The organism is Thermoanaerobacter sp. CM-CNRG TB177 (assembly GCF_018588165.1).
GTDB classification, from domain to species: Bacteria; Bacillota; Thermoanaerobacteria; order Thermoanaerobacterales; family Thermoanaerobacteraceae; genus Thermoanaerobacter; species Thermoanaerobacter thermocopriae.
Window position 1 is genome coordinate 1 of record NZ_JAFCAC010000103.1, and the last position, 57,671, is coordinate 57,671.

65 protein-coding genes, 2 tRNA genes and 1 riboswitch (1 of these 68 running past the window's edge) are annotated in these 57,671 nt (G+C 33.8%); of the genes, 60 read left to right on the forward strand and 7 right to left on the reverse strand.

Going from position 1 to position 57,671, the window contains the following annotated elements; genetic code table 11:
* Positions 1-78 precede the first annotated feature (78 nt).
* The 22 genes from I4N53_RS11565 to I4N53_RS11670 all read left to right on the forward strand — a co-directional run bounded on the left by I4N53_RS11565 (position 79) and on the right by I4N53_RS11670 (position 20,540).
* Complete coding sequence (locus I4N53_RS11565; RefSeq protein ID WP_013150115.1) at positions 79-561, forward strand: NAD(P)H-dependent oxidoreductase subunit E; 483 nt, start codon at positions 79-81, stop codon at positions 559-561.
* A gap of 13 nt (positions 562-574) precedes the next feature.
* Positions 575-1,123, forward strand: a complete 549-nt coding sequence (locus I4N53_RS11570) for an ATP-binding protein (protein ID WP_013150116.1) — start codon at positions 575-577, stop codon at positions 1,121-1,123.
* Complete coding sequence (locus I4N53_RS11575; RefSeq protein ID WP_012994911.1) at positions 1,123-1,488, forward strand: ferredoxin; 366 nt, start codon at positions 1,123-1,125, stop codon at positions 1,486-1,488. The genes I4N53_RS11570 and I4N53_RS11575 overlap by 1 nt, the downstream gene beginning before the upstream one ends.
* Positions 1,489-1,503: 15 nt before the next feature.
* A complete protein-coding gene (nuoF, locus tag I4N53_RS11580; protein WP_012994912.1) occupies positions 1,504-3,294 on the forward strand; it encodes an NADH-quinone oxidoreductase subunit NuoF in 1,791 nt (596 codons plus the stop codon).
* Positions 3,295-3,315: 21 nt separating this feature from the next.
* The gene (locus I4N53_RS11585) at positions 3,316-5,061 is read left to right on the forward strand and encodes an NADH-dependent [FeFe] hydrogenase, group A6 (RefSeq protein ID WP_013150117.1); all 1,746 of its coding nucleotides are present in this window, start codon (positions 3,316-3,318) and stop codon (positions 5,059-5,061) included.
* Between the two features lie 149 nt (positions 5,062-5,210).
* Positions 5,211-5,459 carry a DUF4321 domain-containing protein gene (locus I4N53_RS11590; RefSeq protein WP_013150118.1) on the forward strand — a complete coding sequence of 83 codons (249 nt, stop codon included), beginning with the start codon at positions 5,211-5,213 and terminating at the stop codon, positions 5,457-5,459.
* An 8-nt stretch (positions 5,460-5,467) separates the two neighbouring features.
* Positions 5,468-6,043: a nucleoside triphosphate pyrophosphatase gene (locus I4N53_RS11595; protein ID WP_012994915.1), complete on the forward strand. Its 576-nt coding sequence runs from the start codon at positions 5,468-5,470 to the stop codon at positions 6,041-6,043.
* Between the two features lie 34 nt (positions 6,044-6,077).
* Positions 6,078-6,758 carry a DNA repair protein RadC gene (radC, locus tag I4N53_RS11600; RefSeq protein WP_012994916.1) on the forward strand — a complete coding sequence of 227 codons (681 nt, stop codon included), beginning with the start codon at positions 6,078-6,080 and terminating at the stop codon, positions 6,756-6,758.
* A gap of 21 nt (positions 6,759-6,779) precedes the next feature.
* Positions 6,780-7,799, forward strand: coding sequence for a rod shape-determining protein (locus tag I4N53_RS11605; protein ID WP_012994917.1), 1,020 nt, complete (start codon positions 6,780-6,782; stop codon positions 7,797-7,799).
* Between the two features lie 14 nt (positions 7,800-7,813).
* Complete coding sequence (mreC, locus tag I4N53_RS11610; RefSeq protein ID WP_214496319.1) at positions 7,814-8,638, forward strand: rod shape-determining protein MreC; 825 nt, start codon at positions 7,814-7,816, stop codon at positions 8,636-8,638.
* 6 nt (positions 8,639-8,644) lie between these two features.
* A complete protein-coding gene (gene mreD / locus I4N53_RS11615) occupies positions 8,645-9,163 on the forward strand; it encodes a rod shape-determining protein MreD (RefSeq protein WP_214496320.1) in 519 nt (172 codons plus the stop codon).
* On the forward strand, positions 9,160-11,460 hold the full coding sequence (locus I4N53_RS11620) for a penicillin-binding protein 2 (protein WP_013150122.1): 2,301 nt from the start codon (positions 9,160-9,162) through the stop codon (positions 11,458-11,460). Before mreD ends, I4N53_RS11620 begins: the two co-directional genes overlap by 4 nt.
* Before the next feature lie 104 nt (positions 11,461-11,564).
* A complete protein-coding gene (gene minC / locus I4N53_RS11625) occupies positions 11,565-12,209 on the forward strand; it encodes a septum site-determining protein MinC (RefSeq protein WP_214496321.1) in 645 nt (214 codons plus the stop codon).
* Positions 12,210-12,249: 40 nt separating this feature from the next.
* Positions 12,250-13,044, forward strand: a complete 795-nt coding sequence (gene minD / locus I4N53_RS11630; RefSeq protein WP_013150123.1) for a septum site-determining protein MinD — start codon at positions 12,250-12,252, stop codon at positions 13,042-13,044.
* 21 nt (positions 13,045-13,065) lie between these two features.
* Positions 13,066-13,341, forward strand: coding sequence for a cell division topological specificity factor MinE (minE, locus tag I4N53_RS11635; RefSeq protein WP_012994923.1), 276 nt, complete (start codon positions 13,066-13,068; stop codon positions 13,339-13,341).
* Between the two features lie 88 nt (positions 13,342-13,429).
* Complete coding sequence (rodA, locus tag I4N53_RS11640) at positions 13,430-14,527, forward strand: rod shape-determining protein RodA (protein ID WP_214496322.1); 1,098 nt, start codon at positions 13,430-13,432, stop codon at positions 14,525-14,527.
* 11 nt (positions 14,528-14,538) lie between these two features.
* Positions 14,539-14,934 carry a methylglyoxal synthase gene (gene mgsA, locus I4N53_RS11645; protein WP_028991486.1) on the forward strand — a complete coding sequence of 132 codons (396 nt, stop codon included), beginning with the start codon at positions 14,539-14,541 and terminating at the stop codon, positions 14,932-14,934.
* A 63-nt stretch (positions 14,935-14,997) separates the two neighbouring features.
* Positions 14,998-15,747 carry a M23 family metallopeptidase gene (locus tag I4N53_RS11650; RefSeq protein WP_012994926.1) on the forward strand — a complete coding sequence of 250 codons (750 nt, stop codon included), beginning with the start codon at positions 14,998-15,000 and terminating at the stop codon, positions 15,745-15,747.
* Complete coding sequence (locus I4N53_RS11655; protein ID WP_214496323.1) at positions 15,744-16,598, forward strand: M50 family metallopeptidase; 855 nt, start codon at positions 15,744-15,746, stop codon at positions 16,596-16,598. The genes I4N53_RS11650 and I4N53_RS11655 overlap by 4 nt, the downstream gene beginning before the upstream one ends.
* Positions 16,599-16,614: 16 nt before the next feature.
* Positions 16,615-18,483 carry a TIGR03960 family B12-binding radical SAM protein gene (locus I4N53_RS11660; RefSeq protein ID WP_028991485.1) on the forward strand — a complete coding sequence of 623 codons (1,869 nt, stop codon included), beginning with the start codon at positions 16,615-16,617 and terminating at the stop codon, positions 18,481-18,483.
* Complete coding sequence (locus I4N53_RS11665) at positions 18,449-19,102, forward strand: TIGR03936 family radical SAM-associated protein (protein WP_028991484.1); 654 nt, start codon at positions 18,449-18,451, stop codon at positions 19,100-19,102. Before I4N53_RS11660 ends, I4N53_RS11665 begins: the two co-directional genes overlap by 35 nt.
* Positions 19,103-19,109: 7 nt before the next feature.
* Positions 19,110-20,540: an Rne/Rng family ribonuclease gene (locus I4N53_RS11670; RefSeq protein WP_028991483.1), complete on the forward strand. Its 1,431-nt coding sequence runs from the start codon at positions 19,110-19,112 to the stop codon at positions 20,538-20,540.
* A 50-nt stretch (positions 20,541-20,590) separates the two neighbouring features.
* Here the strand turns inward: I4N53_RS11670 and queF are convergent, their stop codons facing one another.
* Positions 20,591-20,992 carry a preQ(1) synthase gene (queF, locus tag I4N53_RS11675; RefSeq protein ID WP_012994931.1) on the reverse strand — a complete coding sequence of 134 codons (402 nt, stop codon included), beginning with the start codon at positions 20,990-20,992 and terminating at the stop codon, positions 20,591-20,593.
* Positions 20,982-21,464, reverse strand: a complete 483-nt coding sequence (locus I4N53_RS11680) for a QueT transporter family protein (protein ID WP_028991482.1) — start codon at positions 21,462-21,464, stop codon at positions 20,982-20,984. Before I4N53_RS11680 ends, queF begins: the two co-directional genes overlap by 11 nt.
* 262 nt (positions 21,465-21,726) lie before the next feature.
* Here I4N53_RS11680 and I4N53_RS11685 point away from each other — a divergent pair, with 262 nt between their 5' ends.
* The 14 genes from I4N53_RS11685 to asnB all read left to right on the forward strand — a co-directional run bounded on the left by I4N53_RS11685 (position 21,727) and on the right by asnB (position 33,068).
* Complete coding sequence (locus I4N53_RS11685; RefSeq protein ID WP_012994933.1) at positions 21,727-22,098, forward strand: lipopolysaccharide assembly LapA domain-containing protein; 372 nt, start codon at positions 21,727-21,729, stop codon at positions 22,096-22,098.
* Positions 22,099-22,217: 119 nt separating this feature from the next.
* The gene (gene rplU / locus I4N53_RS11690; protein WP_028991480.1) at positions 22,218-22,532 is read left to right on the forward strand and encodes a 50S ribosomal protein L21; all 315 of its coding nucleotides are present in this window, start codon (positions 22,218-22,220) and stop codon (positions 22,530-22,532) included.
* A 3-nt stretch (positions 22,533-22,535) separates the two neighbouring features.
* Positions 22,536-22,874 (forward strand): ribosomal-processing cysteine protease Prp, encoded by a 339-nt coding sequence (locus I4N53_RS11695; protein WP_012994935.1) that lies wholly within the window; start codon positions 22,536-22,538, stop codon positions 22,872-22,874.
* On the forward strand, positions 22,862-23,158 hold the full coding sequence (rpmA, locus tag I4N53_RS11700) for a 50S ribosomal protein L27 (RefSeq protein WP_169303714.1): 297 nt from the start codon (positions 22,862-22,864) through the stop codon (positions 23,156-23,158). Before I4N53_RS11695 ends, rpmA begins: the two co-directional genes overlap by 13 nt.
* Positions 23,159-23,211: 53 nt before the next feature.
* The gene (locus I4N53_RS11705; RefSeq protein WP_012994937.1) at positions 23,212-23,427 is read left to right on the forward strand and encodes a Spo0B domain-containing protein; all 216 of its coding nucleotides are present in this window, start codon (positions 23,212-23,214) and stop codon (positions 23,425-23,427) included.
* A gap of 56 nt (positions 23,428-23,483) precedes the next feature.
* Positions 23,484-24,755 carry a GTPase ObgE gene (gene obgE / locus I4N53_RS11710; protein ID WP_214496324.1) on the forward strand — a complete coding sequence of 424 codons (1,272 nt, stop codon included), beginning with the start codon at positions 23,484-23,486 and terminating at the stop codon, positions 24,753-24,755.
* A gap of 122 nt (positions 24,756-24,877) precedes the next feature.
* The gene (nadD, locus tag I4N53_RS11715; protein ID WP_012994939.1) at positions 24,878-25,513 is read left to right on the forward strand and encodes a nicotinate-nucleotide adenylyltransferase; all 636 of its coding nucleotides are present in this window, start codon (positions 24,878-24,880) and stop codon (positions 25,511-25,513) included.
* Positions 25,503-26,087, forward strand: coding sequence for a bis(5'-nucleosyl)-tetraphosphatase (symmetrical) YqeK (yqeK, locus tag I4N53_RS11720; RefSeq protein WP_012994940.1), 585 nt, complete (start codon positions 25,503-25,505; stop codon positions 26,085-26,087). The genes nadD and yqeK overlap by 11 nt, the downstream gene beginning before the upstream one ends.
* Positions 26,084-27,274 carry an LCP family protein gene (locus I4N53_RS11725; protein WP_214496325.1) on the forward strand — a complete coding sequence of 397 codons (1,191 nt, stop codon included), beginning with the start codon at positions 26,084-26,086 and terminating at the stop codon, positions 27,272-27,274. The genes yqeK and I4N53_RS11725 overlap by 4 nt, the downstream gene beginning before the upstream one ends.
* A 16-nt stretch (positions 27,275-27,290) precedes the next feature.
* Complete coding sequence (gene rsfS / locus I4N53_RS11730) at positions 27,291-27,644, forward strand: ribosome silencing factor (RefSeq protein ID WP_214496326.1); 354 nt, start codon at positions 27,291-27,293, stop codon at positions 27,642-27,644.
* A 134-nt stretch (positions 27,645-27,778) separates the two neighbouring features.
* Positions 27,779-28,429, forward strand: coding sequence for a transcriptional regulator (locus I4N53_RS11735; RefSeq protein WP_214496327.1), 651 nt, complete (start codon positions 27,779-27,781; stop codon positions 28,427-28,429).
* Between the two features lie 63 nt (positions 28,430-28,492).
* Positions 28,493-28,624, forward strand: a riboswitch (cyclic di-AMP (ydaO/yuaA leader).
* A gap of 101 nt (positions 28,625-28,725) precedes the next feature.
* The gene (locus I4N53_RS11740) at positions 28,726-29,826 is read left to right on the forward strand and encodes an NAD/NADP-dependent octopine/nopaline dehydrogenase family protein (protein ID WP_214496328.1); all 1,101 of its coding nucleotides are present in this window, start codon (positions 28,726-28,728) and stop codon (positions 29,824-29,826) included.
* Positions 29,823-31,475 (forward strand): cobalamin-dependent protein, encoded by a 1,653-nt coding sequence (locus I4N53_RS11745; RefSeq protein WP_214496329.1) that lies wholly within the window; start codon positions 29,823-29,825, stop codon positions 31,473-31,475. The genes I4N53_RS11740 and I4N53_RS11745 overlap by 4 nt, the downstream gene beginning before the upstream one ends.
* Positions 31,476-31,556: 81 nt before the next feature.
* Positions 31,557-33,068: an asparagine synthase B gene (gene asnB, locus I4N53_RS11750; protein WP_214496330.1), complete on the forward strand. Its 1,512-nt coding sequence runs from the start codon at positions 31,557-31,559 to the stop codon at positions 33,066-33,068.
* 28 nt (positions 33,069-33,096) lie between these two features.
* Here the strand turns inward: asnB and I4N53_RS11755 are convergent, their stop codons facing one another.
* The gene (locus tag I4N53_RS11755; protein ID WP_214496331.1) at positions 33,097-34,350 is read right to left on the reverse strand and encodes a D-alanyl-D-alanine carboxypeptidase family protein; all 1,254 of its coding nucleotides are present in this window, start codon (positions 34,348-34,350) and stop codon (positions 33,097-33,099) included.
* Between the two features lie 118 nt (positions 34,351-34,468).
* Here I4N53_RS11755 and I4N53_RS11760 point away from each other — a divergent pair, with 118 nt between their 5' ends.
* Complete coding sequence (locus I4N53_RS11760) at positions 34,469-35,074, forward strand: helix-hairpin-helix domain-containing protein (protein WP_214496332.1); 606 nt, start codon at positions 34,469-34,471, stop codon at positions 35,072-35,074.
* 54 nt (positions 35,075-35,128) lie between these two features.
* The gene (locus I4N53_RS11765; protein ID WP_012994949.1) at positions 35,129-36,187 is read left to right on the forward strand and encodes a hypothetical protein; all 1,059 of its coding nucleotides are present in this window, start codon (positions 35,129-35,131) and stop codon (positions 36,185-36,187) included.
* 3 nt (positions 36,188-36,190) lie between these two features.
* Here I4N53_RS11765 and I4N53_RS11770 read toward each other — a convergent pair whose 3' ends face one another.
* A complete protein-coding gene (locus tag I4N53_RS11770; protein WP_012994950.1) occupies positions 36,191-36,664 on the reverse strand; it encodes a phosphatidylglycerophosphatase A in 474 nt (157 codons plus the stop codon).
* Between the two features lie 130 nt (positions 36,665-36,794).
* Here I4N53_RS11770 and gltX point away from each other — a divergent pair, with 130 nt between their 5' ends.
* The 3 genes from gltX to I4N53_RS11785 all read left to right on the forward strand — a co-directional run bounded on the left by gltX (position 36,795) and on the right by I4N53_RS11785 (position 39,662).
* Complete coding sequence (gene gltX, locus I4N53_RS11775) at positions 36,795-38,237, forward strand: glutamate--tRNA ligase (protein ID WP_013150141.1); 1,443 nt, start codon at positions 36,795-36,797, stop codon at positions 38,235-38,237.
* Between the two features lie 98 nt (positions 38,238-38,335).
* Entirely contained in the window at positions 38,336-38,968 is a 633-nt protein-coding gene (locus I4N53_RS11780) for a SatD family protein (protein ID WP_013150142.1), read from the forward strand.
* Positions 38,961-39,662 (forward strand): DUF3307 domain-containing protein, encoded by a 702-nt coding sequence (locus I4N53_RS11785; protein WP_214496333.1) that lies wholly within the window; start codon positions 38,961-38,963, stop codon positions 39,660-39,662. The genes I4N53_RS11780 and I4N53_RS11785 overlap by 8 nt, the downstream gene beginning before the upstream one ends.
* Before the next feature lie 32 nt (positions 39,663-39,694).
* On the opposite strand, the gene I4N53_RS11790 is transcribed toward I4N53_RS11785, so the two are convergent.
* Both I4N53_RS11790 and I4N53_RS11795 read right to left on the reverse strand, forming a co-directional pair.
* Positions 39,695-39,770: transfer RNA gene (locus tag I4N53_RS11790), tRNA-Glu, on the reverse strand.
* Positions 39,771-39,774: 4 nt separating this feature from the next.
* Positions 39,775-39,848 (reverse strand) — tRNA-Gln (locus tag I4N53_RS11795).
* A gap of 143 nt (positions 39,849-39,991) precedes the next feature.
* On the opposite strand from I4N53_RS11795, the gene I4N53_RS11800 reads away from it, so the two are divergent.
* The 9 genes from I4N53_RS11800 (at position 39,992) to holA (ending at position 47,341) form a co-directional block, all read left to right on the forward strand.
* On the forward strand, positions 39,992-40,162 hold the full coding sequence (locus I4N53_RS11800; protein WP_003869538.1) for a DUF362 domain-containing protein: 171 nt from the start codon (positions 39,992-39,994) through the stop codon (positions 40,160-40,162).
* A gap of 117 nt (positions 40,163-40,279) precedes the next feature.
* Positions 40,280-41,155 carry a branched-chain-amino-acid transaminase gene (ilvE, locus tag I4N53_RS11805; protein WP_012994955.1) on the forward strand — a complete coding sequence of 292 codons (876 nt, stop codon included), beginning with the start codon at positions 40,280-40,282 and terminating at the stop codon, positions 41,153-41,155.
* 271 nt (positions 41,156-41,426) lie between these two features.
* Positions 41,427-41,645: a hypothetical protein gene (locus I4N53_RS11810; protein ID WP_214496334.1), complete on the forward strand. Its 219-nt coding sequence runs from the start codon at positions 41,427-41,429 to the stop codon at positions 41,643-41,645.
* A gap of 72 nt (positions 41,646-41,717) precedes the next feature.
* On the forward strand, positions 41,718-41,903 hold the full coding sequence (locus I4N53_RS11815; RefSeq protein WP_012994957.1) for an aspartyl-phosphate phosphatase Spo0E family protein: 186 nt from the start codon (positions 41,718-41,720) through the stop codon (positions 41,901-41,903).
* Between the two features lie 120 nt (positions 41,904-42,023).
* Positions 42,024-42,524, forward strand: coding sequence for an ECF transporter S component (locus tag I4N53_RS11820; protein ID WP_214496335.1), 501 nt, complete (start codon positions 42,024-42,026; stop codon positions 42,522-42,524).
* Between the two features lie 76 nt (positions 42,525-42,600).
* Positions 42,601-43,326, forward strand: a complete 726-nt coding sequence (locus I4N53_RS11825) for an HAD family hydrolase (protein WP_214496336.1) — start codon at positions 42,601-42,603, stop codon at positions 43,324-43,326.
* A complete protein-coding gene (locus tag I4N53_RS11830) occupies positions 43,323-44,045 on the forward strand; it encodes an MBL fold metallo-hydrolase (protein WP_012994960.1) in 723 nt (240 codons plus the stop codon). Before I4N53_RS11825 ends, I4N53_RS11830 begins: the two co-directional genes overlap by 4 nt.
* A gap of 1 nt (position 44,046) precedes the next feature.
* On the forward strand, positions 44,047-46,320 hold the full coding sequence (locus I4N53_RS11835; protein WP_013150147.1) for a DNA internalization-related competence protein ComEC/Rec2: 2,274 nt from the start codon (positions 44,047-44,049) through the stop codon (positions 46,318-46,320).
* Positions 46,321-46,324: 4 nt separating this feature from the next.
* A complete protein-coding gene (gene holA, locus I4N53_RS11840; protein ID WP_013150148.1) occupies positions 46,325-47,341 on the forward strand; it encodes a DNA polymerase III subunit delta in 1,017 nt (338 codons plus the stop codon).
* Between the two features lie 26 nt (positions 47,342-47,367).
* On the opposite strand, the gene rpsT is transcribed toward holA, so the two are convergent.
* A complete protein-coding gene (gene rpsT / locus I4N53_RS11845) occupies positions 47,368-47,649 on the reverse strand; it encodes a 30S ribosomal protein S20 (RefSeq protein ID WP_012994963.1) in 282 nt (93 codons plus the stop codon).
* A gap of 399 nt (positions 47,650-48,048) precedes the next feature.
* Here rpsT and I4N53_RS11850 point away from each other — a divergent pair, with 399 nt between their 5' ends.
* The 10 genes from I4N53_RS11850 to lepA all read left to right on the forward strand — a co-directional run.
* The gene (locus I4N53_RS11850; RefSeq protein WP_012994964.1) at positions 48,049-49,959 is read left to right on the forward strand and encodes an OPT family oligopeptide transporter; all 1,911 of its coding nucleotides are present in this window, start codon (positions 48,049-48,051) and stop codon (positions 49,957-49,959) included.
* Between the two features lie 52 nt (positions 49,960-50,011).
* A complete protein-coding gene (locus I4N53_RS11855) occupies positions 50,012-50,350 on the forward strand; it encodes a PqqD family protein (RefSeq protein ID WP_012994965.1) in 339 nt (112 codons plus the stop codon).
* A gap of 24 nt (positions 50,351-50,374) precedes the next feature.
* Positions 50,375-50,518 (forward strand): hypothetical protein, encoded by a 144-nt coding sequence (locus I4N53_RS11860; RefSeq protein ID WP_012994966.1) that lies wholly within the window; start codon positions 50,375-50,377, stop codon positions 50,516-50,518.
* 193 nt (positions 50,519-50,711) lie between these two features.
* Positions 50,712-51,038, forward strand: a complete 327-nt coding sequence (locus I4N53_RS11865) for a phage holin family protein (protein WP_012994967.1) — start codon at positions 50,712-50,714, stop codon at positions 51,036-51,038.
* Between the two features lie 5 nt (positions 51,039-51,043).
* Positions 51,044-52,009, forward strand: a complete 966-nt coding sequence (gene gpr / locus I4N53_RS11870; protein WP_214496337.1) for a GPR endopeptidase — start codon at positions 51,044-51,046, stop codon at positions 52,007-52,009.
* A gap of 70 nt (positions 52,010-52,079) precedes the next feature.
* A complete protein-coding gene (gene spoIIP, locus I4N53_RS11875; RefSeq protein ID WP_012994969.1) occupies positions 52,080-53,264 on the forward strand; it encodes a stage II sporulation protein P in 1,185 nt (394 codons plus the stop codon).
* 98 nt (positions 53,265-53,362) lie between these two features.
* Complete coding sequence (locus tag I4N53_RS11880) at positions 53,363-55,537, forward strand: hypothetical protein (RefSeq protein WP_214496338.1); 2,175 nt, start codon at positions 53,363-53,365, stop codon at positions 55,535-55,537.
* 12 nt (positions 55,538-55,549) lie between these two features.
* A complete protein-coding gene (locus tag I4N53_RS11885; RefSeq protein WP_214496339.1) occupies positions 55,550-56,668 on the forward strand; it encodes a glycosyltransferase family 4 protein in 1,119 nt (372 codons plus the stop codon).
* 3 nt (positions 56,669-56,671) lie between these two features.
* A complete protein-coding gene (locus I4N53_RS11890; RefSeq protein ID WP_214496340.1) occupies positions 56,672-56,941 on the forward strand; it encodes a hypothetical protein in 270 nt (89 codons plus the stop codon).
* A gap of 32 nt (positions 56,942-56,973) precedes the next feature.
* A protein-coding gene (gene lepA / locus I4N53_RS11895; RefSeq protein WP_214496341.1) for a translation elongation factor 4 crosses the window boundary here: on the forward strand, positions 56,974-57,671 show its start. 1,114 nt of this gene lie beyond the right edge of the window; 698 of the gene's 1,812 nt are visible here — the first part of the coding sequence; the start codon lies at positions 56,974-56,976; the stop codon falls past the right edge of the window.

The following is a 57,671-nucleotide window of genomic DNA, read 5'->3' on the forward strand; positions in this document are numbered from 1 at the left end:
TATAGCAGAATCCCTTAATCCATAAGGATTTTGGGATTCTGCAAAGACCTAAATTTTAATTCACAAGGAGGGAAATAAATGGATGCTTTGTGCCAAAAATTCGGTGAAGAGAAAGTAGAGAGGTTTAAAAAGGCTTTGGAGGAATTAAAAAATATCCCTGGTTCGTTGATAGCAATTATGAATGAGGCTCAGGAAATTTTTGGATATCTTCCTATTGAAGTTCAACTTTATATTTCAAAAGAAATGAATGTGCCTTTAACAGAAATATTTGGAATAGCTACTTTTTATTCAAGGTTTACTTTAAAGCCTTCGGGTAAATACAAGATCAATTTGTGTATGGGAACAGCTTGTTATGTAAGAGGAGCTGCAATGGTACTGGAAAAAATAAAAGAAAAATTGGGAATAGAAGTAGGTGAAGCAACTGAAGACGGGAAATTTTCTTTAGAACCTACTAGGTGTCTTGGAGCTTGCGGATTGGCTCCTGTTATGATGATAAATGGTGAAGTTTTTGGAAGACTAACTCCTGATGATGTGGATGAAATATTAAGTAAATTTGAGTAAGAGTTTGATTGTTATGAAAGAATTAGCACTTTATATATTAGATTTGTCACAAAATAGCATAAGAGCGGGAGCTAAAAATATTTGTATTGAAATAAATATAGATACTTCAAAAGATATGCTTAAAGTGTCTATAGAAGATGATGGATGTGGAATGAAGGAGGAATTATTAAAAAAAGTCACAGACCCTTTTGTAACTACAAGGAAGGAAAGAAAAGTAGGGCTTGGGATTCCGCTCTTTAAGGAGCTTGTCCAGCAGTGTGAAGGGAATTTTGAGATTTTTTCTGAAGAAGGAAAAGGAACAAAAATAATGGGTACTTTTAAACTTTCCAGTGTAGACCTTGTTCCACTAGGAGATATAGCGTCAACAATTGTTTCGGTGATATTATCTGCTCCAGAAGTGGATATTGTATACAAATACAACAAAGATAACCATGAATTTTTGTTTGACACTAAAGAACTTAAAAAAATACTAAAGGGTGTCAATATAAATGACATCAAGGTGTTGAACTGGATAAAAGAATATATAAATGAGAATATGAAAGGTGATATGGAGGTGGAATAATGAAATCTATAGAGGAATTGGAAAAAATCAGAAAAGAAACATTAGAAAGAATCAATTTGAGAAAGGATAGGTCAGGTGTAAGAATTGCTGTTGGTATGGCTACTTGCGGTATTGCAGCAGGAGCGAGACCTGTCATGATGGCGATATTGGATGAACTTAGCAAGAGAAATGTCACGGATGTAATTGTTACAGAGACAGGGTGTATAGGTATGTGTAAATTAGAACCAATTGTAGATGTTTATGTTCCCGGCCAAGAGAAAGTGACTTACGTAAAGGTTGATGAGAAAAAGGCAAGGCAAATAGTTGCTGAACATGTTATAAATGGCCATCCAATCAGAGAATGGACTATTGAAAATTACGAATAGAGGAGGGGAAATAGTATGCTTTATAGGTCACACGTAATGGTATGTGGTGGTACCGGATGTACATCTTCAGATTCTGATAAAGTAGCAGAGCGTTTTACAGAGGAAATAAAAAAGGCTGGTCTAGATAAAGAAGTATTAGTTGTAAGAACTGGATGCTTTGGCCTTTGCGAATTGGGACCAGTTGTTGTAGTGTATCCTGAAGGAGTTTTTTATAGCAGAGTTAAACCTGACTATGTTCCGGAAATTGTGGAAGAGCACCTGCTAAAAGGAAGACCTGTTAAGAAATATCTCTATGGAGAAAGCGTGACAGAAAGAGAGATTAAGCCATTGGAAGAGACTCCTTTCTTTAGAAAGCAAAAGAGAATTGCTCTTAGAAATTGTGGTATTATCAACCCTGAAGATATAAGAGAAGCAATTGCTTTTGATGGATATAGGGCTTTAGCAAAGGTTCTTACTCAAATGACACCAAAAGAGGTTATCGAAGAAGTCAAAAAATCTGGCTTAAGGGGTAGAGGCGGCGGTGGATTCCCGACAGGTGTGAAATGGGAATTTGCTTATAACCAAAAAGAAACTCCAAAGTATGTAGTTTGCAACGCTGATGAAGGGGACCCTGGTGCTTTTATGGATAGAAGCATATTAGAAGGAGACCCCCACAGTGTTATAGAGGCTATGGCAATAGCAGGATACGCAATTGGAGCAAACTATGGCTACATCTACGTAAGGGCAGAGTATCCTTTGGCAGTAAAAAGGCTTAAGATTGCTATTGAACAGGCTAGAGAATATGGCCTTTTAGGAAAAGACATATTTGGTACAGGTTTTGATTTTGACATTGAAATAAGGTTAGGAGCAGGCGCTTTTGTCTGTGGAGAAGAGACTGCGCTTTTAAATTCAGTAATGGGAAGAAGAGGCGAACCAAGGCCAAGACCACCATTTCCTGCTGTAAAGGGTGTATGGAGCAAACCTACAATTATTAATAACGTAGAGACATTCGCTAATATTCCGCCAATTATACTAAATGGTGCGGAGTGGTTTTCAAGCATAGGTACTGAAAAATCGAAAGGAACAAAGGTTTTTGCCCTGACCGGTAAGGTAAACAATACAGGTCTTATTGAAGTTCCAATGGGGACCACTTTAAGAGAAATTATATACGAAATAGGTGGAGGAATACCTAACGGAAAGAAATTTAAAGCTGCTCAAACTGGAGGACCTTCAGGTGGCTGCATTCCTGCAGAGCATTTAGATACACCAATAGATTACGATTCCTTAATAAATGTAGGTTCTATGATGGGTTCAGGTGGACTTGTTGTAATGGATGAAGACACTTGTATGGTCAATGTTGCAAAATTCTTCCTTGAGTTTACAGTTGATGAGTCCTGCGGTAAATGTGCGCCTTGTAGGATTGGCACAAAAAGAATGCTGGAGCTTTTAGAAAAGATAACTTCTGGTAAAGGTGAAGAAGGAGACATTGAAAAGTTGGAGGAACTTGCGAAAACCATTAAAGCGACAGCTTTGTGCGGCCTTGGACAAACAGCCCCAAATCCGGTTTTATCTACAATTAGATATTTCAGAGATGAATATGAGGCGCATATAAAAGAGAAAAAATGCCCAGCTGGCGTATGCCAAGCCCTCTTAAGATTTTATATTGACCCCGATAAGTGTAAAGGCTGTGGAATTTGTGCTAAAAATTGTCCTGTCAATGCTATTTCTGGAAAACCAAGGCAGCCTTATGTGATTGACCAAGACAAATGTATAAAGTGCGGCACATGCATTGAAAAATGTCCATTTGGCGCAATCTACAAAAAATAATTGAAGGAAGGAGTGTAAAAGATGGACAAAGTTCGTGTTACGATAGATGGCATCACTGTGGAAGTTCCCTCCCATTATACCGTATTGGAAGCAGCAAAAGAAGCAGGAATAGATATCCCCACACTGTGTTACCTCAAGGAAATCAACCAAATTGGCGCTTGCCGTATATGTGTAGTTGAAATAGAGGGAGTTAGAAATTTACAAACCTCCTGCACTTATCCGGTATTTGATGGCATGAAAGTGTATACAAATACAGCTAAAATAAGAGAAGCGCGGAAATTAAATCTTGAGCTTATACTTTCAAATCATGATAGAAGTTGTTTGACTTGTATTAGAAATACTAACTGTGAGCTTCAATCATTGTCTAAAAAATTAGGAGTAAATGAAATAAGGTTTGAAGGGGAAAATATAAAGTATTCTATAGATAATGCTTCTCCTGCTATAGTTCGAGATCCAAATAAGTGTGTACTTTGTAGAAGATGTGTAGCAGTATGTTCAGAAGTGCAAAACGTATTTGCCATTGGAATGGTAAATAGAGGATTTAAAACAATGGTAGCACCTTCTTTTGGGAGAAGTTTAAAAGATTCCCCTTGTATAAGTTGTGGACAGTGTATTGAGGTATGTCCTGTTGGAGCTATATATGAAAAAGACCATACAAAAAGAGTTTATGAAGCTTTAGCTGATGAGAAAAAATATGTAGTAGCTCAAACAGCTCCAGCAGTAAGAGTAGCATTAGGTGAAGAGTTTGGTATGCCTATAGGAAGTATCGTTACTGGAAAAATGGTAGCAGCTTTGAAGAGGATGGGTTTTGACGCGGTATTTGATACGGATTTTGCGGCGGACTTGACTATAATGGAAGAAGGCTCGGAACTTCTTGAAAGGCTTAAAAATGGTGGAAAACTTCCTATGATAACTTCCTGTAGTCCTGGTTGGATAGCTTTCTGTGAAAAATATTATCCAGAATTTATAGATAATCTTTCAACTTGTAAGTCTCCTCACATGATGATGGGGGCATTAGTAAAGAGTTATTATGCAGAAAAGGAAGGGCTTAATCCTGAGGATATATATGTGGTATCAATTATGCCATGTACTGCTAAAAAACTAGAGATTGAAAGACCAGAAATGCAGCATAATGGAATAAAAGATGTAGATGCTGTCCTTACCACAAGAGAATTGGCGAGAATGATAAAAGAAATGGGCATCGACTTTGTAAATCTTCCTGATGAAGAATATGATGAACCTCTTGGAATGTCCACTGGCGCTGGAGTGATATTCGGAGCTACAGGTGGAGTTATGGAGGCAGCTTTAAGGACAGTTGCAGATATTGTAGAAGGAAGGGAATTAGACAAGGTTGACTTTGAAGAAGTGAGAGGCTTAGAAGGAGTAAGAGAAGCTACCATAAAAATAGATGGTATGGACATAAAAGTTGCCATAGCAAATGGTACAGGAAATGCTAAAAAACTTCTTGACAAAATAAAGGCTGGTGAAGTTGAGTACCACTTCATAGAGGTAATGGGTTGCCCAGGAGGATGCATAATGGGAGGCGGTCAGCCGATTCACAATCCAAATGAAATGGGAAAAGTAAAAGAATTAAGAGCAAAAGCCATTTATGAAGCTGATAAAAGCTTACCCATAAGAAAATCTCACAAAAATCCTGCAATACAAAAACTTTATGAAGAATTTTTGGGAAGTCCTTTAAGTGAGAAGTCTCATCATTTACTTCACACTCACTATTCCAAGAAGGAATTGTATCCTTTGGTGAGATAAGCTTAATCAAAAGTAAAGCTTCCAATATATTATTGGGAGCTTTACCATTTTTTATTTTTAAAGTTAGTTATAGAAATGTATATAATTTATGATATAATAAAAAAGAATAGTAATTTATGATGCTATTAGAACTTAAGGAGTGAAAGAAATTGAGAAGAGGTAAGAGTCCATATACATTGGTGTTTTTACTCATTGTCGGCCTAATTTTAGGAGAATTCTTAGGAGATCTGCTTGCACATTTTTTTAAAGAATTAGCTTATTATCAAATAATAGGCATGGACAATCCACTTACTTTGAACTTGAGTTTTATTAGGTTTTCTTTTCAGTTATCTCTTAAAATAAATATAGGAACAGTTGTAGGATTAGTTCTTGCAATTTACGCTTATTACAAAATGTAGGTGATAAGATGAAAATTGTCCTTGCTTCTAAATCGCCAAGGAGAAGAGAGTTACTTTCAAATTTAGGACTTGACTTTGAAGTGGTAGAAAGTAATGCAAAAGAGTTTTCAAGAGAAAAGCAGCCTTCAAGATATGTCATGGATTTATCTTTTAATAAAGCTATGTCGGTTGCTAAAAAATTAAGTGAAGAAGCTATAGTGATAGGTGCTGATACCGTTGTAGTAATTGGAGATAAAATTTTAGGAAAGCCAAAGGATAGAAATGAAGCTTATGTTATGCTTAAAAAGTTACAGGGAAAAGCTCATACAGTATATACAGGAATTACTATCGTCAGAACTTACGATTTTAAATATGTAAGCGATTTTGAAAAGACAAAAGTTTGGATTAGAAAATTACAAGATGAGGAAATTTTTAATTATATCGATACTGGCGAAGTTTATGATAAAGCTGGGGCATATGCTATACAAGGAGTGGGTGCTCTTATTGTTGAGAAAATTGAAGGAGATTATTTTAATGTGGTAGGTCTTCCAATTTCAAAACTTTTTGATATTTTAAAAAGAGAGTTTGATGTGAGGTTACTTTGAAAGGGTGAAGGGGTTGGGCAAGGATGCAAAAATCATGATAAAAGACTTGCCTTATGAAGAAAGACCTAGAGAAAGACTTATAAAACATGGTGCTCAGGTATTGTCAAATGCCGAGTTGATAGCTATAATAATAGGGACAGGAAGTAAAAGAGAAAGTGCTATTACTTTAGCACAAAGGCTTATAATGGAAGATAAAGGGCTTAAATTCATTGTAGATTCAAGTGTAGAAAAGCTTGCTAGCATAAAGGGAATTGGTATAGCTAAGGCAGTAAAGCTAAAAGCTGCAGTAGAATTAGGACGTCGAATGATGTTATCTACAGGAAGCGATAGTTTTACAATAACATCGCCAGAAGATGTCATAAGTTTAATGATGGATGAAATGAGGTATTTGACAAAAGAATATTTTAAAGTGATAATGCTTAATGTAAAGAATAAAGTTATTGCGATAGAGACTATTTCTATAGGAAGTCTAAATACTTCCATTGTACATCCGAGAGAAGTATTTAAGGCAGCAATTGAAAGGTCTTGTTCCTCTATAATTTTAGTTCACAATCATCCAAGTGGAGACCCTACTCCTAGCAGAGAAGACATAGAAGTGACAAAAAGGTTAGTAGAAGGAGGAAATATATTGGGTATAAAGGTGTTAGATCATGTTATAATTGGAGACGGAAGAGGTATAAGCCTTAAAGAAAAAGGGTATTATGAGTTTGAATAAAATAGGAAGGAGTATACGCAGATGAGAGGATTTTCCAGAGATATTGGAATTGATTTGGGTACTGCTACAACCTTGGTGTATGTACAAGGTAAAGGAATTGTTTTAAGAGAACCTTCAGTAGTAGCTATAAGAACTGATTCCAATGCAATTCTTGCAGTTGGAGAAGAAGCAAAAAAGATGGTAGGGAGAACTCCTGGAAATATAATCGCTATAAGGCCTATGAGAGATGGTGTAATAGCCGATTTTGATATAACTAAAGCTATGTTGGATCACTTTATAAGTAAAGTTAATCCAAGAAAGGGGTTATTTAGGCCTAGAGTTATAGTTGGTATACCTTCTGGAGTTACAGAAGTAGAGAAAAGAGCAGTAATTGAAGCAGCTTTACAAGCAGGGGCGAAAGAAGCTCATACAGTAGAAGAGCCTATGGCTGCAGCAATTGGAGCAGGCCTTCCTGTTGAAGAACCGACTGGTAGCATGGTGGTGGACATAGGCGGTGGTACGACAGATGTGGCTGTAATTTCCCTTGGGGGAATTGTTACCAACAAGTCTTTAAGAGTCGGCGGAGACGAGATGGACGAAGCTATAATAAATTATATAAAAAGAGAGTATAACCTCATGATAGGAGAAAGAACTGCAGAAGAGATAAAAATACAAATTGGTTCAGCTTTTCCAAAACCAAAAGAGGAGACTATGGACATAAGAGGAAGAGATTTAGTGTCTGGCCTTCCTAAAACATTAAAGATTTCTTCAACAGAGATTTTAGAAGCATTAAAAGATCCGATATCCAGCATCATTGAAGCTATAAAGATGACACTTGAAAAGACTCCACCAGAGCTTGCAGCAGATATCATGGACAGGGGAATTATGTTAACAGGCGGAGGTGCTCTTTTAAGCGGAATAGATAAGCTCATAAGAGAGGAAACAGGAATGCCTGTGCAAATAGCTGATCAGCCGACAGATTGTGTGGCACTTGGGGCAGGAAAAATTTTAGAAGAAAGTTCCCTCTTTAGAAGGGTTTTAAGCCCGGCAAGTAGAGCTTGAGAGGTGTTATTGGCGTGCCACGTTTTTTTAGGAATAAGCAATTTATTTTGGTTTTTTTTATAGCCGTGGCGCTGATTGCCGCCATGGCTTATACTTATGATGCCCAAAGATATGCTACTAAAGCAGAATCTATAGTTGGAACTGTTTTTACTCCTTTTCAAAAGGTTTTCTATCAAGTGGGAGAAGGAATTTCTAATTTTTTTTCTTCAATTGGTGAAATAGGTACTTTAAGGGCAACAAATGAAAAACTTAAAAAAGAAGTAGAAAAACTAAGAAAAGAAAATATTCAATTACAGGAATTGATGAACGAAAATAAAAGGCTTAAAGAAGCTTTAAATTTTAAAACAGAGAATGTTGAATTAGATTTAAAACTCGCTACTATAACAGGAAAAAATCCAGGAAATTGGTTTAATACTTTTACTATTGATAAAGGGAAAAATGAGGGTATTAAACCCGGTATGGCAGTTTTAGACGAAAAAGGAAATATGATAGGACAGATTACAGAGGTAGGAGACAAATGGGCAAAGGTTTTAGCCATTATAGATAGAAATAGTTCTGTAAGCGCTGTAGCTGTACGAACTCGTGATAATGGTGTTGTAAGAGGAGATTCAAACGGTGGACTTATCATGATTTATCTTCCCTTGGATGCTGAATTAATAGAAGGTGATGTAGTAACTACTTCTAGTATGAGTAGATTTCCCAAAGGGTTGATAATAGGAAAAGTATCAAAAGTTACTCGAGACCCAGGTTCTTTGTTAAAACAAGCTGTCATAGAACCTGCTGCTGATTTTGAAAGACTGGAATATGTTTTTGTAGTTACTAATATGACAGGGATGTAGGTTATTATGAGGAAAATATATAAATATTTATTGCTTGCTTTGTTAATTGTTTTACAATCAACTTTATTTAGATTTATAGATATCTTTGGCGTCAAACCAGATGCAGTTTTTATGGTAGTTTTAAGTTTTTCACTTTTAAATGGTCCTTGGGAAGCCGTTTATTTAAGTCTTTTTGCTGGGATTATTCAGGATATTCTTTTTAATAATGCTTTAGGGGTTACTACTTTTTCTTTATTAATTGTAAGTTACCTCACAGGACTTTTAAGTAAAAGTGTTTTTAAAGAAAGTTCTTTTGTAGCTTGTGTGTTTGTATTTTTAGGAACTCTTCTTTATAATCTTATCACCATGTTTTCAATGGTTTTGATGAAATATCAGTTTAATTTCTTATTAGATTTTGTGAATATTGCGATGATACAGGCGCTTTATAATTCTATAATTACTGTTTTTGTTTATAGATATCTAGTTTCTTTTAACATCTATGTTACTAAAAATAAAGTGAAATTTTTTAAAAAAAGCAAATTTTGAAGGTGATATCTTTGAATGAGAGCCTTAAAAGAAAATTTTATACCTTTGGAGCCATTATCATTGCCCTTTTTGTCGTTTTAGTTTTCCGCTTAGTTTATTTACAGCTGATAAAAGGCGACTATTATAGAGAAATGTCAATTCGGCAAGCAATTAGACTCATACCTATTGATGCTCCACGTGGTGAAATTGTTGATAGGTATGGAGTAAAGTTAGCTACAAACAGGCCAAGTTTTTCTGTAAATATTATAAAAGGAGAAGTGGTAGATAGTCACCTTAACGAGACTATACTAAAATTAATGGATATTTTGACGAAAAACAATGTAAAATATAAAGACGATTTGCCTATCTATTTAGATGAAAATGGGAGGCCTTATTTCAATTTTAAAAATTCAGATGAAGTATCAGTAAAAGAAGAAACTTTGAAAGCTAGAGAAAAAGCCTGGAAAAAAGCTAATAACATACCTGAAAATGCTACTGCTCAAGAGGCATGGGATATTTTAACAAAAAAATTTAAAATATCTAAGGATATGGATCCAATAAAAGCTAGAAAAATAATGGTTGTACGCCAATTAATGGAAGAACAAGGATATAATCAATATCAGCCAGTAGAAATAGCTGTGGATGTTGACCAAAAAACGATTGCTGAGATTGAGGAAAGACATTTAGAATTGCCGGGAATTATGATAAATGTAAAACCTGTTAGGTATTATCCTTATAAAACACTATTATCCCAAACTTTAGGCTATATTGGTCGAATTACTCACGAAGATTTAAAAAATTTGGATATGACCAAGTATAAGCTTACAGATTTGGTTGGACATTCTGGACTTGAGGCATTGTATGAAAAGTATTTAAGAGGAAAAGATGGTGGTCAGCAAGTTGTAGTAGATAATTATGGGAGATTAATAGAAAATTTAGGGACAGAGCAGCCTGTACCAGGTAGTACAATATTTTTAACTATTGACAAAAATATTCAAGAGGCGGCAGAACAATCTCTTATTACAACTATGCAAAATATAAAAGAAGGGAAATATGGTGAATCTTTTCCTGCTAATATTGGAGCAGCAGTTGTTGTAGATGTACACACAGGAAAAGTTTTAGCATTAGCCAATATCCCTGGTTATGATCCAAACATTTTTGCTACGGGCAATCCTCCGAAAGATGTAATAAATGAGCTTTTTAAATCAAGGGATACTACTATTGATCCGAGTCCTATTTTTAATTATGCAGCTCAAGGTGCCGTACCTCCAGGATCTATTTTCAAAATGGTTGTTGCATTTGCAGCTTTAGATACTGGAGTTACAACAGTTGATGAGAAATATTTAGATCCAGGAATATATCCTTATACAGGACAACGTAACTGGGCATGGCCCAGGACACAAGGTTGGGTGAATGTATCTGATGCAATTAAATATTCTACTAATACCTATTTTTTTGAAATGGGAAGACGAATGGGAATAGATAAAATAGTTGAATATGCAAAAAAATTTGGATTAGACCAAAAAACAGGAATAGAACTGTATGAAACAAAAGGTGTTATTGCAAGTCCACAATATAAAAAAGAATATTATCTTGGTTTGATAAAATCAATGGTGAAATCAGATAAAAATCCAGATGGAGTTATAACAGAGGAACAGTATCAAAAAATTATAGAAATCATTGAAAAAGAAAATTTAAGTGACTATAATACTTTTTTACAGTTAGAAAAGATGGGGATAAAAGATACAAAGCTTCAAAGAAAATTATGGGAAATAATGTATTATGCAAAACATTGGAGCTTGGCAGAAACTTGTAGTGCGGCGATAGGACAAGGAGATAATCAATTTACTCCTTTACAAATTGCCAGTTATGTGTCTACATTAATAAATGGGGGAATTAGATATAGACTTCATTTAGTTGATAAAATTGTGTCTCCCGATGGGAAAATTGTGGAAGAAACAAAGCCAGAAGTTTTAGAGAGAATTGATATTCCGAAAGAATATCTCGATGCTATAAAGTTAGGTATGAAAGAAGTAACAGAATTAGGGGGTACTGCAAGCAGTGCTTTTCGTAATTTTCCTATTCCTGTAGGAGGCAAGACAGGTACTGCAGAGGCAATTGGAAAGGCTAATTATGCTTGGTTTGTTGGTTTTGCTCCTTATGATGACCCACAAATAGTTGTGGTTGTGGTTATATACCAAGGAGGACATGGTTCTTACGCTGGTTATGTAGCGAGAGATATTTTTAATGTTTATTTTGGATTGAGCAAAGATAATACAGGTGAAACCTTCAATGTGATAAATTTGCCTATAAGATGATTTTGGGTGGGGATATTTTATCCTCTTTTTTCTTATAATCTAAGAAGGAAAATTGCGATTTGTGGCGAATATAGATAGTAATGAGGGTTTTACGGAGGTAGATTATGATAAAAGAACCAATAAAAATTCAAGGGACAAGAGAAGGGCTGGTAATTGTTTTAGAAGAGGATGTAGATATTGAAGTCCTAAAAGAGAAAATAGTGAATCGAATTGAGAAATCTCTCAGGTTTTTTGAGGGTGCAACTCTTACTGTAAGAGTAAAAAGTTTAAAAGTCAAAGAAGAAAAATTACAACAATTAAAAGACTTTATTTTTGATAAATACGGTATTGAGGTGAGAATAAAAAATTTTCAAGAAAAATATATAAAAAATGTGACAGATGACGAAATATTTAATGGGTTAGAAGAGGGGATAACAAAATTTTATAAAGGTACTGTCAGATCTGGGCAAGTTGTGAAATACCATGGTAATCTTGTTATAATTGGGGATGTAAATCCTGGGGGATTGGTACAAGCAGCTGGCAATATTATTGTTATGGGGACGTTAAGAGGAATAGCTCACGCGGGATTTACTGGCAATAAGGAGGCTGTAATCGTAGCTTCTTCTCTAAGAGCAATGCAGCTTAGAATAGCTAATGTTATTTCTAGGGCTCCAGATAAAGATGATGGCAGTGATTATCCTGAAATTGCAGTTGTTAAAAAAGGCAAAATTATTGTAAAGCCTCTTTACCATCTCTATGATTTATGGTAAAATATTCTAAAAAATAATATTAATGGAATGGAGTGGTACGATGAGCGAAGCAATAGTTATAACTTCAGGAAAAGGTGGAGTTGGAAAGACTACTTCTACTGCGAATATTGGTACATACCTTGCTATGAAAGGTTATAAAGTTGTTTTAGTCGATACTGATATAGGCTTGAGAAATCTTGATGTGGTAATGGGGTTAGAAAATAGAATTGTGTATGATATTGTTGATGTAGTAGAGGGACAATGTAGGTTAAAGCAAGCTTTGATAAAGGATAAAAGGTTTGATGGGTTATATCTTTTACCTGCTGCCCAAACAAGGGATAAATCGGCTGTTACTCCGGAACAAATGCAAAAATTAATCGGAGATTTAAAAGAGGAATTTGACTATATACTAGTAGATTGTCCTGCAGGCATTGAACAGGGATTTAAAAATGCAATTGCCGGTGCTGATAGAGCTATTGTCATAACTACTCCAGAAGTTTCGGCAGTTAGAGATGCTGATAGAATTATAGGACTTTTGGAGGCAGCGGAACTTCATAATCCTATGTTAGTTATAAACAGGATTAAGATGGATATGGTAAAAAGAGGAGATATGATGGATATTGAAGATATTATAGATATTTTAGCTATTGACCTTTTAGGTGTTATTCCTGATGATGAAAATATAATTATTTCTTCCAATAAAGGTGAACCGATTGTTATGGATGAGAGGTCATTAGCAGGACAAGCCTATAGAAATTTGGTGGAAAGACTTTTGGGAAATAATGTGCCTTTAATCAACCTTGATATAGGAAATGGGTTTATGGATAGACTTAAAAAGCTTTTTAAGCTGGCTTAGTGCTTTTGGGAGGTGTGATTGGTGGATTTATTTAAATCTTTTGGAGGAAAAAACAACAGTAAAAATATAGCAAAAGAAAGGTTACAACTTCTATTAGTGCATGATAGGGCGGATGTTTCTCCTAAATTTTTAGAAATGATGAAAGAAGACATATTAAATGTCATTTCTAATTACGTAGATATTGATGAAACAGGATTAAATGTAGAAATTACAAAAGAAAAAAGAAGTGATAATACCTATATACCTGCTCTTCATGCGAATATTCCTATAAAGAAAATGAAACAGGTGATAAGATAACTGGCCTTGAGCCAGTTTTTTTTTGTATAGTGAAAATTTCATTTGTATGGTATAATACAAGTTGAATTGCTGAAAAGAGGGGATTAAAATGTTTGATAAAAAGCTTTTAAAAAACTTTGACTGGGGACTTTTGATTGTTGTACTTTTAATATGTGTATATAGTATTATTGTTGTGACAAGTGCCTCTCACACACTTCAAACAGGCTCTTACAGAAAAGTTATTGTCCAAGCGCTGGCAATTTTAATGGGACTTATTTCTATCCTCCTAATATGTCTTTTTGATTATAATACTTTTGCTAAATTTTCTACTTTTATATATATTCTAAACCTTTTAGGCCTTGTATTAGTTTTAACCATAGGAAAAGTAAGTAAGGGTGCACAAAGTTGGATAAGTTTAGGACCTGTAGATATTCAGCCTTCTGAATTTTCTAAGTTAGCATTAGTGCTAACTTTAGCAAATATGTTTAGCAAGATGGAAGAAATAAAGACTTTTAAAGAACTTTTGTGGCCAATAGCTTATTTAGGGATTCCTTTTGTTGCGGTGATACTGCAGCCAGATTTAGGGACAGCCCTTGTATTTATTGCAATTTTTTTAGCAATAGTATATGTCTCTGGGATAAGGACAAAGGTATTGGCACAGCTTTTTGCTTTAGGAGTTGTTATGCTACCTATTGGCTACAAACTTTTAAAACCATACCAAAGAAATAGACTTTTATCCTTTTTAAATCCAGAACTGGACCCAATGGGAACAGGTTATCATTTGATACAATCTAAAATTGCCATCGGTTCTGGAATGTTTTGGGGAAAGGGGCTTTTTCATGGAAGCCAAACTCAGCTCTATTATCTTCCCGAAGCGTGGACAGACTTTATTTTTTCTGTCGTAGGGGAAGAATTAGGTTTTATCGGAGCATCTACACTGATAGTTCTCTATGCGATTATGTTGTATAAAGCTTGGAAGATTGCTTATAATGCTAAGGACAAATATGGAATGCTAGTGGCAGTAGGAATTATTGCTATGTTTACATTTCACATTTTTGAAAATATAGGGATGACTATTGGGATAATGCCAATCACAGGTATTCCTCTTCCTTTTATGAGCTATGGTGGAAGTGCAATGGTGGCAGATTTAATGGCTATAGGGCTTTTGGAAAATATAAGCATGAGAAGGCAAAAGATAAACTTTTAGGGGGAATTTCCATGAATATAGCTTTGATAGCCCACGACCAAAAAAAAGAACTTATGGTGAATTTTGCAATTGCTTATAAGCATATCTTTGAAAAGTGTAATATATACGCAACAGGCCATACAGGACAACTTATCAAAGAAGCCACAGGCCTAAAGGTAAATTGTCTTTTACCTGGCCCTCTTGGTGGAGATCAACAAATTGGTGCAATGATAGCTGAAAATAAAATTGATATGGTGATTTTTTTAAGAGATCCACTTACGGCTCAGCCCCATGAACCAGATATTTTAGCTTTGCTTAGAGTTTGTGATGTGCATTCTATTCCATTGGCGACTAATATTGCTACTGCAGAAGTTTTATTGAAGGGAATGGAGCAAGGACTTTTAGAGTGGAGAGAAATAGTAGAATAAAAATAATTTATCATAATAATGCCTCCTTCAAAATAAAATGTAACATAGAAGGAGGCATATATCATGAAATACCAACGAATTCCTTATTATTTTCCCAAAAAATTTAGCACTTACAAAAAGTATGCAGAGCTATTTGAAAATCAATTAATTATTTCATTAGTTTTGTTAGGAATGATTTTGCTTTTTAAAGCGGTTGACGTTCCTATAGCCACTTCTTTTATAAATGTTACTAAGAGTGTGCTAAGTTATGATATGAATTACGAAAACACAAAGAAAGGTTTAAAATTAGTTCAAAGCAAGATTCCTTGGCTTAAAGAAAGTGTGATAAAAGTTTTTTCTCCCACTGAAGAAAAAACTTCAGAGAATGAAACTTCTTCTGATGTTTCCCAGGCTTCTATCAAAATGATTGCCCCTGTTACTGGAAAGATAACCTCTGGCTTTGGAATGAGGGCAGACCCTATTACAAACCAATTGACAAATCACACTGGTATTGATATAGATGCTCCTATTGGAACAGAAGTGAAAGCAGCATTGGATGGGGTAGTAATGTTGGTAGATGAGCAAAACCAATATTTAGGGAAAGTCATAGTTATAAGGCATGCTAACGATGTAAGAACCGTCTACGCTCATTTATCAGAAATTTTAGTAAATGTGGAAGACCAAGTAAAACAAGGGGATATAATTGGGAAGACGGGCGATACTGGCAAAACTACTGCTCCTCATTTACATTTTGAAGTTTGGGAAAATGGCAAGCCAGTAGACCCCTTGACAAAAGTTGTGATAGGGGATGCTGCCAGTGAAGACGCAAAATGAAATTTAGAGGAATCCAAGTAAGAATACATTTCTCTACTTTTGCATTTGCATTACTTTTAATTGCGGCGGGGTTTGTAAAAGAATTAATTGCTATTTTTGTTACAGTTTTTGTCCACGAAGGGGGACACATTTATATTGCCAAGAAATTAAAGGTAGAGGTGTTACAAGTCAATATCTATCCTTTTGGAGGAATTGCTCTTTTGGACAGCGTAGTCTTTATAAGGCCGGACTTAGAAGTGTTAGTCGCACTGGCAGGACCTATGTCCAATATTTTTTTTGCGTTTTTTGGTGAATTTATTTCACAAGTTTTACAAATAGAAATGGATTATTTTATAAAAACTAATATTGCAATGGCTTTTTTTAATCTGCTGCCAGGACTTCCATTAGATGGGGGGCGGGTTTTGAAAAGTGTTTTGTCGTATTTTATTAGTCTAAGAAGCGCTATTGCGATTGCTGTTTTTTCTTCCTATGCTATTTCTCTTGTTATGTTATATCTTGTTCTAAAAGGCATATTTAATTGGAAGCTAGATGTTGTTTATGCTTTTTTATCAGTATTATTAATAGTCGCAGCAAATAAAGAGAAAAAGGCATCAGCTTTTTTGCAAATGAGAGATCTTTTTATGAAAAAAGCAGAGTTTTATAAAAAAGGTTTAATGGGAGTACATCATATAGCCGTATTAGAAAATGAGATGATTGGAAATGTAATAAAAAGTTTTATACCCGCTAAATACCATGTTATAATAATATTAGACGATAAATTTAGGGAAAAATATAGAATAACCGAGACTCAGCTTTTTGAATATGCGACAGAGCATGGACTGCATTTACCAATTGGCAAAATTATAAAATAACTATGGAGGAAGGAAAATGAATAACCTAAAAGATAAAATAGATGCTTTGCTTATGAAAGTAAGCAAGCCTACAAGATACACAGGAGGGGAATTGAACTCTTCTATAAAAAATCCAGAAAAAGTCAAAGTTAGGTTTGCTTTTGCTTTTCCTGATGTATATGAAGTGGGAATGTCTCATCTTGGACTTAGAATTTTATACCATCTTTTAAACAGAAGAGAAGACGTGTATTGTGAAAGGGTTTTTGCGCCATGGTTGGATATGGAAAAACTCATGAAGGAAAATGACATTCCTCTTTTTAGCTTAGAGACAAAAACTCCATTAGATAAATTTGACTTTATAGGTTTTACTCTTCAGTATGAGTTAAGTTATACAAATGTAATAAATATGCTTAATTTAGCGGATATTCCTATCCTGTCAAGAGAGAGGGAAGGGTTTCCTTTTGTGATTGCAGGTGGACCCTGTGCTTATAATCCTGCTCCTTTATCTGAGGTTATTGACTTTTTTGTAATGGGAGAAGGAGAAGAGGTCATAAATGAAATTATTGACGCTTATATAGATTGGAAGGAAAGGAAAGGAGGAAGAGAAGAATTTTTACAAATTGCTTCTCAAATAAAAGGAGTATATGTTCCTAAGTATTATATGGAAGTATACAATCAAGATGGAACGATAAAAGAGATAAGAACTATTAAAAAAGGAGTGCCCGAAAAGGTAAAGAAAAGAATAGTTAAAGATTTTGAAAATGTGTATCATCCTGAAGAGCAAATTGTTCCTTTTATGGACGTAGTTCACGATAGAATAATGTTAGAAATCTTTAGAGGTTGTACACGAGGATGCAGATTTTGTCAAGCTGGCATGATATATAGGCCCGTAAGAGAAAAATCAATAGAAAAAATTTTAGATTTGGCGGACAAGCTTGTAAAATCTACAGGGTATGAGGAAATATCTTTAGCTTCCTTAAGTACATGTGATTATTCTCAAATTGAAGAATTGGTCAAAAGGTTGATTGAGAAATATAAGGATAAAGGAGTTGGAGTTTCTATACCATCTACACGAGTAGATGCTGTATCTATAAATTTGTTAAAAGAAATACAAAAAGTTAGAAAAACAGGTCTTACTTTAGCACCAGAAGCTGGTACGCAAAGACTTAGAGATGTAATTAACAAAGGGATTACAGAAGAAGATATTCTAGAGGCGACAAAAGAGGCTTTTTCTGCAGGATGGACAAATGTCAAACTTTATTTTATGGTTGGTCTCCCTACAGAGACGATGGAAGATGTAAAAGGTATAGTGGATTTGGCATATAAAATAGTAGATAATTACAAAGAAGTAAAAGGGAATGTAAAGAATTTAAGAGTCACCATAAGTACTTCTACTTTTGTACCTAAACCCTTTACACCTTTTCAGTGGACGGCTCAAGATAGCATTAAAGAAATAATGGAAAAGCAAGATTTGCTTAAAAAGAAACTCAAGAGTAAAGTGCTGAAGTACAACTGGCACAATCCTTATATGAGCTTTTTAGAAGCTGTTATTTCGAGAGGAGATAGAAAAGTAGGAAAAGCTATAATAAAAGCTTGGGAAAAAGGATGTAGGTTTGACGGATGGGAAGAATATTTTAATTATGACAAATGGGAAGAGGCTTTTAAGGAGGTAGGTGTAAATCCTCACTTTTATGCTAATAGAGAAAGAAATTTAGAAGAAATATTTCCATGGGATGTAATAGATGTTGGAGTAGACAAGAGGTATTTGATGAGAGAATACAAAAAATCTCAAGAAGGAAGAATTACACCTGACTGCAGACTCTATTGTACAGGTTGTGGAATAAAGGGCTTTGATGAGGGGGTAGTGTGTTTTGAAGCGCCTCAGAAACAAGTATACAAAAGATGAAAGAGTCAAATTTATTTCCCATTTAGACCTTTTGAGGGTGTTTCAAAGGGCTTTGAGGAGAGCCGATATAAAAGTGGCTTTTTCACAAGGATTTAATCCTCGCCCTAAAATTTCTTTTGGACCCGCCCTATTAGTAGGTGCGACGACAGAGGGGGATTACATGGATATAGATGTAGAAGAAGATATTTCTCCTGAGGAATTTAAAAAAAAGATGAACAAAGTGTTGCCACCTGGTATTGAAATTGTGGAGAGTTGTGAAGTAGAATTAAATGATGCGCTTTCTACAAAAATAAAAGCGGCAGAGTATATTTTGCAAGTCAATGTTAAAAAAAGTATTAAAGATATTCAAAATAAAATAGAAGAATTTATGAGAAGAGATATAATTGAAATAGAAAAAAAGAGTAAAAGAGGCAAAAAAATGATAAACTTAAGACCTTATGTTTTGGAATTAAAGGTAATTGAAGAGGCAGAAGATTATTTGAAATTTTATATAAAATTAAAATTAGGAGAGGGAGCTCCCAATCCCCTACATTTATTAAAGGCCTTAAACGAATATGTAGGGAATTTATTTGATATAGATTCTTATAAACTCCATAGGAAAAATATGATTTTGGAATAAGTACGGGGTGAAAACTTTGAAAAGACTTATATTGGACATTGATGAAAATTTGAGTCAAATTGCTTTATTAGAAAATGGGAAGCTAAAAGAGTACCACCCTGAAAAAAGTGATGGAAAAAATATCTTAGGGAATATTTATAAAGGTAAAATCCAAAATGTTTTAAAAGGTATGCAGGCAGCCTTTGTAGATATTGGAATTGGCAAGAACGCTTTTTTATTTTTTGACGATGTTTTTCAACATGAGAATTTGCCCAAAAGCATTACACAAGTTTTAAAACCGGGACAACCAATAATGGTTCAAGTATCAAAAGAAGCAGTAGGTATGAAAAATCCAAGAGTTACTGCTAATATTTCTTTACCAGGAAAATATGTGGTTTTAATGCCTAACGTGGATTACCTCGGAATTTCTCATAGGATTGAAAAAGAAGAGGAAAGGAAGAAGCTTCAGGATATTGCAAAAAAATTAAAACCTGAAGGTATGGGGCTAATTGTCAGGACAGCTGCATTAGAGGCGACAGAGCAGCAAATGAGGGAGGATTTAGAAGAGTTAATTCGCTTATATGAGAAAATACAAAAAGATTTTCAAAATGCTTCCCTCCCTTCTTTGATATACAAAGAAGAGGATTTCGTAATTAAGTATTTGAAGGATTTGCTTTCTGAAGAGATAGATGAAATTGTAGTAAATGACAAAGATGAATATGAGAACATAAAAAGATATTTAAAAAATGTGGCAAAAGAAAATATTTCAGTTACTTATGAAGAAGGAGACTTAATGGGGATTTATGGAGTAGATTTTCAAGTTGAGAAATTGTTAGAAAAAAAGGTGTGGTTAAAAAGTGGAGGTTTTGTAATAATAGACCAAACAGAAGCTCTTACTGTAATTGATGTAAACACAGGAAAATATGTAGGAAAATCTTCTTTAGAGGAGACAATATACAAGACCAATCTTGAAGCAGCTGAAGAAATTGCCTTACAGCTTAAGTTAAGAAATATCGGTGGAATAATTATTATTGATTTTATAGACATGAAAAATGAAAATTTTAAAAGAAATTTGTTAGAATTTTTTAAAAAAGAACTTCAAAAAGATAGAACAAAATGCACCGTATTGGGCTATACTCAATTGGGACTTGTTGAGATGACAAGAAAAAGAGTGAGGTCGCAAGTAGGTTCTTACCTTAAAGAGAAATGTCCTACATGTAAAGGAGAAGGCGTAGTATACTCTACAGAGTACATCTACAAAAGATTAAGAAATAATATAGAAAGAGTGTTAAGGCATGTAAATGTACAAAAAATTTATATAAAAGGTAATGATAAAGTTGTTAAAATCGCGGCAGAGAAAGGAATCATAAAATTTTACAAAGAGAAATTTAACGTAGACCTCGAACTCGTTGTCGACAATAATAAAGAATATGGCTATTTTGAGATAGAATTTCACTAAAGAATCAACGCAAAAAAGCTGCCCAAGGAAATTTTTGGGCAGCTTTGTATCTATTTTTCTTTCTCATACTTTGCCACAATTCTGGTGGCTATTCCACCTCTTTCTTGAAACTCACCTATTATTTCCATAAATTTTGGCTGTAGAAGTTCAACTAAATCGTCTAAAATTCTATTTATAGCATGTTCTTGCAGTATACCTACATTTCTATAGGATGTGAGATAATACTTTAAAGATTTAAGTTCTACTAATTTTTTAGAAGGTATATATCTTATTGTGAGTTTTGCATTGTCAGGCAATCCTGTCCAAGGACAGACGGAAGAAAACTCATTAGTTATATATTCTACAATTGTATTTTTTTCAGGGTATTCATATTCAATGGATTCTAAAACTTCTTTGTCAATCTTTTCATAACCGTAAGCGTCAAATCTTCTTTCTTTATATTTATCTGTCAAATTTCACAGCTCCTTTCTTTTCAATTATAAAAAGTAAAAAATATCCTGTTACAAGAAGTACAGTCTCAGCAAATCCTACGCTTAAGAAAGTTGGAATAAATGGTATATTTGCAGAGACATTTAGGGTGATCCCCACCGATGCGGCAATCCAAAGAGCTACAAATACAGCACCTACCAATTTGTGAGTGGCTCTTCCAATGTAGTATCCAATTGTACAACCGATTAAATTTGAAAGAGGCATAAAAATTAGCTCCATTGTGCCAGCAAATGGGCTAAACAAATTTGCAAGAAAATTTCCTATCATCATGGAAATAGCATATTTTTTATTGAATACTACAATGGATTTTGTAATTTCCCCTACGCGAAACTGAAGGGGTAAAAATGAAATAGAAGAAAATATAACTGTGAGTACAAAATAAATTGTCGCAATCAAGGCAATTTCTGTAATATCTTTTATTCTTTTTTTGAACACAAAATTACCTCCCTTGTTTTGTTAACTGGGGTTACTGCGACCCAGGTGAGCATTTTGCTCACTATAATCAATTTTAACACAACTACTGGAGTAGTTTCAACATAAAAAGTTTTTCTCCCAATCAAATGATAAAAGTTAAGAATGATGTTTTTATATTATCAAAAAATTTATAATTTTTATTGACAATGGTAATTTGTATAAATTATCATAAAGTTAGAAAGTTGTTAAAGAGTTTGTTACTAAAGATGGGGTGGTGTATTCTATGAAGGGGCAGTATTATACAATATTAGCTTTGATATTTGCAATTATAGTAGCGGTTTTTGCTATTTCTAATGCTGGACCCGTAGATATAAGCTTTTTGTATTGGCATTACTCAATTTCTCAAGCTTTAGTAATTTTACTGTCAGCAGCTATTGGAGCTATAATTGTGGGGATAATAGGCTTGTTTGGACAAATTCGCTATAGCGTAACGATAAGAGGGCTCAACATTAGGATAAAAGAATTAGAAAAAGAAAAGGAAGAATTAAATCAAAAGATTATAGAATTACAAAACTATAAATTAGCGGAAGAAGAAACAAAAGGACAAAGCGATGGCAAGCAAGTGGAGAAAGAAAAAGGAACACAAACTCTTTAGCCGATTTTTAATTGACAAGTGGTATTTTATTATGTTAAAATATCACTTGTGGCCGCTCGGGACGGGTTCCTAAATTTTTACCTTGTTTCCCGGCGAGACTGGATAGAGGAGGTGCAAAAATGTACGCAATAATCGAGACTGGTGGAAAGCAGTATATGGTTCGTGAAGGAGATGTTCTTGTAGTAGAAAAGTTAAATTATCCAGAAGGGGAAGTTATTTCTTTTGACAAAGTTTTGGCTGTGTCAAAAGAGGACGGTAACGTAGAGTTTGGCAAACCCTATTTAGAAAATGTTAAGGTAAGTGCTAAGGTCATAGAGCATGGCAAAGGACCAAGAATAAGAGTTTTTAAGTATAAGCCAAAGAAAAATTATAGAAGAAGACAAGGGCATCGTCAACCCTACACAAAAGTACAGATTGAAAAAATAATTCAGTAAGCCATGATTAGAGTGGAAATATTGAGAGATTCAAGAGGGGATATTTATAAATTTAATATAAAAGGACATGCAGGTTTTGATGAGTACGGAAAGGACATCATATGTGCAGCTGTTTCTGCTATATCTCAGACAGCGGTTCTGGGAATAGAGGCGTTAAAAACTGTTAAGATAAAGAAAGAGATAGAAAGTGGCAAGTTGCAGGTTGAAATTGTTGACAAAGGCATGCCAGAAGATGATTTACGACTAAAAGCTATTCTGGAGACTATGGTTTTAGGACTTAAAGATATTGAAACAGATTATCCTGAATATGTAAGGGTTATGGATAGGAGGTGCAAAAAATGAAACTTCAGCTTTTTGCTCATAAAAAAGGTGTTGGAAGTTCCAGAAACGGTCGTGATAGTGAATCTAAGCGTTTGGGAGTAAAAAGGGCGGATGGCCAATTTGTATTAGCTGGTAATATCCTTGTAAGGCAAAGAGGAACTAAAATACATCCAGGTGTAAATGTAGGAAAAGGAAAAGACGATACACTTTTTGCGTTAATTGATGGATATGTTACTTTTGAAAGAAAAGGACGTAACAAAAAACAAGTAAGTGTTTACCCAGAAAGGAAAGTTGCACAGAATTAAATCCTGGTTTATACCAGGATTTTTTCATAAATAAAAAAGAAAGTGGTGAAAATATGGTGTCAGATGTAGAGTTATTGATAGATTACATAAAAAGGAGCAGACATGAGTTTTTGAATGATTTACAAGTGGTATTAGGTTATGCTCAACTGGGAAAATTAGATAGAGTCATTGAATCTCTTCACATTGCAATTGACCACCTTAATAGAGAAAGAGATATATTTAATTCTGAAAATGTACAGGAAATTATAAAGAAACTCTTAAGAGAGTAAAAAAATACGAGAAGTATATACTATACATACTATAAAATAAGGCAGGTGAGAGAATTTTGTTTATAGACACAGCGAGGATATACATAAAAGCTGGAGACGGTGGAAATGGAGTTATATCTTTTAGAAGGGAAAAATACGTTGCTTACGGTGGGCCGGATGGTGGTGATGGAGGAAAAGGAGGAGATGTTATATTTATAGCAGAACCAAATTTGTCAACTTTGTTAGATTTTAAATACAAAAAAAGATACATTGCGCAAAACGGAGAAAACGGTAGAGGTAAAAATCAGTATGGAAAAAACGGAGAAGATTTGTATATAAAAGTTCCTGTAGGAACCTTGATAATTAATGATGAAACGGGAGAAATTATAGCTGACCTTGTAAAACCTAATCAAAAAGCTATTGTTTTACGGGGAGGTAGGGGAGGAAGGGGAAATGCTAAATTTGCTACTTCTACTTTGAAGACTCCTCGTTTTGCTGAAAGCGGAGAAAAAGGTAAAGAAATGTGGGTACGGTTAGAGCTAAAACTTCTCGCTGATGTAGGATTAATAGGATTTCCTAATGCAGGTAAATCCACACTCTTAGCCAGTTGCACGAGAGCAAGACCTAAAATTGCCAATTATCCTTTTACAACACTGACACCTAATTTGGGAGTTGTAGAATATAAAGGGAAATCCTTTGTAATGGCAGATATTCCAGGTTTAATTGAAGGAGCCCACAGAGGCGAAGGATTAGGTCATGACTTTTTACGGCACATTGAAAGGACAAAAATGTTGATACACGTAGTGGATGTTTCTGCCAGTGAGGGACGAGACCCTATAGAAGATTTTGAGAAGATAAATGAGGAGCTGAAACTTTACAGTGAAAGATTACTTACTTTGCCTCAAATTGTTGCAGCAAATAAAATTGATATACAAAGTGGTAAAGAAAATTATCCTGCTTTTGAAAAAGAAATAAAAAAAAGAGGTTACGAGGTATATCCTATATCTGCTTTGACAAAAGAGGGAATTGACAAACTTTTGGACAAGGCTATAGAAATTCTTTCTTCTATTCCCGTTGAAGAGATAAAAGACGTACCAGAAGTTATTGTTTATACACCTCCTGAAGAGGAAGAAACTCTCAACGTAGAAGTAAAAGATAATACCTATTATCTTAGCGGTACAAAAATTGACAAACTTTTAAAAAGAGTAAATTTACAAGATGAACATTCTTTAAGGTACTTTGAAATACTTCTTAGGAAGAGCGGGGTAATAGATGCTCTTAAGGAAAAGGGCTTTAAAAGTGGTGATACAATAAATGTGAGAGATTTTGAATTTGAATACTATGAATAAAAGTGGAATTTGATTCCACTTTTTTATTTACTTTAATGAGGTCTCAGGGTAAGCTTGTGCAGTTTACCTCTTTTAATGTATAATGTATAATATAAAAGAAATATAAATTGGGGGATAGTAACTTGGAAATGGAGCTTAGACTTGGGATAATGGGAGGCACTTTTGACCCTATTCATTATGGTCATTTAGTTACTGCTGAAGCGGTAAGGGCTGAATTCAAATTGGACAAGGTGATTTTTGTTCCAGCAGGCAACCCACCTCATAAAGTAAAGCGAAAGGTGACAGATAAAAAACATCGTTATTTAATGACTATACTTGCCACAATAACTAATCCTTTTTTTGAGGTATCGACGATTGAAATTGACAGGGAAGGGTATACTTATACGATTGATACTATCAAAGAGTTTAAAAAAATTTATGGGGATAAAACTCAACTTTATTTTATAACAGGAGCGGATGCTGTTTTGGAGATTTTGACTTGGAAAAGTGCAGATGAGCTTTTAAAGATGTGTAATTTTGTTGCCGCAACTAGGCCAGGAGTTGAAGGCGATAGAATAGATGAAGAATTAAACAAAATTAGAAAGTTTTATGGGAATGTCATTTACAAAGTGACTGTTCCTTCTTTGGCTATATCCTCCACCGATATAAGGGAAAGAGTAGCAGGGGGCCGACCTATAAAGTATTTGCTGCCAGAGTCTGTGGAAAGATATATTCAAAAATATGGTTTGTACAAAAAGGATGATGAAAATGGAGTATGACATAGAACTTTTAAAAAGCAAACTAAGAAGTTTGCTAGATAAGGAAAGGTATTTACACTCTATAGGTGTTATGGAAACTGCAATACATCTTGCTAAAAAATATGGTGCTGATGTAGAAAAAGCCCAAGTTGCAGGTTTGTTGCACGATTGTGCAAAGAGCTATTCTGATGAAGAACTTTTAAAATTTGCTCAAAGATATGGAATTGAAGTAGACGATGTTTTAAAAAATGCACCCTTTCTTTTACACGGTCCTATAGGTGCGCATTTAGTAGAAGAAATTTTTGGAATCAAAGATAAAGAAATAAAAAGGGCAATCTCTCTTCACACTACTGGGGATGTTAATATGAGTCTTTTGGATGAAATAGTATTTCTTGCGGATTATATAGAGCCTAATAGAGATTTTGAAGGGGTAACGCAATTAAGAGAATTAGCAGAAGAAAATTTGGAGCTTGCTTTGTTAAAGTCTTTTGATAGTACAATTTGTTATGTCTTACAGAGGGGACTACTTCTTTATGAAAAAACAGTAAAAGCTCGAAACTATATTCTTCTGAAGCTTGGGAGTGGAGATAAATGAGAAAAGTATTAAAAGTTATATCTGCGATATTATTGTTAAGTTTGTTATCGGCAGGGGTAGGAGGGTATATTTTTTTAAAGTCTCTAAATCCGTCAGATAGCTTTTTGATGCAAAGAAGCAGTGAAAACACAAATTCAGAAACGATTCAGAAAATAAATATATTAGTTTTAGGAGTTGATGAAACATCGCCAACAGATCCAAGGCGTTCTGATACTATGATATTATTATCTTATAATCCTAAAACTAATAAAGCTTATATTTTATCTATTCCAAGAGATACAATGATTAAACTTGACAAATATGGGACACAAAAGATAAACGCTGCTTATCCAATAGGTGGACCTCAGTTGGTGATGGATACGGTGTCACAGCTTATTGGAGAACCTGTTGATTATTATGTAAAGATTGGATATGAAGGTTTTAAACAATTAGTAGATGATTTAGGCGGAGTAGAGATGAACGTTCCTATGGACATGAATTATGATGACAATGCGGGAAATCTTCACATACATTTGAAAAAAGGTGTACAACTTTTGGATGGAGAAAAGGCTTTACAGTTGGTGAGATTTAGACATGGTTATGCAGAACAAGATTTAGAAAGGGTCAAAGTACAAAGGGAATTTTTATTAGCAATGTTTGAAAAAGCTAAAGACCCCAGTACTTTGTTAAAAATTCATCGTATATTAAAAACTATAAATCAATACGTAGAAACAAACATACCACCTACTACTATGTTAAAATATGCAGATTATCTTTTAAAACTTAACAAAGACAATATAAAAACAGCTACTTTGCCTGGTACTCCTCAGTACATTGATGGGATTGCTTATTATATTACAGATCTACAAGAAGTAAGACAATTTATAGCGAATTTAGATGGCAATATAGATAATAAAACTAATGAGATGGCAGTTAACAAAAATATAAAAATAGAGGTTTTAAATGGCGGTGGTATACCAGGAGTAGCCGCAAAGACAGCTGATTTGTTAAAACAACAAGGGTATGATGTAGTGAAGATAGGGAATGTAATAGGTACCACTTACAACACTACTCAGATAATTAATAGGACTGATGATAAAAAAGTAGTAGAAGATTTGAAGAAAATTTTAAAAAATGCTATTGTAGTGGAAGATACGAATGGAGGCAGTAATGTTGATATAACTATAATTTTGGGGAAAAATATATAAGGTGGAGGGTGATTTAGTGATAGACGTAAAAGATAAAGTATTTAAAATTTATAAAGTTTTAGAAGATAATAAAGCTTCTGATATAAAAATTTTATATATAGGTGATTTAACAGTTGTCGCAGATTATTTTATTATTGCTACTGGCAATTCAGACACTCATGTTAAAGCGTTGACAGAGGAAATTGAAAAGAAACTCATGGAAGAAGGCATTCTGGTGGATCATATCGAAGGTTACAATTGGGGGAAATGGGTTTTAATGGATTATGGTGATGTGATAGTTCACATATTCCAGCAAATAGAAAGGGAATTTTATGATTTAGAGAGATTATGGGCGGATGCAAAGGAAATAGTGCTTGACAACCTTGTTTGAGGTATGTATAATAACGTTAATAAATTTTTTATCAGCATTCCGTCTTTTTAAAAATAAATTTGAGCCTAGTCAGTAATTTTTCATTACCTAATTGCATATATTTAATATGGTATGATTAGGGGGATTTAGAGCAAATGAAGACTCATCCTATCTTGAAGAGCATAATCCCTATGATAGAAGGAAAAGCACATACATTTGGAAAAAATTGTGAAGTGGCACTGTATGACTTTTCTTCACCTCAAAATCCAATTATTGCAATTGTAAACGGACATGTCACAGGAAGAGATGTAGGGAACCCTTTGCCTGAGAACATTGCGAAAATATTGAAATCTGAAAATGTTGAAAATTTAATAAACTATAAGAGTAAAGGTAAAGATGGTAAGATTTTGAAGTCGTCTGCTCTTTTTATAAAAGATGAAAATGGTAAACCTGTGGGGTGTCTTACAATCAACATCGATATTTCGGAATTTGTAATGGTAAAAAATACTTTATCAGAGTTTTGCGATGTAGCGGATACCAATGAAGAAGCTCGGGAGGCTTATGCAGGAAGTGTTAGTGATGTACTTGAAAGTATAGTAAACACCACATTGGAAAACTACGGAAAACCTGTAAATTTCATGACAAAAGAAGAGAAGGTACAAGTGGTCAAAATGTTAGATGAAAAAGGGACTTTTTTGATAAGAGGTGCTGTTGATTACGTTGCTAAGATACTTTGTGTATCCAGATATACCATATACAATTATTTAGACGAAATAAGAGTAGGAGGAGATTTTAGTAAATATTAACATGTTTTCCTTTACAAGTTTTTTGCTTTATGATATAATAAAAATAAATTTGAAAATTAAATAAAATGCTAAACGCTGAATTCGTAAAGAAGCGGGGGAACCACTTTGGGGGTGAATCCATCTTTTGATAAGATGGTAGGGTTATCTTTCGACCCGAACCCGTCAGCTAACCTCGTAAGCGTTGAAAGAGGAGGATGATAGCAGTGGTGTCTTTTTATGTCTTTTCAGACACCCAAGGCTGAAGCTATAGATTTTCCTCTATAGCTTTTTCATTTCTTTAAAAGGGGGTAACTAAAATGAAGCAACTCTCTTTTGCAGTAGTTGGAGCTGGGAATGGGGGTCAAGCGATAGCGGGGCATCTCGCTTTAAAGGGTCATAAAGTTAATTTGTACAATAGAACCTATCAAAAATTACTTCCTATTATAGAAAAAGGTGGTATTGAATTAGAAGGAGAAGTAAAAGGCTTTGGCAAATTAAGTGTGATAACTGATGACATAGAGAAAGCTATTAAAGATGTTGATATAATTTTAGTGGCAGTTCCTGCTTCTGCCCATTATAAAATTGCTGAAGAGATGTTGCCATATCTTAAGGATGGTCAAATAGTTGTATTAACCCCAGGAAGAACTGGTGGTGCTTTGGAATTTTATAATATTATAAGAAGACGAGAAGATTTGGATGTAATTATTGCAGAAACGGATACTTTAATATATGCATGCAGGTCTTCCATGGGAAAATCCAAAATATTTATGGTAAAGGAAGTTGTGGCTGTTGCTGCGATACCTAACGATAAAACAGAAATGGTAGTGGAAGCGCTTAATACCGCCTTTCCTCAATTTATTCCAGCGCAAAATGTTTTGGAAACAAGCCTTAACAATTTTGGAGCTGTTTTTCACCCTGCACCAACTTTACTTAATGCAGCAAGAATAGAAACTACAAAAGGGAATTTTGAATTTTATCGGGAGGGTATTTCTCCTTCTGTTGCAAAAATATTGGAAAAAATAGACAACGAAAGAATGATGGTGGCAAAAGCTCTAGGTGTAAATACTATTTCAGCTAAAAGATGGCTAAAAGAAAGTTATAATGCAGAAGGAGAAAATCTATATGAGGCAATTCAAAATACAAAAGCTTATGTTGGCTTATTAGCTCCTCAAACATTAGATTGTCGTTATATATTTGAAGATGTTCCTATGAGCTTGGTGCCTATGTCTTCTATAGGAAAAGAAATAGGCATTAAGACTCCCACTATTGATGCTGTTATACATCTTGCTTCGGTTATGCACGGAAAAGATTATTGGAATATTGGAAGGACGGCTGAGAAACTAGGGATCCAAGGGAAAACAGTAGAGGAAATTATAGAGTTGGTGGAAGGAAAAAGAAAGGAGGTAACTATAGCGTGAAAAGGTTAATTGTAGCGGCAGCGATAGGTAATTGTGTCCATGTGGCCGGTGTATATAACTTTTTAAAATTTGCAGAACAGCAAGGTTATGAAACTATATTTTTGGGTCCTGCTGTTCCTATAAAGAAATTGATAGAAGCCGTTAAAAAACATAAGCCGTCAATTGTAGGAGTAAGCTATAGATTGACTCCTTCTGCTCTTGAAAAACTTTTAGAAGAACTAAAAAAGGAAATAGAAGTAAATAATTTGCAACATATTAGGTGGGTGTTTGGCGGTACAGAGCCTACTGCAGACGTGGCAAGAAGGTCAGGAATATTTGTAGCAGTTTTTGATGGTAAAAATGGTGATGAAGCTACAATTAATTTTTTAAGAGGAGGAAGCACAAATTATAGACGACGAGTTTTTGCTGATACACTAATAGGAAGAATAGAAGATAAATTCCCTTATCCTATCATAAGACACCACTTTGGACTTCCTTCATTAGAAGATACTATAGAAGGTGTTAAGAAGATAGCAGAGGCAGAAATTTTAGATGTAATTTCTCTCGCGCCAGACCAAAATGCTCAAGAGCATTTCTTTGATAAGAAATATGATAAATCTTTAGATGGAGCAGGCGGCGTTCCTATAAGAAAGGAAGAAGACTTGATAAGGATATATGAAGCTTCAAGAAGGGGTAATTTCCCACTTTTAAGATGCTACAGTGGTACAAATGACGTATTTAAGATGGCGGAAATGCTTTTGCGAACGATTCACAATGCGTGGGCAGCAATACCACTTAGCTGGTACAATGTTCTCGATGGAAGAGGTCCAAGAGATGTTAACACTTCAATCAGAGAAAATCAACAATTGATGAAATGGCATGCTGAAAGAGGAGTACCAGTGGAGGTAAACGAGCCACACCATTGGAGCTTGAGGGATGCTCATGATGTAATTGGGGTAACAACGGCATATCTTGCGGCATATAATGCAAAAAAAATGGGTGTTAAAGACTATGTAGCACAATTTATGTTTAACGTGCCTGCTTCTATTTCACCAAAAATGGATTTGGCAAAAATGTTAGCTAAGATAGAGCTAATAGAAGAATTGCAAGATGAAAATTTCAGAGTGATAAGGCAAGCAAGAGCGGGACTTGCAAGTTTTCCAACTGACCTTTTAGAAGCCAAGGGTCAGTTAGCTTCTAGTGCTTATCTCTCTATGGCTATAAGACCTCATATATATCACGTAGTGGGATATTGTGAAGCTCATCATGCTGCAACGCCAGAAGATATAATTGAAAGCGTTAAAATAGTAAAAGCCGTGATAAAAAATTCTATGTTTGGAATGCCTGATTTGACTCAGGATAAAGAAGTAATTCAAAGAAAAGAACAGTTAAAGAAAGAGACAAGGATTTTATTGGAAGCGATAAAAAGCTTGGCACCTTACAGTCTTGATCCACTGGCAGATCCAGATGTGTTGGCATTGGCGATAAAGATTGGTCTATTAGATGCACCACATCTCAAGGGTAACAAGTATGCAAAAGGAGAATTGCAAACCAAAGTAATAGATGGTGCATGCTATGCTTATGACTATGAGAAGCATAGAATAATACCTGAAGAAGAAAGGGTAGAAAGGATTTTACGTGAATATGAAAAATCAGCTATAGAAGTATAAAAACTTGGGAACGTAAGATCTTTTCTTACGTTCCTTATTGAATTTCTTTGAATATATCTGAAGAGGAGGAATGATAGCTAAATGTGCGGATTAGCAGGAATTATAGGAACTGGTGATAAGAGTAAAATAAAAAGGATGCTTGATAAAATACGACATCGTGGCCCGGATGAGTCAGGGATTTTTGCAGATGAAAATATTACATTAGGCCATAATAGGCTGACGATAATTGACCTTTATCATGGACGTCAACCTATAAAAAACGAAGATGGTAGGTATTGGCTTATTTATAATGGAGAAATTTACAATTACCAATTATTGCGTAAAGAGTTAAAAAACCATACTTTTTCCACAGATACTGATAGCGAAGTAATAATTCATTTGTATGAAGAACTAGGTAAAAATTGTGTTAACTATATTGATGGAATGTTTGCTTTAGCTATTTATGACTCTAAAAAAAAGACCATATTTATTGCTCGTGATCCTTTAGGAATAAAGCCATTGTATTATGGCAAAACAAAAGAAGGGTATTTTGCCTTTGCTTCGGAGATTAAAGCACTTCAGGAAGTAACTGATGATATAAATGAATTTCCTAATGGATATATTTATACAACTGAAAACGGATTTGAGAAATATTATACAATTCCACAGGATCCGATGCATTTTGCAGATGTTAATAATATTATTAATGGATTAAGGCTTAGATTAGAGGATTCAGTAAGAAAAAGGTTGATTGCTGATGTGCCTGTTGGAGTATTTTTAAGTGGCGGATTGGATAGCAGCCTTATCGCAGCGATAGCAGCAAAATACAAAAACCCCCTTCATTCATTTGCAGTAGGCGTCGAAGGAAGTAATGACTTAAAGAACGCAAGAGTTGTTGCTGATTATGTGGGGACGATTCACCATGAATTTATTTATACAGAGGAGGACATAAAAAAAATTTTACCCGAAGTTATATATTATCTTGAATCCTGTGATCCAGCCTTAGTCAGAAGTGCTGTTGCAACATATTTTGTATCAAAACTTGCAAGCAATTACGTAAAAGTTATTCTTTCGGGAGAAGGTGCTGATGAATTGTTTAGTGGATACCATTACCTTAAAAATTATACCAGTCCTTGGAAATTACAATCCGAATTAAAATATATAACTCGAAATTTGCATAATACAAATCTTCAAAGAGTTGACAGAATGACAATGGCACATTCTATTGAAGGACGTGTACCGTTTTTAGATGTAGAAGTGTTACGGTACGCGTTTAGAATAACGCCGTCATTTAAAATTAACGGCCGAGAAAAAACCGAAAAGTGGATACTTAGAAAACTTGCAGAAAATTACTTACCAGAGTCAATTGTATGGAGAAGAAAAGAAAAATTTGCAATAGGAAGTGGTACATCTGAAATATTGAATAAGATAGCTGAATCAGAAATTAGTGATGCAGAGTATATAAAAAATAGATTCCTTTCTAACGGTTTTGAAATAAAGTCAAAGGAAGAGCTGTATTATTTTAAAATTTTAAAAAGATTTTTTAATGTTGATTCTTTTATAAAGGACATGGGAAGAAGTAGAAGTCTCAATGACAACCAAATATATGCATAAAAAGAGGGCATTCTGCCCTCTTTTTAAATCAATATTTTGAGAAGATATATTTTTTTCTATTTCTAATTTTCCGTCTTCTCCAAAGGAGAAAAGCTGTTCCTAAAATCGTTGCTCCAGCAATAAATTTTACGGGATTGTTTTTTATTTCAAAAGATTGGTTTTCTGTATAATAGTATCCCAAAAAGTTTTTATAAACAGATTCCGCTGCAATAAGATGATTTGTACCTATCTCCTTTCCATTTAAAGTGTATTTAATGTAACCTAATATGTCTCCTTTATTTATTGGTGCTTTTATTTTTTTATTAAGTATTATTTGAGTTTCTATAGAATTTTCTTGCCCTTTAGGGACTTCATAGTAAAAGTCTTCTTTTGCAATAAGAGGAAGTTTAAAGTGAGACTTTCCTAAATCGATATAGGTTACTACCTCACCTTTTTCTGTTTTTTTCACTAAACTAAAGTTTTGGAACCCGTAATCCAAAAGTTTTATAGTATCTGTCCAAATGTTTGTTCCTTGGTCACCCATTATGACGGAGATAAGTCTGCGACCTTCTCTCGTTGCAGAAGCTGCTAAAACTTGACCAGCTGCAACCGTATATCCCGTTTTTACTCCGTCAGCTCCTTCATAGCGAAAACTTGAAGGTTTAATTAAGCGATTGCTTAACCATAGGTCTCTTACTTTATCAAACTTATTAGTAGGAGGAATTTGGTAATGTATTGTAGTTACTATTTTTCTAAATTCAGGATTTTGCATTGCATACCTTGCTATTAATGCCATATCATAAGGAGTGGAATAATGGTTTTCATCAGGAAGACCATTTGGATTTACAAAATGGCTATTGTAAGCCCCAATTTCTTTGGCTTTTTCATTCATCATTTTAGCGAAATTTTCTACGCTTCCACCAATATGTTCAGCGATAGCGATGGCAGCATCATTAGCTGATTCTAACATAATTGCATAAAGTAATTGTTCTAACGTAAGTTGTTCACCAGGAGAAAGAAATATTGAATTTCCATCTATTTTTGTAACATTATCACTGGCTGTTACGATGTCATTTAAGTTTCCCTTTTCAATGGCGATAATTGCGGTCAAAATCTTAGTTGTGCTTGCAGGGTACATTCTTTTGTGCATGTTTTTATCGTACAATACTTGACCTGTTGTAAAATCCATTAAAACTGCAGTTGGGCCTACAATTTCAGGTGGTGATGGCACATTAGCGTATACAGGAGTTATTTGTACTACCAAAATAAATAGTATGAGCAAAGAAGCTACCATTTTTTTCATTTTTATGCCTCCAATTTATGCTGATACTTAAAGTATAACAAAAAAACGCAAAAAATAAAAAGGAATTTTTTAATTCATGTAGAAATAAATAAAGGACGCTGTAAAAAGAGGTGTTAATATGCCTTGTTTTTCAAAAAAACAGCAATATGCTATTATTGTTATATTATGCCTTATATTATCGGTTTCAGGATATGTAATTTACCAAAATTTTAAATTAAAAAATGAATTTGTCATCAATGAAAGTAATGAAAGCATAGCGATAGAAACAATTGCCGAGAAGGAGGAAAACAAGGAAGAACCTTTAGAAATAAAAGTGTATGTTACAGGATTAGTAAAAAATCCGGGGGTCTATACTATGAAGGAAGGAGAAAGAGTAATGGATGCTATAAATAAAGCAGGAGGACCCTTGGAAGAAGCAGACCTTTCCAATATAAATCTTGCACAAAGAGTCAAGGACGAACAAATGATAATAGTCCCAAAAAAGGGTGAGATATATAATACTTCTTCTGCAAAGACACTACAAAAAAGCGAAAAAATAAACATAAATACTGCAACCAAAGAAGAATTGGAAACTTTACCAGGAATAGGACCTGTAACGGCTGAGAGGATAATCGAATTTAGAGAAAACAAAGGTTTTTTTAAAAAGATTGAAGACATAATGAATGTCCCTAGAATAGGTCCTAAAATGTTTGAACAGATAAAAGATAAAATTACCGTTGATTAGTATGTTAAATAGTTCCACATAGAACAAAAAATTCTATATTAAATGAGGGGTATTATGAAAAGGCTGATAGCTGTTATAACTGTGAGTATTTTTTTATTTAATTTTATGCTAGTACCAGCACAGATTGATACCTCTTCTGAGCTTAATAGGGCGAAAGTGGAAGAACAAAAACTTGTACTAGAGCTATTGAATCTTGAAGTAGAAAGGCTTAAAACACAAAAGTTTTTGGAAAATTTAATGGCTGATATTGAAAATTTAGCTGTAGTTATTCAAGAAAAATCTAAAGAAATACAAATAGTAAGTAAAGAGATAGAAAAGGAAAAAGAGGTATTAAAGACTTGGTTTAGGTTTTTGTATATGGATGGGGCAAATGCTATACTATCACTTCTACTTATGGCACAAAATTCCAGTGAGTTGTTGCATAGGCTTATTTACATAGACATTATTACCAATTATTTCTACAATAAACTAGATAATTTAAATAAGCTTGTAAAATATAAAAAAGAAGAGGAAAATAGACTAACCTCCCAAAGATTACAGCTTATAGAAAAACAAAAAGAACAAATAAAATTGTTAAAAAAAATAGATGAATTAAGGTTAGCAAAAAGCCAAATGTTAGAAGAGATAAAAATCAAAATTGCAAATTATCAAAAAATATTTACACTAGCTGATAATTTGGACAAAATGTTTCCTTCTTTAGATTATTTATTAAGCCATCTTTCCCAACTTCCATGGGATACTTTGGAGTATAAAGATTTGAGGTTTTCTTTTTTTGACATATCTGCTTCTTTTTCTGATGCTGATGTAACAAAGATGATACGTTCTTACAGTAATAAGTTAAAAAATATAACAGTTTCTTTTAGCAAAGAAGGTTTTGAAATAAAAGATGATGATTCATACACTTTAAAAGGAAATTTTGGAATAGAAGATAACAAGATTAAATTGTTAATAACTTCTCTGAATATAGGAGATATAAAAATTAACGACCAGTTGCTTCAAAAGATTCTCTATGGCTATGATACCACCATAAACATTAAAATTCCTGTTGAAGGATTTAAATTAAAAAAGGTTAAGACCGAAGAGGGCTATGTAAAGTTTACTTTACAAAAGTAATATTTATAAAACTTCTTTTCTAGAATGGGCAATTCTAGCACAAGCCGCGGCGATTATTGCAGCTACTAAGTCATCAATAAAGGTATTACACTTTTTATCTTTATCTTTATTAAGGTTTCCCATTATACCAGGTTTTACTTTATCGAGATATCCAAAATTAGTAAAACCTATAGAACCATAAATATTTGTAATGCTTAAGGCTAAAATTTCGTCGATGCCGTATAAAGGTTCATCTCTTTTTATAATAGACAAAAGAGGTTCTTCTAACATGTCTTTTTCTGCTAATTTGTCTAACGCAATACCTGTCAAAATTGCATTTTGAACTTCTCTTTTCTCAAGCACATGATGTAAATTTTCTATGCATTCCTCTATTGTTAAATCATCATAGTACCTTTTTTGCAAGTCTAGTACTAATACTGCCATATCTTCTAAAGTAACTCCTCTTTCTTCTAATAGGTTTATAGCAATATCTTTCACACTAACAGCTCCTTTTTTTAAGTTTATAGTATGATTATACCACAAATTTTTGTTGAAATACTTCTTTGTTGAAAAAACAATTCAATTAAAGTATAATCAAAATAGTTTAAACTTATAAGAGGTGAAAAAGATGGGTGAAGTAAGAGTAAGATTTGCTCCAAGTCCTACAGGGAGTTTACATATAGGCGGTGCCAGGACAGCCCTTTTTAATTGGCTTTTTGCAAGGCACTATGGAGGAAAATTTATTTTAAGGGTGGATGATACTGACCTACAAAGGTCTACAAAAGAATCTATGAAAGGAATACTTGATGGACTTAAGTGGTTAGGTATTGATTGGGATGAAGGACCTATTTACCAATCCCAAAGGTTAGATGAATATAGAAAATTCGCAAATAAATTATTAGATGAGGGCAAGGCTTACTACTGTTTTTGTACAAAAGAAGAGCTAGAGGAAATGAGAAGACGGGCAGAAAATGAAGGTAGGCCCTTTATGTATACAGGAAAATGTAGGAATTTGACCAGAGAACAAATTGAAGAGTATTTAAAAAAAGGCAAAAGGCCCGTTATAAGATTAAAGGTGCCTAGTGAAGGAAAAACAATTGTGCACGATATAATAAGAGGAGACGTAGAATTTGATAATTCTACTATTGATGACTTTATAATTATGAAATCAGACAATATGCCTACTTATAACTTTGCCACTGTGGTAGATGATTACCAAATGGGGATAACTCATGTTATACGGGCAGAAGAACATTTATCAAATACTCCAAAGCAAATACTAATTTATGAGGCTTTAGGTTTAGAAACTCCTCAATTTGCCCATGTATCTATGGTTTTAGCTCCTGATAGGAGTAAACTTAGTAAGAGACATGGAGCTACTTCCGTGCAAGAGTTTGAAGAGCAAGGATATCTCCCTGAAGCGATTGTAAATTATATAACCTTACTAGGATGGATGCCAAAGGACGGGGAGGAAATTTTTGATGTTTCAAAAAGCATAAAAGAATTTACTTTAGAAAGGGTATCAAAAAATCCAGCTGTTTACGATGTACAAAAGCTGACTTGGATAAACGGCCATTACATAAGGAATTACGATTTAGATAAGTTAACTGAAGCAGTTATTCCATTTTTGAAAGATAAAAACTTAATTAGGGAAGAGTTCGATTATGACTACATCAAAAAAATAGTAAGTATAGTAAGAGAAAGGGAAAAAACTCTAGTGGATATAGCTGATGCCATGAGTTATTATTTTACAGAAGTTAACGAGTATGAAGAAAAAGGAGTCAAAAAGTATTTTACTAAAGAGAAAGTCGCAGAAATTTTGAAAAAAGCAGCAGAGACTTTAAAAGAAGTAGAACCTTTTGATAAATTTACGACTGAGAAAGTTTATCGCAAACTTGTTGAGGAATTACAAATATCCAGCGGTGAACTTTTTCATCCTACTAGATTAGCTATTTCAGGGAGAACTTTTGGGCCAGGACTATTTGACATAATGGAACTTTTGGGAAAAGAAAGAACTATCCAGAGAATTGAAAAAGCTTTAGATTTTATTGAAAAGATGAAGAACCCATAAAAATATTGACATAATGTATAATTTTTACTACTATAGACAATAGTATTACCCTCATAAGGGTGATACTATTATTTTAACCCATGAAAGGGTGATAACGTGTGTATATAGTTATAACAGGCGACATAATTGGTTCAAGAGAGTTATTAGCCAAAGGGATTAAGAGGGAAAATTTTATAAAAGCGGTGGAAGAAGTAAATGAGGCGTGCGAAGATTATTTGCTTGTAAAGTTTTCACTCATGAGAGGAGATGAAATACAAGGAATTTTAAAACAGGTAGATTTTTTGCCAGCTGTCGTTAGGAATCTCAGATATAACTTTTTCCCTGCAGGTTTACGCATTGGAATTGGCATAGGATCTATTTCCACAGGTATAGAAAAAAATTCTTGGGAAATGGACGGAGAAGCTTTTTATAGGGCGAGAGAGGCCTTGTCTTTATGTGATAAAAATGCTATTACAATAGTGAAAACTGGAGATTTGTTTATAGAAGAAGCTACTACTGCTCTATTTACTTTATTGGATGCTTTACAGTCTAAGTGGACTAGGGCTCAATGGGAGGCAGTTATGAATTATGAAAAATATGGAACCTACAAAAAAGCGGCTCAAATTTTAAAAGTAATGCCACAAAATGTGGCAAAAAGGTGCAATGCAGCTAGATGGCAAGCTGTTGTAAGAGGGGAAAAAGCCATTGTCCGATTGTTGAAATTTGTATTGGAGGGCAATACAAATGAATAGCCAAAATTTTGTTTTAACATTGCTCTTTTTATCTCATGGTTTGAGTGATTACCTATTTCAAACAGACTCTATTGTGCTTAAGAAAAGTAAGGGACTAATTGAAGGATTTATAAAACATTTTTTGGTTGTGCTAGTACTAAACCTGTTGGTTTTACCCTTCTTTAAATTTAAAGCAATTTTGTTTTTAATATTTTTATCTTTTGTTCATATCATAATTGATTATTTGAAATATAAAATTGCAAAAACAGACAATGTTTATTTCTTTATAGGAGATCAAATCTTTCATTTTCTTACTATTTATTTTATTTCTTTAAAACTTATTGATGTCTTTTGTTTTTCCTATCCGGAAATCTACTTTAAAATATTTGCTGTATTCTGCATTTATATTTATGTCATTTTTGGAGGAGCAATTTTCATAAAATACGTGCTTTTAAGTCTAAATATTCATATTTCTAAAATGGAAATAACGTCTTCAGGGAAAATAATTGGTATGCTAGAGCGGACTTTGATGGTGACGTTAATTGCCGTCAATCAAATAGCGGCAGCTAGTTTTGTGATTGGTGCTAAGTCTATTGCGAGGTATAAAGAGCTAGATAATAAAGATTTTGCAGAATACTACTTAATAGGGACGATGTTGAGTATGCTTATAGCTCTTTTTGGAGGGTTACTGATAAAAGCTATATTAAAAATATAAAGGCATCTACCGGATGCCTTTTCTTCCTTTATTGGTAGCCCCAAGGGGACTCGAACCCCTGTCTTCGCCGTGAGAGGGCGATGTCCTAGGCCGCTAGACGATGGGGCCATAATGGCTGCCGAACTAGGATTCGAACCTAGACCAGATGATCCAGAGTCACCTGTGCTACCATTACACCATTCGGCAGCGTCTTGACGAAAGTAATTATATCATAGGTTTTACAATTTGACAATACCCATTACAAAGGTTTTATTGGGCTGTTTACAATTCTGTATAAATAATTTATAATGTTTGTGGAGTTACATACTGTATACAGGGAGGGGAAAATAATGGCACATTACATTACCGACGAATGTATAAGTTGCGGAGCTTGTGCGGCGGAATGCCCGGTAGATGCTATCCATGAAGGGGATGGAAAATACGAGATCGACCCTGATACTTGTATTGACTGTGGTGCTTGCGAAGCTGTGTGCCCAACAGGTGCTATAAAAGCTGAGTAACTAAAGCAAAAGGCCTCCATAAGGAGGCTTTTTGTTTTTACATTACATTGACTAAACTCTTTTAAAGTGATAAAATTTTACTAAATTAATTCGAAGTAAAGGAGGAGTCATAAAAATATGGGATTAGTATATGTAAATGGTGAATTTGTGGACAGTGAAAAAGCTTCAGTTTCGGTTTTTGATCATGGTTATCTTTATGGGGACGGAATTTTTGAGGGCATAAGGGCTTATGATGGAGTTATATTTAAACTTGATGAACACTTAAAAAGGCTTTACAGTATGGCGAAGGCTATTCTTCTTGACATTCCTATAACGATGGAAGAGATGAAAGAAAAGGTTATTGAAACAGTAAGAATTAATAATTTAAGGGATGCTTACATAAGGCTTGTAGTTTCAAGAGGAAAAGGTGATTTAGGCCTTGACCCATATAAATGTCCTAAACCCACAGTTGTAATAATAGCGGATAAGATTGCTTTGTATCCTGAATCTATGTATCAAAATGGTTTAAAAATTATTACTTCTACTTATAGGAGAAATTCAATACAGACTTTAGATCCTCAGATAAAGTCATTAAATTATTTAAACAATATACTCGCAAAAATTGAAGCAGTAAAAGCAGGATATCCAGAGGCTTTGATTTTAAATCAAGAAGGATATGTGGCTGAATGTACCGGTGACAATATTTTTATAGTTTCAAATGGTACGTTATATTCTCCTCCTTCTGCAGTAGGAGCATTAGGAGGGATTACAAGGGCTACGATAATAGATATCGCAAAACAATTAGGGATACCTTTTGAAGAAAAGTATTTTTCTTTATTTAATGTATATACTGCAGATGAATGTTTCTTGACAGGTACGGCTGCTGAAGCAGTACCAGTAGTGGAAGTGGATCATAGGGTAATCGGAGATGGGAAGCCTGGTCCTATAACAAAAAAGATAATAGAAGAGTTTAGAAAACTTACTACTGTTTTAGGGACAAAAGTATATGAATAACAATTGCATGGATAACTTCCATGCAATTGTTATATAGAAGAGATATTTGTTATTCTAGAAAATTTTATAGAAGATATGATTAAACAAGTGGATTTAAAGCCAGGGATAAAGGCTTATCACAGATTATAATTAGCAACGAACAAGGTTTTAAATATTTTTTAAAATTATTATGGGTGAAATAAAAAAAGTAAAAAATTTTAAATTTCAGCAGGAAATTTATAACATATATAGAATATATTATAATAAACATTTAAATGGGGAGAGTAGAGAGATGGGTGTAGTAAAAAAAATAGATGAAGAATTAAAACGGAGCATGGAGAACATTAAGGAAAAAATAAAGAGTGATGACATCTTAAATAGAATTCTAAATAAGGAAGCAATACAGGTAAATGAGGGAGAAATTGATTGGAAAGTAAAGTGTGGACAAGAAATTGTAGAAATTTATAAGAAATTAGTTAATATAGTAGATAAATTAAAAGTTGTTTCTTAATAAAACCTATTGTAATTTTTGTATTATGATGGTAAAATTGTATATACGAACTCTTAAAAAGGGGTAACTGAAATGAAAAGTAATGAAGTGTTAGAAAAACAGATAAGTGTCTTAAGAAAAGAACTAGATAACCTTGTTACTAAAGAAGAGATTGATTATGAAAAAGTGCTTGATATAAGTCGTAAACTCGATGATTTGATTGTTTCATATATAATTACCAAAAAAGACAGGTATTCTACAGTGGGAAACTATATCTAAGCCTTTTTAAAATTTAAAAAAGAGGCTTTTCTTTTTTGTTATTATATTGTTATGATTGCACCATTACAATTGTATGCTATAATATAAACTATCATACATAAATTTGTTGGAGGTGAAAATATGGATCAAAACAAGGTGAAAAAAATAGTATATGGGGCTTTTATGATGGCATTGGTTACTATCGGTACTATGGTGATTCGGATACCAACACCGGCTACAAAAGGATATATAAACGTGGGCGATTCTTTTATATTCTTAAGTTCTGCTTTATTTGGCTCTCTGATGGGGTTTATAGCCGGAGGAATTGGCTCAGCTTTAGCGGATTTGTTGTCAGGTTATGCTTATTGGGCACCGTGGACTTTTATAATTAAAGGGATAGAAGGGTTGATTGTTGGACTTATGTATAAAAAATATACTAATGAATATTTAAGGATTGTTTTCCTTATTATAGGAGCTTTATGGATGGTGTTAGGATACTATATTGCAGGGGGAGTTATGTACGGTTTTAAAACTTCATTAGTTGATGTGCCAAGTAATTTAGTACAAGGTTTCGCAAGTATAATAATAGGGTATATTTTGATACGTTTGATATCTCGTTTGGAATTATTTAACAAAGTGTAGCAGGGTTTTTAAAACCTTGCTTTTTTTTATGCAAAAATATATCATTATATAGTGAAAGGAAATTGGGGTGATGACAATGATAGATACATTTTTGTTTGACTTGGACGGGACATTGCTTCCTGTCGATACGGATAAGATGTTAGATGAATACTTTTTAAGCCTTACAAAAAAACTTTCTTCTCTATTTGATCCTCATTTTCTGTTTAAAAGCCTTTATAGTGCTAGCATGGACATGATAAACAATTTAGACCCAAACAAAACCAATGAAGAGGTGTTTTTTGAGTCTTTTTTAGAAAAAGTTAATTATCCAAAAGAAGAATTGGATGTACTTTTTGAAGACTTTTATTTAAATGATTACAAAAAATTGGGGAAAAATATTAAAGCTAATGAATATGTCAAGAAGTCTTTAGAGATTTTGAAAGAAAAAGGCTATACACTTGTTTTAGCTACTAATCCTGTATTTCCAAGGATTGCAATTTTAGAAAGACTTAAATGGGCAGGTCTTACTGAAAGCTATTTCGATTTTATAACTACTTATGAAAATATGCATTATTGCAAACCTCACATACAATACTATGAAGAGATATTAGAAGTTATAAATAAAAAACCCGAAAATTGTTATATGGTGGGAAATGATGTAGAAGAGGACTTGATAGCTTTTAAGTTAGGAATGAAAACATTCTTAATTGAGGACTATATGATAAATAGAAATTCAAAAGATATAATAGTGACACAAAGGGGTAGTTACCAAGATTTATATGAGTTTGTTTGTAGCTTTAAGGAGGGAGGTAAAAATTTATGAAAGTCACAGTATTAGGATGCCATGGGCCTTTTCCTGGACCTTATGGTGCTACTTCTGGATATTTAGTAGAAGAAGAAAATACTCATATTTTATTGGACTGTGGCAGTGGAGTTATAAGCCGATACCAAAGGTATTACGATTTGAATAGATTGAAATACATAGTTTTGTCTCATTTACACTCTGACCATGTGGCAGATATGATGGTTTTAAGATATGCTCTTGATATTATGAAGTCAAGAGGTATGTTAACTGAACCGGTAAAGGTATATTGTCCACAAACACCAGAAAATGTTTTAGAGGATTTTAAGTTTAAAGATGTGTTCGATTTACACATTGTAAATGGAGAAACTATATTAAATTTAGAAGGTATAGAGATTTTTTTTAAAAAAATGATGCATCCTGTAGAGACTTATGCTGTGAAGATGAAAAAAGGAGAGAAAATCTTTGTATATAGTGGTGATACCACTTATAATGAGGATTTAATATCTTTTGCAAACAAAGCCGATTTATTCCTATGTGATGGAAATTTCTTGACAGGAATGCAAGGGCCCCACTTAACTGCTGCAGAAGCTGCTGAAATTGCTAAAAAAGCTGAGTGTAAAAAACTAGTTTTAACTCATTTGTCGCCGCTTATTTTTATCAATGATTATTATGAAGAAGCGGTTAAGTTTTTTGAAAATACAGAAATTGCAAATGACTTTGAAGTTTATGTGATATAAAATGGAATTTCCATTTTTATATCTCACCATAGCTCTTTCTTTGGGAATAATAATTGGAAGATATGTTTTTTATTCCTTTGCTTTCTTGATTTTATTAGCAATTTCAGTGGCTATTTCTTTGTGGGGATATTTGAAAAATAAAAATGTTAGTTTGCTTCTCTTAATTTCGTTTATTTTTGTAGGGGCAATTTTAAGTAGCAATGCTATCAATTCTCCCAATCCTTATATAAAGTTTGAAGGGAAGTTTACAACTATAAATGGCAAGGTAAAAGAAGTAAAAGAATATGAAAGCTATGCTAAATATATAGTTAAACCGCCTAAAATACCTAAAGTATTGGTTACTCAATATGGGGGCGAATATCCTTCTGAAGGAGATATTGTAAGCATAAGAGGGATAATTTCAATTCCCCAAAAAGCGACAAACCCAGGAGGCTTTGATTACTATCTTTTTTTAAAGAAAAAAGGAATATATGCATTAATGAGGGTAGATGAATATGCGGTTGACATTGTAAGCAAAGGCAATTTAAATTTTATTGAGAAGGTTATATATGCTGCAAAAGAAAAAATAGAAGTTAATTATATTAATTCAATGCCCGAAAGAGATGCAAAATTTGTTATGTCACTCATTTTAGGAGATAAACTTATTGGACATGAGACTTTGGAGCAATTTAGGACAGCAGGTATTTCACATATTATTTCGGTATCAGGAATGCACGTAGCAATTGTAACAGGTTTTGTACTTTATATGTTAAGTCTTTTTAACATCAGAAGGTATAAAATTCCAATTATTATAATTGTATTGATCTTCTACGTAGTTTTAACAGGAGCAAATCCGCCAGTTATAAGAGCAGCTCTTATGGCTTCTATCGCTTTAATTGGAACTACCTATGGTAAAAAACATAATTCTATAAATTCTCTGTCTTTTGCTGCTTTTTTGATATTAATATTTAATCCTCTAATGCTATGGGATGTCGGCTTTCAACTTTCGTTTGTTGCCACTTTAGCCATTTTGTATTTTTATAAGCCAATACAAAAAAAATTATCAATGCTAAATCCTAAAATACGAGATTTAATTGCTATAACTTTTTCTGCTCAAATCGGTACAATTCCTCTTACTATGTATTATTTTCACTATATATCCATTATTTCCTTTTTATCCAATATTGTAATAGTACCATTGGCAGATGTGGCAGTTGTTTTGGGATTTTTATCGGCTATTATAGGACTTATTTTACCTTTCCTGTCCTATTTCATAAATTATATAAACATACCTTTTGTAGAAGCTATTTTGTACATAACGAATTTACTCAATAGCTTTCCTTATGCTAGTATAAATACTATTATTCCTCCTCTTTATGTAATTGTTTTGTATTATGGAATTTTGGCAGTTACATTCAGTAGTTTTGACAGAAAAACGAAAAAGATTTTTATTACAATTGCCTTGACTTTTATGATAACCTTTTTTTCTTATAATTATATATTGCCTAAAAATTTAGAAGTGACTTTCCTGGATATAGGACAAGGGGATAGTACTTTTGTAAGAACACCTCATGGCAAAACTTTTTTGATAGATGGGGGAGGCAGACCTTTAATTTCAATTTCTTCTTTTGATGCTGGAGAGGATATACTACTTCCATTTTTGTATTATAAAGGTGTTATGAAACTTGATGGAGTTTTTATATCTCATACTGACATCGACCATGTAGGTGGAATACTTACTATTTTACAACAAATGAAGGTTAACAAAATCTTTGTAGGAATACAAAAAGTTGCTGATGACAATTTCAAAAAATTGATGGAAGTTGCAAAATCAAAAAATATTCCAGTTGTGTTTTTAAAAAGGGGTGATAAAATCAAAGTAGATGGTGTAGAAATATATGTTTTACATCCTGATCCTCTAAATTTAATAGAAGAGAATCCTATAAATAATAATGGACTTGTTTTTAAAATAAAGTATAAAGATATGGAGTTTTTGTTTACAGGTGATATAGAAAAACCAGCCGAAGAGATTTTAAAAAATCTAGACATAAAGGCTGATATTCTAAAAGTGCCACACCATGGGTCCAGTACTTCATCTTCAAAAGAATTTATCGAAAAAATCAATCCGAAAGTATGTATTATCCAAGTAGGCAAAAATAGTTATGGACTTCCCCATGAGAGAGTGCTAAAATCTCTTCAAGAAAGGTCTAAAGTGTATAGAACAGACAAAAATGGTGCTATTATTGTAAAGACAGATGGGAAAAAAGCTTATATAAAGACGGTTATTAAGGAGTGAAAGGATGACTTACAAAGAGCTTTTAGACAGCTTAAAGAAGGGAGAAATACATAATTTATATCTTTTTTACGGAGAAGAAAGATATTTGCTGTTAGACGCTATTAAAAAGTTTAAGTCAAAGCTATTAAAAGAAGAAACTTATGAGATGAACTACATAGTCATTGAAAAAAATGACCCAGAAGAGTATGTAAATGCTATCATTGAAAGTTGTGAGACTTTGCCGTTTTTTTCTGAATATAAATTAGTTTTAGTAAAAAACGAGGAGGACCAACTTTCAAGATTGAATGATAAAAGTTTAAAAAAGCTTATGAATTATATTGAAGAAAAGACTAACATGCCGGAGAACAAAACGGTTTTGATTATCGTAGGTGGTGAAAAGATAGATTTGAGAAAGAAATTTAATAAATTAGTAGAAAAAATTGGTAAAATAGTATATTTTCAAAGACTTTCTTTTGAAGAAGCTGTAAATTATACAGGCTATTTCTTTGTAAAAAGTGGGAAAAAGATAACTAAAGCTGATGCAGAATACCTTGTAAAAAGTGTAGGAACTGATTTGTATGCTATTGTTAATGAAATACATAAAGTGATTTGTTATTCGGACAGCGAAAAAATAGAAATGGAAAAAATGAAAGAAGTCCTTAGTATAAACCTGCAACAAAACATTTTCAATCTTGTTAGTGCCATAGGGAGGAAGAAAGAAAAAGAAGCTTATAAAGTCTTATACGCCCTTTTAGAAAAGGGAGAAGTACCTCTTATTATATTATCCATGATAATAAGACAGATGAGGCTCATTGCTAAAATCAAAACTTTTGAAGGAAAATTTGTAGATAAAAGGAGTATAGCATCTTCTTTAGGAGTGCCATATTTTGTAGTAGAAGAACTAACAAGACAAAGCAAACTTTTTAAAAAAGAGGATTTAGAAAGGGCATACAAAGAGTGTTTAAAATGTGATATTGCCTTGAAAACAGGGGGAGATAGCAATTTAACATTGGAAGACCTTATAAAAAAATTGTGTAAATGATAAAAAGCGTACTTTAAAGGTACGCTTTATTCGTTACTTGCTGATTTTAAAAGCGCATTGAATTTTGCATAAAGTCTGGATTTTTTTCTTGCTGCTGTGTTTTTGTGAAGAACTCCTTTTGTGACAGCTTTGTCCAATTCCTTAACAGCAAGTCTTAATTTTTCTTTTATTGTTTCTATATCTCCTGTGGCTAAACTTTTATTAAAGTTAGAAATAAATGTTTTGACTCTTGATTTTATCATTTTATTACGCAAAGTCCTTTTTGCAATAACTGATATTCTTTTCTTTGCAGATTTTGTATTTGCCAAAACTTTCACCTCCTCAATCGAAATTAATTTTACCACGGAAGAAATAGTTTTTCAAGGATTAATACATTTTTTACTTTATCACATCGGTTTGAAATTATCAACATTTATACAGAAAAAATTTTTTTCTCAATACTATGGTAAATATAGTAAAATTTATAATTTTAAATCTAAATTAAAAGAACGTTTGCATTTTTTTAGAATAAAAGGTATAATAATTTAAAGGGAATTATAACTTAAAGTTTTAACCTTTCCTGAGCGTGTTTGTTTTCATTTCAGCCATGTCTTTACTACGTATCCTTATGTCGTAAAACAGACAAGGGGGTGAAAAGTAAATTAGAGTAAGAAGGAACTAATTAACTTTTTTAAGATTAAGAGATGATAAAGAAGGAGGAAGATTAAGTGGAAAAAAAGAAAAAGCTCTCAAAGCAAGCTTATAACGGTGCTTCCGGAAATGAATATACTCCGTATATAGCTGCAGATCAGATAATAGCAGAGTTTACGCCTTTTTCGTTCATTGTCGGTATCATTCTTGCTATAGTTTTTGGTGCCGCCAACGCATATCTAGGGCTTAGAGTGGGCATGACCGTAAGCGCTTCCATACCAGCGGCGGTAGTTTCAATGGGAATTGTTAGAGGTATTCTAAAGAGGGATTCAATTCTGGAAAATAATATGGTTCAGACCATAGCCTCAGCAGGAGAATCTTTGGCTGCAGGTGTTATTTTTACTTTGCCTGCCTTGTTTTTGTGGAAAACAAACCCTAGTATTATGAAGATTTCCACCATAGCCATTATCGGCGGAGTCCTGGGAGTTCTTATGATGATACCTCTTCGCCGCTTCCTGATTGTCAAAGAACACGGCGTGCTTCCCTATCCAGAAGGTACAGCCTGTGCGGAAGTTCTAGTTGCCGGCGAGGTCGGTGGAGTAAGCGCAAAGACTGTTTTTGAAGGGCTAGGTATCGGTGCGTTCTATAAACTGCTGGCTGACGGATTGAAACTTTTTCCCTCAGAAATAGAATGGAAGATACCAGGTTATAAAGGAGCCGCAATTGGCGGTGACATCCTGCCATCCCTCTTGGGTGTAGGCTTTATAATCGGCCCCAAGATTGCGGCATACATGCTATCTGGTGCTGTACTGGGATGGTTAGTTTTCATACCGCTTATTTCGCACCTAGGCAATTACATTCCTCAAGCTATTTATCCGGCTTCGGTGCCTATATCCGAGCTCGATCACTGGGGTATATGGAGTTATTACTTGCGTTATATAGGTGCCGGGGCAGTGACTTTTGGAGGTGTTGTAAGCCTAGTTAAGGCACTGCCAACAATAGTAAACGCCTTTACTCAATCCGTTTCCGGTTTCAGTATGAAAGGCGAAAACGGATCACAGCGTCGTACTGATGATGATTTAGCTATGAAATGGGTTTTATTTGGCGTTTTAATCCTGATTATAATTATTGCATTTTCTCCACTTATTCCAGTGGGAATAGTTGGAGCGATACTCATTGCTATTTTTGGCTTTTTCTTTGTTACGGTATCTTCACGTATTGTTGGTATAGTTGGAAGTTCCTCTAATCCGGTATCCGGTATGACTATCGCCACCTTGCTATTCACCACAGTTATTTTTAAGGCTATTGGTTTTACCGGCGTAGAGGGTATGGTTGCTTCTTTGAGCGTAGGAGGTATTATTGCTGTAGCTGCGGCGATAGCCGGCGATGTCTCCCAGGACTTGAAGACTGGTTTCCTGGTGGGAGCTACTCCTAAGCGCCAGCAGATTGGTGAGCTGATAGGAGTTATAGTTTCAGGGCTGGTTATTGGTTGGATTTTAATAATGCTCAACAATGCATACGGCTTTGGTAGCAAAGATCTTCCAGCTCCCCAGGCTACTTTGATGAAAATGGTTATCGAAGGCATTATAGAAGGCAACCTACCATGGGCTTTGGTTTTTGTTGGTTTTGGTTCAGCAGCGGTGATAGAGCTGTTAGGTATACCCTCATTGCCATTTGCCATTGGACTTTATTTGCCAATTCATCTAAGCACTCCTATCATGCTTGGCGGTTTGATAAGAGGCATTCTCGAAAGAAGAGAAAAATCCGATGAAGTTTTAAAACAGAAAGTCGAAAGAGGAGTACTCTATTCTTCGGGTCTTATAGCCGGGGAAGGCATAATGGGAATCCTGATTGCTGCATTAGTAGCTGCTAACATCGACATAGGTATTGGAAATAATGTGTTGGGGCAGTGGGGTGGACTGGTATTGTTCTTAATAATGATGTATACTCTTATTGGGAAATCCTTTAAAAAGGTAGAACTTGAATAAGAGGAAGGGGAGTCCCTTCCTCCACTTTTTTCTTTTTTAGGAGGTTAATCTATTGAGAAAAGATCAAAATTTCATGTTAATGACCCCTATCCGCAACGATAAAATCTCTTGGTTGATAAAAAAAGACGGTCTTATTCAGCTTAAGATAGCTAGAAAGGGGCTACTATTCAATATCCTAAAATTTTTTTACCGGGATCTTCCTGAAAATATATACCGTGACCTTGATGAAATTGGATCTGAGGTATGGAGGCTTTGCGATGGGCAAAACACAGTTTACGACATTGCTACCAAACTTTCAAATAAATTCGGTGCAAAGGTAGAGCCACTTTATCCCAGATTGGTAACATACTTAAAAATTCTTAGACAAAACGGATTGATATATTTTAAATAAGGAATAACTAAAGAGGATATGGAGTTGTTTTCGTTAGAGTATGCACAATTTTTACAACAGCGTGTTTATAAAGAAGATAATATTCTTTACATGATGCCAGGTGTACATTTGCCTGAGAAACAACAGAAAAAACTTTTAGAGAAGTTTGAAGAAGTTAAAAACTGGTAAACACGTTTTTATTTTACAAAAAAAATTTTAAGTCGAGTTTTCTCCAGTATTTTAAGGCCGTAAGGCTTTTTTTATTTGGATTAGCGGTATACATGGCTATATTTAGAGGCGGAGGTAGCGAAATGTAAAAAATACAATTATACATGGTATAAAATTTGTCAATTTGTTAATCATAATTAGAGGAGGTGATTTGATGTTACAAACTATTATACGTTTCATTGTATCAGCTATTGTGCTATTGGTGGTGGGATATCTTGTACCTGGCTTTAGTGTTGCAGGCTTTTGGGGAGCTCTTATTTCAGCTGTGGTAATAGCTTTGTTAGGTTATATTGTAGAATTAATATTAGGGAAAAATATTTCACCAAGGAGCCGTGGTTTAGTAGGATTTTTCGTGGCGGCAGTAGTTATATACGTTTCTCAGTTTATTGTTCCTACCATTCATGCAACAATAGTTGGTTCACTAATTGCTGCTTTTGTGATAGGATTGGTTGATGCCTTTGTACCTACAGAGTTGAGGTGATGTAGATGTACAGTATAAGGACAGACCTGGCAGTAGAAGCGAGAGAATTATACAAAGAAAGAGAGATTCCAGGAGTAAAGGTAGATGAAAAACATCTAGATGGCATAAAGGTGACAAAGGTCAAAATTTTAAATGAAGAAGGAGAAAAAGCAATGGGAAAACCGGTGGGGGACTATATAACTATTGAGGCCCCCGGTCTCATTGAAAGAGATTTAGATTTAGAACAAGAAGTTGCGAAAATTTTGGCGGATATAATTAAAGAAATAGCTAATTTAACAGTGAATACACAGGTTTTAGTAGTAGGATTAGGTAATTGGAATGTAACTCCTGATGCATTGGGACCTCGTGTAGTTTCCAATATCGTAGTAACAAGGCATCTAAAGGAATATGCACCTCAACAGTTTGGCGATGAAATTCGGTCTGTCAGTGCAATTTCTCCAGGAGTTTTAGGGATTACCGGAATAGAAACGGCTGAAATTTTAAAAGGGGTAGTTGACAGAATAAAACCTGACTTAATAATTACAATTGACGCTTTGGCTTCGAGAAGATTAGAGAGATTATCTACTACTATTCAAATTTCAAATACAGGTATAAGCCCAGGGTCTGGAATAGGTAATAGAAGGCTTTCAATTACTGAGCAAAGCTTAGGGATACCTGTAATAGCCATAGGGGTTCCTACAGTAGTAGATGCAGTAACAATTGCTAACGACACCATCGAATATTTAACAGAAGAGTTACTAAAACAGACCAAAGAAGAAAGCCCTTTTTATGGAGTACTTAAGAATATGAGTCAACAAGAGAAATACAGTCTCATTCAAGAAGTTTTGGCACCTTATGTACATAATCTTGTAGTTACTCCTAAAGAAATAGATTTATTGGTGCGAAATATAGCTTCAATTATATCCAGAGGAATAAATCTTGCACTGCAACCTGGTCTTACAGAAAGGGAAATGAATCAATTACTTCATTAAACATAAAGTACTAAAGCACCTCTTGATGGAATATTTATAAAATATAAAAACCAAAGAGAGGTGCTTCTTTTTGTACAGGTATTATAGCTTATCAAAAATAAGTAGGATAATGTTTGTAGTTTTGGTGATAATAAACGTTTTTCTTTATAATTGGATGACACAATCTTATAAAAATGAGTATAAACAGGTAATTAGTGATTCTTTTTCAGAGGAGTATGATAGATTAGAGAGTTTATTTGTAACTTCGATAAATTATAGCCTACCGATAATAGAAGTAGCTTTTGCATCGCAAGGCTATACAGGAAAGGATTTAACCTTTTCTTCTTTATTAAATGCCAAGGTTAAAGATCCTATTAATATATTGAAATTTCAACTTCCAATTTTAGCAGTGGTGGATTTTAAAAAGGTAGGTACTAATTATATACAGAATAACAATGCCCAAATAAACCCTTCTTCTAATAAGAATTTCCTTGATACTAATTTACAAAGTGACAAAAACATGTCTCAAACACAGGAAGATGAAAAACCAGCTTTAAAAAATATAGATAATAGTAAACCCTATATTTTGATATATCACACTCATACCATGGAGGCTTATGCCGCGACAGAGAAAAACAAATATATAGCAAAGCACGGTTATGACAGGACAGATGACTTAAATTATACTGTGGCAAAAGTAGGGGATTATCTTGCCGAATATCTAAAAAAAGAAGGAGTCTCTGTATTACACGATAAAACTATCCATGATTATAACTATGACAAATCCTATGTAAACTCTTTTGCAACGGTCAGCAAAATTTTAAAAGAGCATCCTTCTATTAAAGTGGCGATCGATTTACATAGAGATGGCTATGGTGCTGTTATGAAACCAGGGGTAGAAACTATTCCTGTTTTGAGCAGTTTGCAAAATCAAGAATTTAGAAAAAAATATGTGATGGATTTAAACGGAGAAAAAATAGCAAAAGTTTCTTTTATTATAGGTTCAAGAAGGACACCGGAAATGAAAGAAGATTGGAGAAAGAATTACGAATTTGCCAAAAGGGTAAGTGATAAATTAAATGAGCTATATCCTGGCTTATCTTTAGGAGTACAGGTAAAGCCTTATAGTGAATATAACCAGCATCTTCTTGAGAAATCGATACTGATTGAATTAGGGAGTAATTATAATACTTTAGAGGAAGCAATTGCAACTACAAAATATCTGGCTAAAGCCATATATGAAGTAATAAAACAGCAACAGGATTTTGAGCAGTGAAAACTGCTTTTTGTTTTATAGTGATAAGAGTGTTGATATTAATTAAAAAAAAGGTTAAAATAAATTACTGTAATTATCAATGATTTAGGAGGTTCTTTATGAAATTTGTAGCAAGAATAATTGGAGTGGTTTTGGCGTTTTTAATCCTTTGTAGCACTTTTTCTTATGGACAAGTAAATAGTATGAAAAATAGAAAAATAGTTATATTTATTGTAGATAGAGTTAATTTAAATGACTATGTTGCAAATGACCTTCCTAATATAAAATATCTCATGGAAAATGGTACATATGGACTTATGACGGTGAATTCCGACGGAGGTAGGTCTCCTGAAAATGTGTATATGACAATTGGCTGTGGGACAAGAGCTGTAGGTTCTGAAGAAGCTTCCCTTAATTTTAACGCTTCTGAAATAGTAAATGGAGAACAAGCCGCTACAATTTTCAAAAGGAATACGGGTATTAAGCCACAAATATTTAATATAGTAAATCTAGATTTTGCTCAAATTGAGAGAAATAACCTAACTAGAAGTCACATTATAGTACCTGGTCTATTAGGTACTCTTTTAAAACAAAATGGAAAAACTGTTGCTGTGTTTGGCAATGAAGATACTGGTGTAGAACGAAGAAGATATGCGCCTCTTATAGTAATGGATGAAAAAGGAATAGTAGACTTTGGGGATGTGAGTGACAATGTCTTAAAAAGGGACCCTTTAAGCCCTTTTGGAATTATGACAGATTATGATGTACTTTATCAAAAATATACAGAAATGAAAGAGAAGCCTGACTTAACAGTTTTTCAATTAGGAGATACGATAAGAGCGAATGATTACCATGAGTATGCAATGGATAAAATTAATGAAAGAAATAAAAAAAGGGCTTTATATAAAGCAGATGAATTTATTGGTAAAATTATAAAAGAAGGCAGTCCCAACACCTTATACATTGTCTTAACTCCACTTCCTCCATCTAAAGACATGGGGCAAAAAAGTTATCTAACTCCCATAATACTTTTTGGACCAGGCTTTACCAAAGGCTATGTTACTTCAGACACAACAAAAAGGGTGGGTATTGTAACAAATACAGATTTAATGCCGACAATTTTACAGTTTTTTGATATTCCTATACCCACTTTTTTGACGGGACATCCCCTTTATAATTCTGGTTACAAAGGAAGTGTAGACAAATTATTATCCGAAAGTCATAAACTAGTTTTTAATTACACTTATAGGCCTATTTTTTTGAAGATTTATGTAGTTTTAGAGATAATAATTTTAATTTTTAGCCTATTAGTTTTGCTGTTTTTAAAAAAATATGCTGTGTATTTAAAACCACTGTTGTTTTTTGTTTCTACTATTCCTCTGGCTTTTTTGCTACTACCTTTGTTTAATTATACCAGTTTATCCCATAGTTTCGTTGGAATATTATTTTTGACAGCAGTAGCAATTATTGCAATTCATGAAATTAATCCTTATGGTTATTATTTCTACGCTATAATAGGCTTGATTACTTCCCTTGTTTTATTAATTGACCTTGTAACGGGACAGTATTTGCTGAAAAATTCCTTTTTAAGCTATGACGTCATAGGAGGAGCACGCTTTTATGGCATAGGAAACGAGTATATGGGGATATTGATTGGAGCTGTCTTATGTTTTACTACAATGGCTTTTGAAATTTTTTCGAATAAAAAGCTGCTTTTAGCTATAACTACAATGATATACGCACTGGTATTCTATTTTATTGCAGCTCCAAATATAGGCACAAATGTGGGAGGTGCGATATCGGCCTTTGGAGCTTTTGCTGTGGCATTGTTACTTTTATATGATAAAAAAATTAACGTAAAAAATCTATTGTATATTGGTATAGGGATAGTTTTAATGCTTCTTGGGCTGTTTTACTTGGATTCTTTAAGACCAGTTTCTCAACAAACTCACATAGGACAAACTTTTGCTTTAGTAAAAAGCCAGGGTATAAAATCTTTATTACAAATTTTTGAAAGAAAGCTTTTGATGAATTATAAGCTCATAAAATATTCCATATGGTCAAGAGTGTTATTGACACTTATAGGTGTTTTGCTGGTTCTTTTTTTCAAACCTGTGGGAGTTTTGAGGGAAATTTTTAAAAAGCATACTTACATTGGAACGTGTTTTGTAGCAACGATTATAGGGAGTGTTTTTGCGCTTATTTTTAATGATTCAGGAATTGTAGCGTCAGCTACAATGATGGTATTTGTTGGACCTATGCTAATACATTTTGTTATTGAAGAAATGGCTTAAAAAGGTGGTTTCATGAAAAAAACAAGGATATTGCAAATTGTGAGAAAATCAGAAGGGGGAATAAAAAAACATTTATTGTCACTGGTGAGATTGCTAGACAAAAATAGGTATGAAGTGGCTGTTTTGTGTTCTTTTGACGAAAAAACTCAAGAATATCTTAAAAGGTTGGGGATTGCAGTATATAATGTTGGCATTGGAGACGGACTTAGTTTAAAAAAAGACTATAGGGCAATAAGGTTTGTACAAAAAGCAATATATGAGTTTAAGCCAGATATTGTTCACATGCATGGGGCAAAAGCTTCATTCGTAGGAAGAATTGCATGTTTTGCTATGCCTGTGAAAACAGTAGTGACAGTCCACAACTTTGCAAATTACGATAATATGAATTTTTACAAAAAGAAACTTCTGTTAAGTTTGACAAAAGTTCTAGACAAAAAAACCCACCAGTTTATTGCTGTTTCTAAAGCATTAAAAGAAGATCTAGTCGTAAATCAAAAAATAGAGAAAAACAAAATAAAGGTAGTGTACAATTGCATTGATACTTCTTTTTATGAGGAAACAACTCTTAATTTAAAAGAAAAATTCAATTTGCCACAAGACTCATTTATTGTAGGAAGTATAGCAAGACTTATTCCTACTAAAGGTGTTCAGGATTTAATAAAAGCGGCTTCGATTTTAAAAAATATAAATGCCTATTTTTTTGTAGCAGGAGATGGTCCTTTTAAAGAAGAATTACAAAAAATGATTGAGAGTTTAAATTTAAAAGACAGATTCTTTTTACTAGGGTATAGAAATGACATTCCTTCTTTTTTGAGAAATCTTGACTTATTTGTGCTTCCTTCTCATGAAGAAGGATTTGGAATTTCTGTAATTGAAGCTTTAAATGAAGGTATCTCTATCATAGCTACAAAGGTGGGAGGTATTCCAGAAATAATACAAGATGGTGTAGAGGGAATTTTGGTAGAAAAGGAAAATCCTGAAGAGTTAGCAAATGCTATAGAGAAAATTTTAAAAGATGAAAAGTTGAGAAAAAATATGAGTGTAAAGGGAAAAGAAAGTGCGAAAAAATATAGTTGCGATAAAATGATTGAACAAATGCAACAGATTTACGAAGCTTTGAAAGGAAGGTAAAAGATGAGACTTACAAGGACAAAAGAGAGAAGAAAACAAATTCGAAGAAAGAGACTTGTAATCTTTGCTCTTTTATTGTACATTGTTATTATGATAATAGGGCTTGTAATAGCTGATTCTTCCTTTAATGAAATTACTACAGGAGTGAGAAAAGTAAATATATTTGGCGTATATTCAAATAAGGAAAAGATAATTGTAAAAATTTTTGGTAAGGAGTCGGTTATTGACATAGGTAGATTGAGCCAATATTGTAAAGACCGATTTTTGAAATGAGGTGTATTCTTTAATTTTTGAGGAGGTACACAATGTCAGAAAGGATGGAGTATATTAGAAATTTTTGTATTATCGCCCATATAGACCATGGTAAATCTACTCTGGCAGATAGACTTATTGAGAAAACGGGTTTTCTTTCTGAGAGGGAGACAGATAAGCAAATTTTAGATAATTTAGAATTGGAGAGGGAGAGAGGAATTACTATAAAGTTAAAGCCTGTAAGGATGATTTATAAAGCTAAAGACGGAAATGAATATGAACTTAATCTTATTGATACCCCTGGGCATGTGGATTTTACTTACGAGGTATCCAGAAGCATTGCAGCATGTGAAGGAGCTCTGCTTGTAGTAGACGCTACACAAGGAATTGAGGCGCAAACCCTTGCTAATGTGTATATGGCTTTAGAACATGATTTAGAGATAGTACCTGTGATAAATAAAATAGACCTTCCTTCAGCAAATCCTGAACTTGTAAAAAAAGAAATTGAAGACGTGATTGGGATTGACGCAGAAGATGCTTTGCTTACCTCTGCTAAAGAAGGCATAGGTATAGAAGAAGTTTTAGAAGCCATTGTGAATAGAATTCCACCTCCAAAAGGTGATGAAAACAAGCCTTTAAAAGCGCTAATTTTTGACTCTTTTTATGATAACTACAAAGGAGCAATAAGCTTTGTAAGGGTAGTGGATGGAATTGTTAAACCAGGGATGAGAATAAAAATGTTTTCTACTGG

Coding starts and splice junctions, on each gene's coding strand:
- I4N53_RS11835 (WP_013150147.1), top strand. CDS start 44,047: ATGGAATTTCCATTTTTATATCTCACCATAGCTCTTTCTTTGGGAATA.
- I4N53_RS11585 (WP_013150117.1), top strand. CDS start 3,316: ATGGACAAAGTTCGTGTTACGATAGATGGCATCACTGTGGAAGTTCCC.
- mreD (WP_214496320.1), top strand. CDS start 8,645: ATGAGGAAAATATATAAATATTTATTGCTTGCTTTGTTAATTGTTTTA.
- I4N53_RS11725 (WP_214496325.1), top strand. CDS start 26,084: ATGAGAAAAGTATTAAAAGTTATATCTGCGATATTATTGTTAAGTTTG.
- I4N53_RS11575 (WP_012994911.1), top strand. CDS start 1,123: ATGAAATCTATAGAGGAATTGGAAAAAATCAGAAAAGAAACATTAGAA.
- yqeK (WP_012994940.1), top strand. CDS start 25,503: ATGGAGTATGACATAGAACTTTTAAAAAGCAAACTAAGAAGTTTGCTA.
- I4N53_RS11740 (WP_214496328.1), top strand. CDS start 28,726: ATGAAGCAACTCTCTTTTGCAGTAGTTGGAGCTGGGAATGGGGGTCAA.
- I4N53_RS11605 (WP_012994917.1), top strand. CDS start 6,780: ATGAGAGGATTTTCCAGAGATATTGGAATTGATTTGGGTACTGCTACA.
- rodA (WP_214496322.1), top strand. CDS start 13,430: ATGTTTGATAAAAAGCTTTTAAAAAACTTTGACTGGGGACTTTTGATT.
- I4N53_RS11885 (WP_214496339.1), top strand. CDS start 55,550: ATGAAAAAAACAAGGATATTGCAAATTGTGAGAAAATCAGAAGGGGGA.
- I4N53_RS11755 (WP_214496331.1), bottom strand. CDS start 34,350: ATGAAAAAAATGGTAGCTTCTTTGCTCATACTATTTATTTTGGTAGTA.
- rplU (WP_028991480.1), top strand. CDS start 22,218: ATGTACGCAATAATCGAGACTGGTGGAAAGCAGTATATGGTTCGTGAA.
- I4N53_RS11880 (WP_214496338.1), top strand. CDS start 53,363: ATGAAATTTGTAGCAAGAATAATTGGAGTGGTTTTGGCGTTTTTAATC.
- mgsA (WP_028991486.1), top strand. CDS start 14,539: ATGAATATAGCTTTGATAGCCCACGACCAAAAAAAAGAACTTATGGTG.
- ilvE (WP_012994955.1), top strand. CDS start 40,280: ATGGGATTAGTATATGTAAATGGTGAATTTGTGGACAGTGAAAAAGCT.
- radC (WP_012994916.1), top strand. CDS start 6,078: ATGATAAAAGACTTGCCTTATGAAGAAAGACCTAGAGAAAGACTTATA.
- I4N53_RS11760 (WP_214496332.1), top strand. CDS start 34,469: ATGCCTTGTTTTTCAAAAAAACAGCAATATGCTATTATTGTTATATTA.
- I4N53_RS11695 (WP_012994935.1), top strand. CDS start 22,536: ATGATTAGAGTGGAAATATTGAGAGATTCAAGAGGGGATATTTATAAA.
- I4N53_RS11800 (WP_003869538.1), top strand. CDS start 39,992: ATGGCACATTACATTACCGACGAATGTATAAGTTGCGGAGCTTGTGCG.
- I4N53_RS11765 (WP_012994949.1), top strand. CDS start 35,129: ATGAAAAGGCTGATAGCTGTTATAACTGTGAGTATTTTTTTATTTAAT.
- I4N53_RS11685 (WP_012994933.1), top strand. CDS start 21,727: ATGAAGGGGCAGTATTATACAATATTAGCTTTGATATTTGCAATTATA.
- gpr (WP_214496337.1), top strand. CDS start 51,044: ATGTACAGTATAAGGACAGACCTGGCAGTAGAAGCGAGAGAATTATAC.
- I4N53_RS11810 (WP_214496334.1), top strand. CDS start 41,427: ATGGGTGTAGTAAAAAAAATAGATGAAGAATTAAAACGGAGCATGGAG.
- I4N53_RS11890 (WP_214496340.1), top strand. CDS start 56,672: ATGAGACTTACAAGGACAAAAGAGAGAAGAAAACAAATTCGAAGAAAG.
- nuoF (WP_012994912.1), top strand. CDS start 1,504: ATGCTTTATAGGTCACACGTAATGGTATGTGGTGGTACCGGATGTACA.
- I4N53_RS11825 (WP_214496336.1), top strand. CDS start 42,601: ATGATAGATACATTTTTGTTTGACTTGGACGGGACATTGCTTCCTGTC.
- I4N53_RS11785 (WP_214496333.1), top strand. CDS start 38,961: ATGAATAGCCAAAATTTTGTTTTAACATTGCTCTTTTTATCTCATGGT.
- gltX (WP_013150141.1), top strand. CDS start 36,795: ATGGGTGAAGTAAGAGTAAGATTTGCTCCAAGTCCTACAGGGAGTTTA.
- I4N53_RS11595 (WP_012994915.1), top strand. CDS start 5,468: ATGAAAATTGTCCTTGCTTCTAAATCGCCAAGGAGAAGAGAGTTACTT.
- I4N53_RS11705 (WP_012994937.1), top strand. CDS start 23,212: ATGGTGTCAGATGTAGAGTTATTGATAGATTACATAAAAAGGAGCAGA.
- minD (WP_013150123.1), top strand. CDS start 12,250: ATGAGCGAAGCAATAGTTATAACTTCAGGAAAAGGTGGAGTTGGAAAG.
- I4N53_RS11655 (WP_214496323.1), top strand. CDS start 15,744: ATGAAATTTAGAGGAATCCAAGTAAGAATACATTTCTCTACTTTTGCA.
- I4N53_RS11650 (WP_012994926.1), top strand. CDS start 14,998: ATGAAATACCAACGAATTCCTTATTATTTTCCCAAAAAATTTAGCACT.
- I4N53_RS11735 (WP_214496327.1), top strand. CDS start 27,779: ATGAAGACTCATCCTATCTTGAAGAGCATAATCCCTATGATAGAAGGA.
- I4N53_RS11660 (WP_028991485.1), top strand. CDS start 16,615: ATGAATAACCTAAAAGATAAAATAGATGCTTTGCTTATGAAAGTAAGC.
- asnB (WP_214496330.1), top strand. CDS start 31,557: ATGTGCGGATTAGCAGGAATTATAGGAACTGGTGATAAGAGTAAAATA.
- I4N53_RS11830 (WP_012994960.1), top strand. CDS start 43,323: ATGAAAGTCACAGTATTAGGATGCCATGGGCCTTTTCCTGGACCTTAT.
- I4N53_RS11570 (WP_013150116.1), top strand. CDS start 575: ATGAAAGAATTAGCACTTTATATATTAGATTTGTCACAAAATAGCATA.
- minC (WP_214496321.1), top strand. CDS start 11,565: ATGATAAAAGAACCAATAAAAATTCAAGGGACAAGAGAAGGGCTGGTA.
- I4N53_RS11865 (WP_012994967.1), top strand. CDS start 50,712: ATGTTACAAACTATTATACGTTTCATTGTATCAGCTATTGTGCTATTG.
- holA (WP_013150148.1), top strand. CDS start 46,325: ATGACTTACAAAGAGCTTTTAGACAGCTTAAAGAAGGGAGAAATACAT.
- I4N53_RS11565 (WP_013150115.1), top strand. CDS start 79: ATGGATGCTTTGTGCCAAAAATTCGGTGAAGAGAAAGTAGAGAGGTTT.
- I4N53_RS11815 (WP_012994957.1), top strand. CDS start 41,718: ATGAAAAGTAATGAAGTGTTAGAAAAACAGATAAGTGTCTTAAGAAAA.
- I4N53_RS11820 (WP_214496335.1), top strand. CDS start 42,024: ATGGATCAAAACAAGGTGAAAAAAATAGTATATGGGGCTTTTATGATG.